This window comes from Clostridium tepidiprofundi DSM 19306 (assembly GCF_001594005.1).
GTDB classification, from domain to species: domain Bacteria; phylum Bacillota; class Clostridia; order Clostridiales; family Clostridiaceae; genus Clostridium_AC; species Clostridium_AC tepidiprofundi.
Genome location: NZ_LTBA01000018.1, coordinates 1 through 54,884, shown reverse-complemented (window position 1 = coordinate 54,884; position 54,884 = coordinate 1). Strand labels below are relative to the sequence as shown.

44 protein-coding genes, 9 tRNA genes, 1 rRNA gene and 1 other annotated feature are annotated in these 54,884 nt (G+C 30.4%); of the genes, 8 read left to right on the top strand and 46 right to left on the bottom strand.

Translation table 11 applies throughout. The features are described 5' to 3' along the window. The 44 genes from CLTEP_RS08445 to purR form a co-directional block, all read right to left on the bottom strand. Positions 1–95, bottom strand: a 16S ribosomal RNA gene (locus CLTEP_RS08445); the annotation flags it as partial. A 2,115-nt stretch (positions 96–2,210) separates the two neighbouring features. Continuing rightward, a complete protein-coding gene (gene murD / locus CLTEP_RS08440; RefSeq protein WP_066825371.1) occupies positions 2,211–3,599 on the bottom strand; it encodes a UDP-N-acetylmuramoyl-L-alanine--D-glutamate ligase in 1,389 nt (462 codons plus the stop codon). Positions 3,600–4,038: 439 nt separating this feature from the next. Further along, positions 4,039–5,430 (bottom strand): glycine--tRNA ligase, encoded by a 1,392-nt coding sequence (locus CLTEP_RS08435; protein WP_066825385.1) that lies wholly within the window; start codon positions 5,428–5,430, stop codon positions 4,039–4,041. Positions 5,431–5,697: 267 nt separating this feature from the next. Beyond that, positions 5,698–5,864 (bottom strand) — a binding site (T-box leader). 88 nt (positions 5,865–5,952) lie between these two features. Next, positions 5,953–7,404: a lysine--tRNA ligase gene (gene lysS, locus CLTEP_RS08430; RefSeq protein WP_242863894.1), complete on the bottom strand. Its 1,452-nt coding sequence runs from the start codon at positions 7,402–7,404 to the stop codon at positions 5,953–5,955. A 97-nt stretch (positions 7,405–7,501) separates the two neighbouring features. Continuing rightward, on the bottom strand, positions 7,502–7,984 hold the full coding sequence (gene greA / locus CLTEP_RS08425) for a transcription elongation factor GreA (RefSeq protein ID WP_066825369.1): 483 nt from the start codon (positions 7,982–7,984) through the stop codon (positions 7,502–7,504). Between the two features lie 179 nt (positions 7,985–8,163). Next, positions 8,164–9,147 carry a tRNA dihydrouridine synthase DusB gene (dusB, locus tag CLTEP_RS08420; RefSeq protein ID WP_066825367.1) on the bottom strand — a complete coding sequence of 328 codons (984 nt, stop codon included), beginning with the start codon at positions 9,145–9,147 and terminating at the stop codon, positions 8,164–8,166. A 6-nt stretch (positions 9,148–9,153) separates the two neighbouring features. Beyond that, positions 9,154–9,933, bottom strand: coding sequence for a type III pantothenate kinase (locus CLTEP_RS08415; protein ID WP_066825365.1), 780 nt, complete (start codon positions 9,931–9,933; stop codon positions 9,154–9,156). Between the two features lie 455 nt (positions 9,934–10,388). Beyond that, complete coding sequence (locus tag CLTEP_RS08410) at positions 10,389–11,519, bottom strand: sodium ion-translocating decarboxylase subunit beta (RefSeq protein WP_066825359.1); 1,131 nt, start codon at positions 11,517–11,519, stop codon at positions 10,389–10,391. Between the two features lie 20 nt (positions 11,520–11,539). Then, the gene (locus CLTEP_RS08405) at positions 11,540–11,920 is read right to left on the bottom strand and encodes a biotin/lipoyl-containing protein (protein WP_066825357.1); all 381 of its coding nucleotides are present in this window, start codon (positions 11,918–11,920) and stop codon (positions 11,540–11,542) included. A 48-nt stretch (positions 11,921–11,968) separates the two neighbouring features. Beyond that, entirely contained in the window at positions 11,969–12,370 is a 402-nt protein-coding gene (locus tag CLTEP_RS08400) for an OadG family protein (RefSeq protein WP_066825355.1), read from the bottom strand. A gap of 13 nt (positions 12,371–12,383) precedes the next feature. After that, complete coding sequence (locus CLTEP_RS08395) at positions 12,384–13,874, bottom strand: acyl-CoA carboxylase subunit beta (RefSeq protein ID WP_066825353.1); 1,491 nt, start codon at positions 13,872–13,874, stop codon at positions 12,384–12,386. A gap of 157 nt (positions 13,875–14,031) precedes the next feature. Beyond that, on the bottom strand, positions 14,032–15,702 hold the full coding sequence (locus CLTEP_RS08390) for a formate--tetrahydrofolate ligase (protein WP_066825351.1): 1,671 nt from the start codon (positions 15,700–15,702) through the stop codon (positions 14,032–14,034). Positions 15,703–15,808: 106 nt separating this feature from the next. After that, positions 15,809–16,195 carry a thioesterase family protein gene (locus tag CLTEP_RS08385; protein WP_066825349.1) on the bottom strand — a complete coding sequence of 129 codons (387 nt, stop codon included), beginning with the start codon at positions 16,193–16,195 and terminating at the stop codon, positions 15,809–15,811. 388 nt (positions 16,196–16,583) lie between these two features. Next, positions 16,584–18,473 (bottom strand): ATP-dependent zinc metalloprotease FtsH, encoded by a 1,890-nt coding sequence (gene ftsH / locus CLTEP_RS08380; RefSeq protein ID WP_066825346.1) that lies wholly within the window; start codon positions 18,471–18,473, stop codon positions 16,584–16,586. Positions 18,474–18,598: 125 nt separating this feature from the next. Beyond that, positions 18,599–19,135 (bottom strand): hypoxanthine phosphoribosyltransferase, encoded by a 537-nt coding sequence (hpt, locus tag CLTEP_RS08375; protein ID WP_066825345.1) that lies wholly within the window; start codon positions 19,133–19,135, stop codon positions 18,599–18,601. 2 nt (positions 19,136–19,137) lie between these two features. Next, on the bottom strand, positions 19,138–20,532 hold the full coding sequence (tilS, locus tag CLTEP_RS08370; protein WP_066825344.1) for a tRNA lysidine(34) synthetase TilS: 1,395 nt from the start codon (positions 20,530–20,532) through the stop codon (positions 19,138–19,140). 111 nt (positions 20,533–20,643) lie between these two features. Beyond that, positions 20,644–23,031, bottom strand: a complete 2,388-nt coding sequence (gene spoIIE, locus CLTEP_RS08365; protein WP_066825343.1) for a stage II sporulation protein E — start codon at positions 23,029–23,031, stop codon at positions 20,644–20,646. A 330-nt stretch (positions 23,032–23,361) separates the two neighbouring features. Further along, a tRNA-Met gene (locus CLTEP_RS08360) sits at positions 23,362–23,438 on the bottom strand. 3 nt (positions 23,439–23,441) lie between these two features. Next, a tRNA-Met gene (locus CLTEP_RS08355) sits at positions 23,442–23,517 on the bottom strand. Between the two features lie 6 nt (positions 23,518–23,523). After that, positions 23,524–23,612: transfer RNA gene (locus tag CLTEP_RS08350), tRNA-Leu, on the bottom strand. Between the two features lie 30 nt (positions 23,613–23,642). After that, positions 23,643–23,719: transfer RNA gene (locus CLTEP_RS08345), tRNA-Met, on the bottom strand. Positions 23,720–23,723: 4 nt separating this feature from the next. Continuing rightward, positions 23,724–23,799: transfer RNA gene (locus CLTEP_RS08340), tRNA-Met, on the bottom strand. A 6-nt stretch (positions 23,800–23,805) separates the two neighbouring features. Next, a tRNA-Leu gene (locus CLTEP_RS08335) sits at positions 23,806–23,894 on the bottom strand. 146 nt (positions 23,895–24,040) lie between these two features. Continuing rightward, positions 24,041–24,116 (bottom strand) — tRNA-Met (locus tag CLTEP_RS08330). Between the two features lie 5 nt (positions 24,117–24,121). Further along, a tRNA-Leu gene (locus CLTEP_RS08325) sits at positions 24,122–24,210 on the bottom strand. 218 nt (positions 24,211–24,428) lie between these two features. Continuing rightward, positions 24,429–24,845 carry a S1 domain-containing RNA-binding protein gene (locus CLTEP_RS08320; RefSeq protein ID WP_066825338.1) on the bottom strand — a complete coding sequence of 139 codons (417 nt, stop codon included), beginning with the start codon at positions 24,843–24,845 and terminating at the stop codon, positions 24,429–24,431. Between the two features lie 76 nt (positions 24,846–24,921). Further along, positions 24,922–25,224, bottom strand: coding sequence for an FtsB family cell division protein (locus tag CLTEP_RS08315; protein ID WP_066825336.1), 303 nt, complete (start codon positions 25,222–25,224; stop codon positions 24,922–24,924). A gap of 47 nt (positions 25,225–25,271) precedes the next feature. Next, positions 25,272–25,667, bottom strand: a complete 396-nt coding sequence (gene yabQ / locus CLTEP_RS08310) for a spore cortex biosynthesis protein YabQ (protein ID WP_066825335.1) — start codon at positions 25,665–25,667, stop codon at positions 25,272–25,274. 8 nt (positions 25,668–25,675) lie between these two features. Beyond that, positions 25,676–25,969, bottom strand: coding sequence for a sporulation protein YabP (gene yabP, locus CLTEP_RS08305; protein ID WP_153016305.1), 294 nt, complete (start codon positions 25,967–25,969; stop codon positions 25,676–25,678). Between the two features lie 249 nt (positions 25,970–26,218). After that, positions 26,219–26,473: an RNA-binding S4 domain-containing protein gene (locus CLTEP_RS08300; protein WP_066825330.1), complete on the bottom strand. Its 255-nt coding sequence runs from the start codon at positions 26,471–26,473 to the stop codon at positions 26,219–26,221. A gap of 53 nt (positions 26,474–26,526) precedes the next feature. Then, entirely contained in the window at positions 26,527–26,853 is a 327-nt protein-coding gene (locus tag CLTEP_RS08295; RefSeq protein WP_161938363.1) for an HU family DNA-binding protein, read from the bottom strand. Between the two features lie 415 nt (positions 26,854–27,268). Further along, positions 27,269–28,729 (bottom strand): bifunctional methyltransferase/pyrophosphohydrolase YabN, encoded by a 1,461-nt coding sequence (gene yabN, locus CLTEP_RS08290; RefSeq protein WP_066825328.1) that lies wholly within the window; start codon positions 28,727–28,729, stop codon positions 27,269–27,271. Between the two features lie 42 nt (positions 28,730–28,771). After that, complete coding sequence (locus tag CLTEP_RS08285) at positions 28,772–30,316, bottom strand: putative polysaccharide biosynthesis protein (RefSeq protein WP_066825325.1); 1,545 nt, start codon at positions 30,314–30,316, stop codon at positions 28,772–28,774. A gap of 241 nt (positions 30,317–30,557) precedes the next feature. After that, complete coding sequence (gene spoVT, locus CLTEP_RS08280; RefSeq protein ID WP_066825322.1) at positions 30,558–31,109, bottom strand: stage V sporulation protein T; 552 nt, start codon at positions 31,107–31,109, stop codon at positions 30,558–30,560. A gap of 356 nt (positions 31,110–31,465) precedes the next feature. Continuing rightward, positions 31,466–32,518, bottom strand: coding sequence for a peptidylprolyl isomerase (locus CLTEP_RS08275; protein ID WP_066825319.1), 1,053 nt, complete (start codon positions 32,516–32,518; stop codon positions 31,466–31,468). A 660-nt stretch (positions 32,519–33,178) separates the two neighbouring features. After that, positions 33,179–36,688 carry a transcription-repair coupling factor gene (mfd, locus tag CLTEP_RS08270; RefSeq protein WP_066825316.1) on the bottom strand — a complete coding sequence of 1,170 codons (3,510 nt, stop codon included), beginning with the start codon at positions 36,686–36,688 and terminating at the stop codon, positions 33,179–33,181. A gap of 136 nt (positions 36,689–36,824) precedes the next feature. Further along, the gene (gene pth / locus CLTEP_RS08265; RefSeq protein WP_066825314.1) at positions 36,825–37,391 is read right to left on the bottom strand and encodes an aminoacyl-tRNA hydrolase; all 567 of its coding nucleotides are present in this window, start codon (positions 37,389–37,391) and stop codon (positions 36,825–36,827) included. 22 nt (positions 37,392–37,413) lie between these two features. Next, positions 37,414–38,583 carry a S1C family serine protease gene (locus CLTEP_RS08260; protein WP_084364790.1) on the bottom strand — a complete coding sequence of 390 codons (1,170 nt, stop codon included), beginning with the start codon at positions 38,581–38,583 and terminating at the stop codon, positions 37,414–37,416. 62 nt (positions 38,584–38,645) lie between these two features. Next, complete coding sequence (locus tag CLTEP_RS08255; RefSeq protein WP_066825312.1) at positions 38,646–40,061, bottom strand: HAMP domain-containing sensor histidine kinase; 1,416 nt, start codon at positions 40,059–40,061, stop codon at positions 38,646–38,648. Then, on the bottom strand, positions 40,061–40,747 hold the full coding sequence (locus CLTEP_RS08250) for a response regulator transcription factor (RefSeq protein WP_066825310.1): 687 nt from the start codon (positions 40,745–40,747) through the stop codon (positions 40,061–40,063). The genes CLTEP_RS08255 and CLTEP_RS08250 overlap by 1 nt, the downstream gene beginning before the upstream one ends. 290 nt (positions 40,748–41,037) lie before the next feature. Continuing rightward, a complete protein-coding gene (locus tag CLTEP_RS08245) occupies positions 41,038–41,994 on the bottom strand; it encodes a ribose-phosphate diphosphokinase (RefSeq protein WP_066825308.1) in 957 nt (318 codons plus the stop codon). 12 nt (positions 41,995–42,006) lie between these two features. Beyond that, positions 42,007–43,380: a bifunctional UDP-N-acetylglucosamine diphosphorylase/glucosamine-1-phosphate N-acetyltransferase GlmU gene (glmU, locus tag CLTEP_RS08240; RefSeq protein ID WP_066825307.1), complete on the bottom strand. Its 1,374-nt coding sequence runs from the start codon at positions 43,378–43,380 to the stop codon at positions 42,007–42,009. A gap of 158 nt (positions 43,381–43,538) precedes the next feature. Continuing rightward, positions 43,539–43,844, bottom strand: a complete 306-nt coding sequence (spoVG, locus tag CLTEP_RS08235; RefSeq protein WP_066825306.1) for a septation regulator SpoVG — start codon at positions 43,842–43,844, stop codon at positions 43,539–43,541. Between the two features lie 107 nt (positions 43,845–43,951). Continuing rightward, positions 43,952–44,773 (bottom strand): pur operon repressor, encoded by an 822-nt coding sequence (purR, locus tag CLTEP_RS08230; protein ID WP_066825300.1) that lies wholly within the window; start codon positions 44,771–44,773, stop codon positions 43,952–43,954. A 245-nt stretch (positions 44,774–45,018) separates the two neighbouring features. On the opposite strand from purR, the gene murC reads away from it, so the two are divergent. The 8 genes from murC to CLTEP_RS08190 all read left to right on the top strand — a co-directional run bounded on the left by murC (position 45,019) and on the right by CLTEP_RS08190 (position 53,436). After that, a complete protein-coding gene (gene murC, locus CLTEP_RS08225) occupies positions 45,019–46,401 on the top strand; it encodes a UDP-N-acetylmuramate--L-alanine ligase (protein WP_066825297.1) in 1,383 nt (460 codons plus the stop codon). A 581-nt stretch (positions 46,402–46,982) separates the two neighbouring features. After that, a complete protein-coding gene (locus CLTEP_RS08220; protein ID WP_066825292.1) occupies positions 46,983–48,719 on the top strand; it encodes an ABC transporter ATP-binding protein in 1,737 nt (578 codons plus the stop codon). Continuing rightward, positions 48,719–50,506, top strand: coding sequence for an ABC transporter ATP-binding protein (locus tag CLTEP_RS08215; protein WP_066825290.1), 1,788 nt, complete (start codon positions 48,719–48,721; stop codon positions 50,504–50,506). The genes CLTEP_RS08220 and CLTEP_RS08215 overlap by 1 nt, the downstream gene beginning before the upstream one ends. 95 nt (positions 50,507–50,601) lie before the next feature. After that, positions 50,602–50,913 carry a hypothetical protein gene (locus CLTEP_RS08210; RefSeq protein ID WP_066825288.1) on the top strand — a complete coding sequence of 104 codons (312 nt, stop codon included), beginning with the start codon at positions 50,602–50,604 and terminating at the stop codon, positions 50,911–50,913. Positions 50,914–50,984: 71 nt separating this feature from the next. After that, positions 50,985–51,060, top strand: a tRNA-Pro gene (locus tag CLTEP_RS08205). 620 nt (positions 51,061–51,680) lie between these two features. Continuing rightward, positions 51,681–52,205, top strand: coding sequence for a phosphatase PAP2 family protein (locus CLTEP_RS08200; RefSeq protein WP_066825284.1), 525 nt, complete (start codon positions 51,681–51,683; stop codon positions 52,203–52,205). Positions 52,206–52,267: 62 nt separating this feature from the next. Continuing rightward, the gene (locus CLTEP_RS08195; protein ID WP_066825282.1) at positions 52,268–52,924 is read left to right on the top strand and encodes an HAD family hydrolase; all 657 of its coding nucleotides are present in this window, start codon (positions 52,268–52,270) and stop codon (positions 52,922–52,924) included. 104 nt (positions 52,925–53,028) lie between these two features. Continuing rightward, complete coding sequence (locus CLTEP_RS08190) at positions 53,029–53,436, top strand: SH3 domain-containing protein (protein WP_066825279.1); 408 nt, start codon at positions 53,029–53,031, stop codon at positions 53,434–53,436. A 163-nt stretch (positions 53,437–53,599) separates the two neighbouring features. On the opposite strand, the gene CLTEP_RS08185 is transcribed toward CLTEP_RS08190, so the two are convergent. After that, on the bottom strand, positions 53,600–54,322 hold the full coding sequence (locus CLTEP_RS08185) for a 2-phosphosulfolactate phosphatase family protein (RefSeq protein WP_066825273.1): 723 nt from the start codon (positions 54,320–54,322) through the stop codon (positions 53,600–53,602). Between the two features lie 165 nt (positions 54,323–54,487). Next, the coding region (locus CLTEP_RS08180) for an RNA-guided endonuclease InsQ/TnpB family protein (protein ID WP_153016304.1) at positions 54,488–54,884 on the bottom strand (397 nt) is incomplete at its 5' end.

The following is a 54,884-nucleotide window of genomic DNA, read 5'->3' as shown; positions in this document are numbered from 1 at the left end:
TATTCCACTACCCGAAGGTAGCTTCATCGCTCGACTTGCATGTGTTAGGCACGCCGCCAGCGTTCGTCCTGAGCCAGGATCAAACTCTCAATTTAAAAGTTTATCTTGCTCAAGCCATTACTGACTTTATTCTCTAAAGAATTACGAGTTCTTCTTACTTACTCTGTTTACTTTTCAAAGACCTTTTCTTCTCCGCCGCTTCAAGCGACTTCTGTATTATAGCAAATTACTTTTGCTCTTGTCAACAGCTTTTTGAAAGTTTTTCTAACTCTCATTCGACTGTTTACTCATCGCCGCTTTGTGAACTTCTTTGTCCGCCGCAGCGACAAGGATTATTCTATCATATTGATAAAATCATTTTATAATGTCTTATATAAATATGATTAATTATGTACATATAACTTTTAATTGTTTCTTTTTTCATCGTTTTGCTTATGCTGATACACTAGGATATGTTTTAATTCAATGTTCTAGGGGATAGGAAGCAAGGTGCTAGGTTTTAATCTCCAGTCTCCAATCTCTAATCTCCATCAAAATCACAATCTCTCCTAGTGATTGACATTTACAACTTTATTAGTCTCCAGTCTCTAATCTCAAGTCTCCAATACAGATTTGCCATTTGTATACCAGTATCTATTTTAGGTGCTAAGCACTAAAATAAGTTTGCTAGAGGACTAGTGGGCTAGTGGGCTAGTGCAAATTTGTGACTTGACTGTTATATACTTACAACCAGCAAATACTTTATATTCATTTAATAAATTGTAAAACAATTTACACCTTTACTAGCCAAACTAACCAACTTACAATCTATCATTCAAGAAATCGTATAACGATTTCATCATTAACTGGTAACTAGCCACCTGGAAAACTGGCACTCTTATATTAGTTTTCATCAAAATCACAATCTACTTTGGCGATTGGTGATTGGAGATTGGTAATTTTGGTTTAGTCTCCAGCTTATCTAATCTCAAATCCCTAGTCCCTAGTCCCCAGTCTCCAGTACAGATTTACAACTTGAAAACTATTATCTATTTAAAAATAAAGTTTGCTAGAGGGCTAGACGGCTAGTACAGATTTGCCATCTGTATACCAGTATCTATTTTAGGTGTTAAGCACTAAAATAAGTTTGCTAGGCTACTAGAGGGCTAGTGCAGATTTGTAACTTGAAAACTAGCATCTATTTAAGAACAAAGTTCTAGGTATTAGTTTTCATCAAAGTAACAATCTGCTTTGGTGATTGGTGATTGGCGATTGGCAACTCTGTTTTAGTTTCCAATCTCTAGTCTCCAGTCTCCAATACAGATTTGCCATCTGTATACCAGTATCTGTTTTAGGTGCTAGAAATGAAGCAAGTTTGCCAGGCTGCTAGAGGGCCAGTGCAAATTTGTGACTTGACTGTTATATACTTACAACCAGCAAATACTTTATATTCATTTAATAAATTGTAAAACAATTTACACCTTTACTAGCCAAACTAACCAACTTACAATCTATCATTCAAGAAATCGTATAACGATTTCATCATTAACTAGCCACTAGCAAACTAGTCAACTGGCAATCTTTATTAAGAAAATCGTATAACGATTTCATCATTAACTGGTAACTAGCCACCTGGAAAACTGACACTCTTATATTAGTTTTCATCAAAGTCACAATCTACTTTGGCGATTGGCAACTATTTATTAGTCTCCAGTCTCTAATCTCCAGTCTCCAATACAGATTTGCCATTTGTATACCAGTATCTATTTTAGGTGCTAAGCACTAAAATAAGTTTGCTAGAGGACTAGTGGGCTAGTGGGCTAGACTGCTAGTGCAGATTTGTAACTTGATTACTATATACTTATAATAACCAAATGTTTTTATATTGCATTCAATAGTGCAAATTTGGTATCTTGATTAATATTTACTTATCACTTATCTAGTAGCTAGATACCAGCAAACCAGTACTCTTATTTAAATAAATTACGTAGTAATTTCGAAACTAACTAGTAACTAGTAATTGACACCCTAGCACATTGCATTCAAGAAATCGTTTAGCGATTTCATCATCAACTAGCCACTAGCAAACTGGTCAACTGGCACTCTTTATTAAGGAAATCGTGTAACGATTTCAACATTAGCTGGTAACTAGCCGACTTGTAACTGGCAATCTTCTTTTTAAAGAAATTGCGTAGCAATTTCAACCTTTACTATTCCTTATTCACTATTAACTATTCACTAATTAAGTTGTTAACTATTCGTTTGAATTCTAAGCCTCTTTCAGCAAAATTTTTGAACATATCAAAACTTGCACAAGCAGGTGATAAAGTAACTATATCGCCTTTTTGGGCAATTTTCCTCGCCACATTAACAGCTTCTTCTAAGGTATTAACTGATATAATATCAATTTCATAAACTTTTGATTTGCTAACATCATCAAATGCTTTCTTTATTTTGTCTTTAGTAACACCTAATAATATAAGAGTTTTAATTTTTTCATACCCACCTTCAGCCAAAGGTTCAAACGGTATATTTTTATCATATCCACCTGCAATCAAAATAACAGGTTTTTTAAATGCCCTTAATCCTGCTAATGTTCTAGTTGGACTTGAAGCTATTGAATCATTATAATAATCTACTCCTTCAATTCTTCTAACAAATTCACATCTATGCTCAACACCTTTGAATGTTGTTGCCACCTTTCGCATGCTCTTGATGCTAGCATCATCATACACAGCACAAAATGCTGCCAATAAATTTGCTATATTATGAATGCCTATCAATTTAACCTCATTACTTTTGCACACTTCTTTTCCTTTGATAAATAATTTATCATTTTCGAGATATGCTCCATCTTCAATATTCCCATTTAGTGTAAACCACGAAACTCTTCCTTTAGCCTCATCATACATGGACTTTACAATAGCGTCATCTTTATTCAATACCAATATATCATCCTTCTTTTGGTACTTAAAAATATTCTTCTTTGCTTCTATATACTCTTTCATATCCTTATGCATATCTAAATGGTTAGGAGTTAAATTTGTCATAACAGCAACATCCGTAGAAACATCCATAGTCATAAGTTGGAAACTCGATAATTCTAATACAACCTTATCCTGCTCATTCATCTCTTCAATCTTTGAAAACAATGGAGTTCCAATATTTCCACCAACCCATGTCTTATATCCTTCCTCTTTTAAAATATTATAAATTATAGTTGTAGTAGTCGTCTTACCATCGCTACCAGTTACCCCAAAAGTTTTAGCAGGACAATATTTTACGAATTCTTCCATTTCCGAAGTAATATATGCCCCACTTTTTTTAGCTTTTATTAATGCAGTATTATCTATTCGCATAGATGGTGTTTTAAAAATAACCTGAAATTCAGTTAAATCATCTAAATAATTATCTCCTAATATTAACCTTACTCCTTTTCCCCTGAATTCTTCAATTATTCTATCGTCAAATTCCGCCTCTGTTCTTTTATCCATTGCAGTAACTGTAGCTCCCAATTTGACTAAGAAAAATATTAAAGGAATATTGCTAACCCCTACTCCAACTACTCCAACATTTTTACCTTTTATAAACTCTTTAAATTCAGTGAATTCCTTTTTCATGATTTCCTCCATAAAATTAATCTAAAGTTAAATTCTTGACACAAATCATTATTAATTTAGTTAAATCTCTTTCCAATAATTACTATAAATTCATTATAGCACTCCCTTTATTCGTTATCAAGTTGATAGTTTCTCAAAGTAAAAACAATCACTATTTTTGTCTAATAATTAATATTATTATCTAAATTGATTGAAAATAATTAATATAAAAACTTTAATTTATACTATTGCATATTCTAATAGTAATGTGTTATACTCTGTATTGTCGTTAGAAGATGTTTGCTAATAAGTTATTAAATATTAATATATCCCCATAATCATTACATATCAATGATCCCCATGATTAACCCCTTAAACCGGATTTTTTCCGGTTTTTTTGTTTGCTATTTTTTAAGACACGCATACAAGTGCGTGTCTTTTTATACTTATACTTAATTTTCTAGAAATCAATCTTCTCATATATGAAATGTGTTAATTCATCTATTTTTATTCTCACTTGATCCATAGTATCCCTATCTCTTATAGTAACTGTATTATCTTCCAATGTATCAAAATCTATTGTTATACAATAAGGAGTTCCTATTTCATCTTGTCTCCTATATCTCTTACCAATGCTACCCGTTTGGTCATACTCCACATTAAAATGTTTACTCAACATTGCATAAACTTCCTGTGCTTTATCAGATAATTTTTTAGATAAAGGTAAAATAGCCGCCTTAAACGGTGCCAATGCTGGATGTAAATGAAGTACTGTTCTAACATCCCCATTCTCTAATTCCTCTTCATCATACGCATCAACCAAGAAAGCAAGAGCTACCCTATCAGCACCAAGTGATGGCTCAATGCAATATGGCACATATTTTTTATTAGTCTGAGGATCTAAATAACTCATATCAACACCTGAATGTTCAATATGTTGTTTTAAATCATAGTCCGTTCTATCAGCTATACCCCACAATTCACCCCAACCAAATGGGAATAAATATTCAATATCGGTCGTAGCATTACTATAAAATGACAGCTCTTCTTTTTCATGATCTCTAAATCTAATATTTTCTTTTTGAATACCTAAATTTAATAAGAAGTTCATACAGTATTCTTTCCAATACGCAAACCATTCCAAATCAGTTCCTGGCTCACAGAAGAATTCCAATTCCATTTGTTCAAATTCTCTAGTCCTGAATGTAAAATTACCAGGAGTAATTTCATTTCTAAATGATTTACCTATCTGTGCAATACCAAAAGGTATCTTCTTTCTAGAACTTCTTTGTACAGATTTAAAGTTAACAAATATACCTTGAGCTGTTTCCGGTCTCAAGTATATTTCTGATTTACTATCTTCTGTTATACCTTGAAATGTTTTAAACATAAGATTGAATTTCCTAATACCAGTAAAATCCTTCTTACCACACTTAGGACAAACAATGTCATGTTCTTCTATATATTTTTCATATTCTTCATTTGACCATCCATCAGCATTAGCATTTTGTTCGCCATGCTCTACCATGTAATCTTCTATTAATTTATCTGCTCTAAATCTAGCTTTACAAGCTTTACAATCCATTAGCGGATCAGAAAAATTTCCCAAATGACCTGAAGCAACCCATGTTTCAGGATTCATTAATATTGCACAATCTAATCCTACATTGTATGGACTTTCTTGAACAAATTTTTTCCACCATGCTTTTTTTACATTATTTTTAAATTCAACTCCTAATGGACCATAGTCCCACGCATTAGCTAATCCACCATAAATTTCAGATCCTTGGAAAATAAATCCTCTAGTTTTACACAATGAAACGATTTTATCCATAGTTTTTTCTACTGCCATAATAATTGCCCGGTTATGAAAATCGTAACAAAACATAACCTACTCCTTTCTGTTTAATTTTTAATCTAACGATTTTTTTAAACCCATATATTTTATTAAATCTCCATAATAATTTTAAAGATTTAATTCCATATCTTTTTAAAATTTTACCCTCTGCCGTTGTTATATTTCATTGGTTTTTCACTTCGACTAACTTATTTACTTAGGAAAATCTGCACTAGTCATTTTTTGAAAATGCCTTAACTATATAAACAAAGGCTTTTACCATAAAGGGACGAAAAATTCTTTCCGCGGTTCCACCCTTCTTGGCAAAAGCCCAACTCACAGTTATAGCACTCTAGAGCTCCATTCATAATAAATCTTTTACTGTTCACACCACCCACAGTATCTCTGAAAAAGATATTATTATTACTCTTCTCCTTCATTGTACTAAATATTTATTTTTATTAAAACCAGCATCAAACATCAAACATTTTAATGAAAATTATAATATTCTTTTAAAGATAATTCATTTTCAACAAACTAATTTGATGGTTTCATTGTTGGGAATAAAATTACATCCCTAATTGAATATGCATCTGTTAAGAACATAATCAATCTATCAATACCTATTCCTAATCCACCAGTTGGAGGCATACCTATTTCAAGAGCATACATAAAATCTTCATCAATAACATATGCCTCATCATCGCCAAGTTCTCTTGCCTTAGCTTGCTGTGTAAACCTTTCCCTCTGGACTATAGGATCATTTAATTCAGAATAAGCATTACATATTTCTCTACCAAAAACGAAGCCCTCAAATCTTTCAGTTAATTCATCATTGCCTCTCTTTTTCTTAGTCAAAGGCGATACCTCAACAGGATAATCACACAAGAATGTAGGCTGTACTAGGTGTTCTTCAGCGAATTCCTCAAACATAGCATTTAAAATTTCACCTTTTGTACAATACTCTAGTTCCTTTTTAAGCTCAATTCCCTTTTCTTTCGCAATTTTTCTAGCTTCTTCATCTGATTTAATTTGTTCAAAGTCTATACCAGCATATTCCTTTACTGCTTCTACCATAGTAATCCTTCTCCAAGGTGGAGCAAAATCTATTTCAGTACCCTGATAAGTTACTTTTGTTGTACCAAGAACCTTTTCACACACATAAGCTACCATATTTTCAGTAATTTCCATCATGTCATTGTAATCAGCATATGCTTGATATAACTCTATAGCCTCAAATTCAGGATTATGTCTTATATCAATTCCTTCATTTCTGAAGTTTTTACCCATCTCATAAACCTTGTCAAAACCTGCTACTATCAATCTTTTTAAGTATAATTCAGTAGCTATTCTTAAATACATATCAATATCAAGTGCATTGTGATGTGTAACAAATGGTCTTGCTGCTGCCCCACCAGCAATAGGTGAAAGAATAGGAGTTTCTACTTCCATAAAACCTCTATTATCCAAAAACTCTCTTATGGCTTTGATAATCTTTGTCCTTTTTATAAAAGCATCCCTAACATCTTGATTCATTATAATGTCTACTTCTCTATGTCTGTATCTTAAATCAGGGTCTTTTAATCCATGCCATTTTTCCGGAAGTGGTCTTAATGATTTCGCTATCAATTTAAAATCACTAATGTGAACAGACACTTCTTCAGTCTTTGTTTTAAAAACTGTTCCTGTTACACTAACCAAATCACCTATATTAAATGATTTATATTCTTTTAGTTTTTCTTCACCCACATCATTTATTTTAATATATAGCTGCATTTTACCATCTTTATCATGGATATCAGAAAATCCAGCTTTTCCGTGTACTCTCTTTGACATTAATCTTCCTGCAATAGTAACCTGTTTACCTTCTAATTCATCATAATTTTCTTTAATCTCTTTTGAAGAATGTGTAACCTCAACTTCATAAACACTAAAAGGATCATTCCCCTTTGCCTGCAATTCTTCAAGTTTTTGCTTTCTTTGAAGCATCTGTTCATTATATTCTTTTTCTTGTTTCTGCTGAAGTTTAATCTGCTTAAGCTCTTCCTTTGTTAATTGCTTTTCATCTGCCATTAAAAAATACCTCCTAATCTCTACTCACTTTTAGTATCTCATACTTACTAGTTCCACCCGGAATTTCAACTTCTATTATGTCTCCCACTTTTTTGCCAATAAGTGATTTACCTACAGGTGACTCATTCGATATTTTATACTCCATAGGATCAGCTTCTGCTGAACCAACAATTTTAAATTCAATTTCCTCATCAAACTCATAATCCTTAACTAATACTTTAGAACCTATATTTACAATAGCATCATTAATGTCACTTTCGTCAACCACTTCAGCATGTCTAAGTGTATTTTCAATTTGTGCTATCCTTCCCTCAACAAAAGCCTGTTCATTCTTTGCTTCGTCATACTCAGCATTTTCACTTAAATCACCAAAGGAACGAGCAACTTTAATCTTCTCTTTTATTTCACTTCTCTTAACTGTTCTTAAATATTCTAATTCATCCTCTAGTTTTTGAATCCCTTCACGTGTCATTAAAAACTTCTTCTCTTCTCCCATATCTACACCGTAATACGGCTTCAACTCCTTTCAGCTATTAACTTACTACTATTATTATGCTTATTTATGCCATACTCATTTGTATACCAATTATGTCTGCTAAATTATTAAAAAAAACACATTGTAAAATCATTTGTATAATTATAAATCAGTATAATTGTAATGTCAACATGCCTGATTTATTTTGAATAAATCTTTTCTAGCATTATCTTATAATCCTCTAAAATATTAATAGCTTCAGAAATACTCTCACTAGAATTTATACTATTTTTAATTTCTGTAGAATTTTTCATTCCCTTTATATACCATGCAGCATGTTTTCTCATCTCTCTAACCGCCTTGTACTCTCCATCATATTCAAGTGCTAATTTATAATGTTTTATACACATATCTATTTTATCAAATTCATTTGGATAAATAACTTCTTCACCATTAAATATTTGGTTTATTTGTTTTATAAGCCATGGGTTTCCTTTTACGCCCCTAGCAACCATAACAGCATCGCACCCTGTAACCTCTTTAATATTAATAGCATCATCAGCAGAAAAAACATCACCATTAGCAATAACAGGTATTGATACATTTTGCTTTACTTTACCTATTATATCCCAATTAGCTTTCCCCTCATACATCTGCTCTCTAGTTCTTCCATGCACAGCAATGCAATCCGCCCCAGCTTCTTCAATGGCTTTTGCAAATTCCACTACATTTACACTATTAGAATCAAAGCCTATCCTACATTTTACCGTAACAGGTTTAGTTGAAACCTTTTTTACTTCTTTCACTATTTGCGAAGCAAGCTTAATATCTTTCATCAATGCTGCTCCTTCTCCATTCCTAACAATTTTAGGCACAGGGCATCCCATATTGATATCAACCAAGCAAAATTTACTATTGTTATTGAAATAATCATAACATACCTTAGCCATAATATATGGGTCATTTCCAAACATCTGAACTGCTACTTGTTTTTCTTTTTGCGAAACTTTCATAAGATTTTCAGTGTTTTCACTTCCATAATATAAACCTTTAGCACTAACCATTTCAGTATATGTTAGTCCACATCCCATATCAACACATATTTCTCTAAAAGCTACATTAGTAACACCTGCCATAGGTGCCAAAAAAACTTCACTATCAAAAATAAGATTTGATATTTTCATCAAAAATTACTCCTTATTTTTTTCATATATAATCTTCAACCCATCCAACGTTAAAAAAGACTCAACTTTATCAATTTTTGAAGATTCTTTGGAAATCAATTTTGCAAGCCCTCCTGTGGCAATCACAAGTGGTTTTTCTTCTCCATATTCTATCATTTCATTAATCATTTTATCGGTAATAAAATCTACTTGCCCTACATATCCATATATAATTCCCGCCTGCATACTAGAAACCGTATTTTTGCAAATGACCTTAGGTGGTTTAACAAGCTTTACCTCTGGTAATTTAGCGGCATTTTCAGATAAAGCCCTAGATGATATTTTTAATCCTGGACAAATTGCTCCACCCAAATAATCTCCCTTAGCTGTAATAGCACAAAATGTAGTAGCTGTCCCAAAATCTATTATTATTAGTGGTTTATTATATTTTTCATGTGCAGCAACTGCATTAACTATTCTATCTGCTCCAACTTCCTTTGGATTATCATATTTTATATTTATTCCAGTTTTCACTCCAGGACCAACTACAACAGGATCCACTTTTAAAAATTTTCTAATCATATGCTCTAGCGAGTACATTGTATTTGGAACTACAGAAGATATGATAACTCCTTCTACCTCATCAAGATTTAATTCTTTACTGTTAAATAATTTTAATACTTGAACACCATATTCATCAGATGTTCTTTTGGGATCAGTAGACAATCTCCATTCCGCTATTAAATCATCATCTTTATAAACTCCTAAGACTATATTAGTATTCCCAACATCTAAAACAAAAATCATTAACTTCACCACCTGCAGCCTATTATATTATATAAGAGCAGCATACAGCTGCTCTTTATTAGGCATTTTCAAAAAATAACTAGTCAGTATGCTAGCCTATTTTGCGAACTACTTCATCGTTGGAACCCGTTGATAGAACCTACTATCAGCGGAACCCAACTCTTTGTATTTCACAAAATATACGTCGCATCTTTGACTTGTTATTTTCTTTCAAATGCCTTAAGTCGGAATCAAATTCAGCCAATACTATAATTTTAACAATTACTTACTATTTGTCAAGCACATAAATGCAATACTTCTATTCACAATTCAGATTTTTAGCATATATATTACAACGAAAAAATGCAACCACAATTGATAAGCTCTTCGTTCGGGCTAACGAAGAGCTTTAAAATACCTCTAGAAGTCATAATAGGCACGGCAATATTCTTCTAGGGTTATAAACATAATTTAATTTAACCAAATAGTTTTAATAAAATACCTGCTGCAACAGCAGTACCAATTACACCTGCTACATTAGGTCCCATTGCATTCATAAGTAAAAAATTCCCTGGATTTTCTTCTTGTCCTACCTTCTGAGCTACCCTTGCAGCCATAGGAACAGCCGAAACTCCTGCAGCCCCTATAAGTGGATTTATCTTACCTCCACTAAGTTTGTACATAATCTTTCCTATAAGTACACCTGCTGCAGTACTTATACCAAATGCAACCATACCTAATATTATAATTCCCATTGTTCTAGGTTGCAAAAATATTTCTGCTTTTGCTGTAGCACCAACAGTAAGACCTAAAAATATAGTTATAATATTAATCAATGCATTTTGAGCAGTATCTGATAATCTTCCAACAACACCTGATTCTCTAAATAAATTACCAAGCATTAACATACCTATTAATGAAGCAACCGGTGGAAGTAATAATATTACAACTACAGCAACGACAATTGGGAATATAATTTTTTCTATCTTTTTAACTTGTCTTAGCTGTCCCATTTTAACCATTCTTTCCTCTTTGGTAGTCAAAAGCTTCATAATAGGAGGTTGTATCATTGGAACCAATGCCATATATGAATACGCTGCAACAGCAATAGGTCCTACAAGCTCTTTTGCTAATTTACTAGATAAGAATATTGCTGTAGGTCCATCAGCTCCTCCTATAATCCCAATAGCTGCTGCCTCCTGTGGAGAAAAATCGAAAAGCAGAACAGCACACATAAATGCAAAGAAAACACCAAACTGCGCGCCAGCTCCCATGAATATACTTGATGGGTTAGCAAGGAGTGGTCCAAAATCCGTCATAGCACCAACACCTAGGAAAATCAAAGGAGGATAAATATCGCTTTCAATACCCTGATATAAATACCATAATAAACCTCCTGGTTCACCACCCGTTGGTGGATTCATAAGATTAGCCAATGGTAAATTTGTTAGAATCATACCAAAAGCAATAGGAAGCAACAATAGTGGTTCATATTTCTTTTTGATAGCTAAAATTATCAAAAAACAAGCTATCAATAGCATAATTACTTGTCTACGATCTATAGCCATAAATCCCGAAGATTTCCACAAATCTATAAGAACATGCATTAGAATTCCCTCTCTTCCCTTTATTCAATAACTGCCAATACATCCCCAGTATTTACTTGTACACCTTTTGCAACATCAACTTCTATTACCTTTCCATCACGCGAAGCCATAATTTCATTTTCCATCTTCATAGCTTCTAATACAAATAATACATCTCCCTTTTTAATACTATCTCCCTCTTTTACATTTACACTAAGAATAGTACCTGGCATTGGGCATTCTACCTTTTCACCTTCTGCAGATGCTTTTTTAGGTTGTGCTGGCTTAGATGAAGCCTTACTATCTTGTTGTACTGGCTTTGACGCTACAGCATTTGTAGAAACCTCTGTAAAATCTCCTTGAACTTCTTCAACTTCTACCTCATATCTATTCCCATTAACATTAATCACATATTTCTTCATCTCTAATTCCTCCCACTCACACTAATTAAAATTAATATTTAGAATGACTTAAAATAAATCCGCATTTACCCATCTTGAATTATTAGAATTTACTCTCTTTATGCTCTTTATCACTAATCTTTGTTCAGGTATATCTGTATATTCTGATATCGCAGCCATTATTGCAGCAACTATTTCCAATTCATCATTACTAGAAATATTTGAATCACAATCATCAGAAACAACAGAATCTCCTTCATTGCTTATATCATTAAATTCATCATTACGAACTTGTTTATGATTCTTACTTTTAAATATGCTTTTAAATATACTTACAATTTTATTCCAAACTATTGGTAGTACTTTTATCAAATAAGTTTGTAAATATATAATTCCCATTAAAAACGCAAGTAATGAAAACACTATAACCATAGATACTATGGTTACATTAAGGGCTCCCATAAAAGTCATAATTTTCTCCCCCCTATATCAACTCACTGCCATGCTTTTTAGGATATCTTAATTCTCTTTTTGTTAGTAACATATCTAATACAGCATATAATCTTGGTTTTGTTTCAGAAGGCATGATAATATCGTCAATCAATCCTTTTTCTGCAGCCTTAAAAGGATCTGTAACTTCATCTATGTATTTTTTTATTATAGTATCTTCTTCTTTTTTAGGATTATCTAAAGCAGAAATCTCTTCTCTGTATATTGTTTTAATCAAACCCTCAGGTTCCGTTAATGATATTTTAGCACTAGGCCATGCTAATGTAATATCAAAAGCAACTTCTCTGCTTGCTAACGCTAAATATCCTGAACCATATGCCTCACCAATAATTAGTGAAACTTTAGGCACCCTAGCACTTGCAAGAGAGTATACTATTTTTGAAGCGTATAACGCAAATCCGTTATTTTCTTCATCAATACTTATAGCAAAACCTTTTGTATCAACTAATGATAATATTGGTATATTAAAACAATCACACATCTTAACAAATCTTGATATTTTATCAGCAAACTTCATATTGATACCAGACTTGTGTTTTGAGTTATTTCCTATTATACCAACAGTTCGTCCATTTATTTTAACCAACAATGTCATTACAGATTTTTCCCATTCTTTATTTATCTCTATTAAACTAGCTTTATCTGAGATTTCACTAACTATTTCAAAAATATCACATTTATCATTTCTCACCATAGAATTTAATTTCTCATTCAAAACATTCAAATCAGAAACTTCTTTCGCTAAAGGAGAAGACTCTAAATTATTTGAAGGAATATATTCTATTATTTTTTTTACTATGTTTAATGCTTCTTTCTCATCATTAGCATACATTTGAACATTGCCATTATGAACACTATTTTCAGCATCAGCATACATGCTTTTATCAACATACTTCTCTTCTTGTTCAATAAGTTTATTTATTGATGTCAATCCAACCTCACCAGAATTCTTAACAATTACTGAAAAGTCACTCATAGTACAATTTAACGCTGCTGAACCAACACATGCTCCAGCTACAATGGCTATTCTAGGAATTACTCCCGATAAAGAAGCATTTTTATTCAATATCTTACCATACTCCTTTAAAACATTTAAACCTTCTGTTAATTTCGTTCCCACTGAATCAAAAATCTGTACCAAAGGCGCACCCATTTTTCCAGCCATATCCATTATATTGTATATTTTTTCACAATTATACTTTGTTAAAGCACCACCACTTACCGTGTAATCCTGACTATACACAAAAACAAGCCTACCATTGACTGTCCCGTATCCTGTGATTACTCCATCACCATTCCCCTTAATTAAGGAACCAAATTCAATAAAAGACCCATCATCCAATAACAAAAGAATTCTTTCTCTTGCGGTTAATTTATGTAGATTATGTTGCATTTCTTTTTTGTCAGTATTATCAATATCACCGCGTTCTTGCATGATTTTTTGCAATTTTTCAATCTTATCCATATATTTGCCTCCCATTAAATAACACATAAAAATTCGACCCATGATAATAATATCATAAAAAATGAATTTTGCATAGTTTTATATGCAAGTTTTATTTCATTTTTCTGTGAATTTATAAAAATAGCTGCACTAAAAAGTGCAGCTATTTTTATGATTTTTAAAACAATCCAATTATAGTTCCATCATCAATAATATCCATTTTATTAGCAGCTGGTACTTTTGGAAGTCCAGGCATAGTCATTATATCTCCAGTCAATACAACTATAAATCCAGCTCCATTAGATACCCTTACTTCTTTTACAGTAATATTAAATCCCGTAGGCTTACCCAAAAGCTTAGGATTATCAGATAAAGACTTTTGAGTCTTTGCAACACAAATAGGGAGTTTATCTAATCCTAATTTCTCTATTTCTTTAATCTGTTTCAATGCTGTCTTTGTATACTCTACACCATCAGCACCATAAATTTCAGTTGCAATCGTATTTACCTTTTCTTTTATATCCTTATTAGAATCGTACAACACTTTAAAATCACTTGGTTTATTTTCTATAACATCTATAACTTTATTACCAAGATCAAGCCCACCTTCTGCACCTTTGCCCCAAACTTCAGTTAACGATACAGGTATATTCTTATTATTGCAAAACTCTTTAATGAATTCTATTTCTTGTTCTGAATCATGAGCAAACTTGTTAATGGCTACAACAACAGGCAATCCAAATTTTTGTACATTCTCAATCTGCTTATCTAAATTTGCGATTCCAACAGATAATGCTTCAACATTAGGAACATTAAGCATATCTTTTTTAACCCCACCATGATGCTTAAGAGCTCTTATAGTAGCAACAATTATAACACAATTTGGTTTTAAACCACCATATCTACATTTTATATCAAAAAACTTCTCAGCTCCTAAATCAGCTCCAAATCCAGCCTCAGTTACTACATACTCCGAAAGTTTTAATGCAGTTTGAGTTGCTATCAAGCTATTACATCCATGTGCAATATTTGCAAAAGGTCCTCCATGAATTATTGCAGGTGTATTATCTAATGTCTGAACAAGATTAGGTTTTATGGCATCTTTCATAAGTAAAGCCATAGCTCCATTAACTTCTAAATCCTTGCAGTATACTGGTTCTCCATCAATATTATAAGCAACTAATATATCACCCATTCTCCTCTTCAAGTCCATCAAGTCCTTAGACAAACATAATATAGCCATTATTTCCGAAGCTACAGTTATCATAAAACCATCTTCTCTAACAAATCCATTTGGTTTTCCACCTAATCCTACAATGACCTGTCTTAAAGCCCTATCATTCATGTCCATTACTCTTTTAAATAATATTCTTCTGCTGTCAATTTTTAATTTATTGCCTTGATGTATGTGATTATCTATTGCAGCTGACAACAAATTATTAGCCGCAGTTATTGCATGCATATCACCAGTAAAATGAAGATTTATATCTTCCATAGGTACTACTTGTGCATATCCTCCTCCTGCTGCTCCTCCTTTAATTCCAAATACAGGTCCTAAAGAAGGTTCTCTTAATACTGCGACAGTTTTCTTACCTATTTTGTTCAATGCCTGGCTAAGTCCAATAGTTACTGTTGATTTTCCTTCTCCCGCAGGTGTTGGATTAATTGCTGTAACTAAAATTAACTTTCCATCCTTCTTATCATAATTCCTTTTTAGAACATCAAGAGATATTTTACATTTATACTTGCCATATAAATCAATATCATCTTCTGAAAGTCCTAGTCCTCTTGCGATTTCAACTATTGGTTGCATTTTAGATTCTTGTGCAATTTCAATATCACTTTTCATTATACTCACTCCTTGCAAAAATAATTTAATATGGTAAATCATTAAAAACGCTTATATACAAAATAGGTACAGGAAATTAATATTATTGTTCCCTGTACGCTATCATTTATCTATTGACTTTTTTCATAAAATCTTCAATATTAATTATGTATCTTTCATGAGTCCCTTCTCCGATTTTATCCTCTTCATCCCATGCAGTAACTTTAAAAAATAATTTCTTACCTTCAATTTTTTCAAGTACTGCTTGACATCTAACCTTCATATTTACAGGAGTTGCTTTGATATGACTTGTACTTATTTTTATTCCTACAGTAGAAAAACCTTCTGGTAAAAACTTATCAACACAATTTTTTGAAGCACATTCCATTAATGCAACCATTGCAGGAGTAGCAAAAACATTAACTGAACCCGATGCATATTTAGCAGCTGTATCCTTATCCATAACTGTAATTTCTTCAGTCCAATCTAATCCTTCTCGCAAATTAAATTCCATACGCATTCCCGATTTTTTATAAATCAGGATTCACCTCCCTGTTTAATTCTACAAAAGAAAACCTTCTAACTGAAAAGAAAACCTTCTAACTGAAAAGAAAACCTTCTAACTGTATTATAACAAATATAGCAATATCCTACTATAACATTTGATAAAAAATTTAGGGAGAATAATTTTAATATAATTATTCTCCCATACTAAGGCATTTGAAAGAAAATAACAAGTCAAAGATGCGACGTATATTTTGTGAAATACAAAGAGTTGGGTTCCGCTGATAGTAGGTTCTATCAACGGGTTCCAACGATGAAGTAGTTCGCAAAATAGACTAGCATACTGACTAGTTATTTTTTTGAAAATGCCTAATACTAATTCTCTTTAAAAAATCTATTTACTCGCCTTTTGGCATATCTTCGTTTTCACTCTTTTCTTCATTTTCATTCTCTTCTTTATTATTCATTTCAAACGATACTAGCGATTCTCCTCTAATAATAGCATTGAATTCTTCAGCAGATAGTTTTTCTCTTTCAAGCAACGCTTTTGCCACAGCATGAAGTTTATCAATATGTTTATTTAATATATCTTCTGCCTTGTTGTATGCTTCCATACAAAGTCCAGATACCTCTCTGTCTATCTTTGATGCAATCTCTTCACTGTAATTTCTCTCATGACCAATGTCTCTTCCTAAGAAAACTTCTTCATGACCAGTACCAAATGATAGTGGTCCGAGCTCATCACTCATACCATATTGAGTAACCATTTTCCTCGCAATAGAACTCATTCTATCAATATCATTTTTCGCTCCCGTACTAATATCGCCTATTATAAGCTTTTCAGCAACTCTACCACCTAATAATCCAACCATTTCATCAAGAAGTTTTGACTTAGATGTATATACTGTATCTTCTTCAGGAAGATGCATTGTATATCCTCCAGCCATTCCACGTGGAATTATACTTATTTCATGAACTGGATCGCAATTAGGTAAGAAATTCATAACTACAGCATGCCCTGCCTCATGATAAGCAGTAATCTTTCTATCTTTTTCGCTTATAACCTTACTCTTCTTCTCAGGTCCTGCAATAACCCTTGTTATCGCTTCTTCCAATTCATCCATACCAATAACTTTTTTTCTTCTTCTAACCGTCAAAAGAGCTGCTTCATTCATAAGATTTTCTAGATCAGCACCAGTAAATCCTGGTGTTCTCTTTGCAAGTACTTTTAAATCAACATCTTCTGCAATATGCTTATCTCTAGAATGAATCTTAAGTATTTCCTCTCTTCCCTTAACATCTGGAACACCGACTAATATTTGTCTGTCAAATCTTCCTGGTCTAAGAAGCGCCGGATCTAATATATCTGGCCTATTTGTGGCAGCAATCATTATTATTCCTTCATTACCCGAAAATCCATCCATCTCAACCAATAATTGATTTAATGTCTGCTCTCTTTCATCATGTCCGCCACCTAAACCTGCTCCTCTTTGCCTTCCAACAGCATCAATCTCATCTATAAAAACAATACATGGTGAATTCTTCTTGGCTTGCTCAAATAAATCTCTAACCCTTGAAGCACCAACACCAACAAACATCTCAACAAAATCAGAACCTGAAATACTGAAAAATGGAACTCCAGCTTCTCCTGCTATCGCTCTTGCAAGCAATGTTTTACCTGTTCCTGGAGGACCAACCAATAAAACTCCCTTTGGTATTCTCGCCCCCATATCAATATACTTTTTAGGTTGTTTTAAAAAGTCTACAATTTCAGCTAATTCTTCCTTTTCTTCATCTGCTCCTGCTACATCATTAAAAGTCACTTTTTTGTTATCAGGTGTTACCATTTTGGCCCTACTCTTGCCAAAATTCATAACCCCCTTGTTTCCTCCACCCTGTGATTGCTGCATAAACATAAAGAAAAAAGCAACCAACATAAGAATCAATAATATTGACGGTAAATACTGAAGCCAAATAGGCATACTTTGCGGTCTTATATAATTCACCCTTATACCTGTAATATCATACTTATCAATGAACCTATCTAATAGCCCTGATGAAACAGTAGTTTCATATCTAGTACCATTTTTCAACTCTCCAGATACTATTGCAACACTTCCATCCTGTTGTATTGAAGCACTTTTAATTTCATTTGCATTCCAATGTACTTTAAACTGATCAAACGTCATGCCACTAACATTTTTATTTGTCTGAAGAAGTGCTACTCCTGCAAAAATAACCAATAATAATACTATCATCCAGGCCGTTACGCTTGAAAATTTCTTCATATAAGGCCCCCCTCTCTATTAGCGTTACCATAAAATTTTATCATATCAAATCTATATTGACAACAATGCCAAAATAACAATTATAAGAAGTATTATATCATAATAAATTTTCAATTACTAATAATTTATTTATAAATCTCTTCTTTTAGCACAGCAATATAAGGAAGATTTCTATATTTTTCTGCATAATCTAATCCATATCCAACTAAGAAATAATCTGGAACATCATATCCTAAATATTTAACTGGAATTTCAACTTTCCTTCTTTCCGGCTTGTTTAATAAACAAGCTATTTCAACACTTCTTGGTTTTCTAGCTTTTAAATATTTTATTAAATATTGAAGCGTAACACCAGAATCTATAATATCTTCAACTATTATTATATCCTTATCTCTAATTTCAAAATCTAAATCCTTAAGAATCCTTACTACACCAGATGTTACTGCCGAATTACCATAACTTGATACTGCCATAAAATCCATTCTGCATGGTATATTTACTTCTTTCAATAAATCAGACATAAACATTACTGAACCCTTTAATATTCCTATAAATATCACGTCTTTACCTGCATAATCTTTAGCAATTCTGCTCCCTAATTCTTTTATTTTTCCCCTTATTTCTTCCTCAGAATAAAGTATTCTTTCAATATCATTTTTCATTCTTATTCCTCTCTTTCAATATTAATTACTAAAATCTTTTTTGTATTTGAATCAATTTTAAATCTTTCACTGACTCTATATCCTACAATCCACGCAATTTCATCACCAAAACAAATTAATGGAACATTATCGCGCTCTTCTCTAGGAATCTTTAAATCTATAAACATTCTATTCAGTTTTTTATTACACTTCATGCCCAGAGGCATAAAAAAATCCCCTGTACTTCTATGTCTAAAAACAATTTCCTTTTTTATCTTATCATAATCAAAATACTTTGTTAAACCTTTTTTTCTTTTAATACGATTGACATCATTGTTAACATCAATTATATCAAAGGAAATTACAATTCCCTCTTCATTTATAATATTTCTTTTCTGAATATCTAATATAATTTCTCTTTTATCACTCTTATCATTATATTCACAATGCTTGTGCATTTCAATATTTCCATAATTATTAATAGCTATTATATTATTGGGTAAATTTATTTTTTTACCCGTTCCTTGCCTCTGAATCTTAATAACATCATAAACATGAACTTTTGTGTAATTATAGAAATTACCACTTAATATCATAACTGCTCTTCTTATTATCCTAGTCAATATAGCTTCCTCTTCTTCAAAAGCCTTTTTAGTAATAATCAATTTGTTATTCTTAATACTACAATAAGCATTAAATTTTTCTTCCGCAATTTTTTCTAAATACTCATTATCATTTTTAACTGTATCAGCTAATCTTATTAATGTTTTTACTATATCCTTATTAAAATTTTCTTCAATATAAGGTATTAATTCCAATCTTATTTTATTTCTTGAAAAAATATTTTCCAAATTAGTTTGATCTATTCTAGGATTAATATTATTTGAATAACAATACTCTTCTATTTCTTTTCTACTAGAATTTATTAAAGGTCTTACATAGTAACCATCTCTAACAGGTTTAATACCAGTTAATCCTTCAAGTCCAGTTCCTCTCATTATTCTCATAATAACTGTCTCAGCTTGATCATTTGCATTATGCGCAAGAGCAATTTTTTGTGCATTTAATTTTCTCTTCAGTTCTTCAAAAAACTCGTATCTTGCATCCCTTCCAGCCATTTCACACGAAATATTTTTTTCTTTTGAAATCTTATGAACATCAACCCTTCTTGAATAAAATTCAATATTTTTTTCTATACAAAAATTTTCAACATATTTTTCATCCAAATCAGCTTCTTTTCCTCTTAAACAATGATTTAAATGAGCTACTATTATTTCTAATTTATATCGTTCCTTAATTTTATACAGTATGTGCAATAAGCACATAGAATCTGGTCCTCCTGAAACCGCTACAATAACTTTATCATTCATATTGAACATTTTATTTTTTTCTATTGTATTCAAAACATTGTTAATCAAGCAACTGTGCCTCCCATTTAAAAACTTTTTTACCTAACAATTATACCACACATACTATATTAACATAATTAGGTGAATACATACTATTAGTATTCACCTAATTATGTTAAATTAATATACTTTATCAACCTTTAAAACAACTATTGTAATATCATCTCGTGTTTTATAGTCACTCAGTTTAATAGCTTCACTTAACAGTCCTTGTGCAATTTGTTTAGGCTCATCACACTTTTTACCTTTAAGATATTCTATTATCCATTCATTTTTGCCTATATTATCATCATTATAATCCAAAGCTCCATCACTAAGCATTATTATCAAATCTCCATCTTTTACTCTCCTATCATTAACATCTATATCAACCTTGTCCAATATGCCCATAGGAAGAGTCTTTGATTTTATAACTTCAACTTCTTCTCCTGATTTAATAAAGCTAGCAACCGCTCCGACTTTCATAAACTCCGCATTTCCAGTATACAAATCAATACTACATAAATCAACAGTGGAAAATTTTTCTTCCTCTGAAAATTTCATAGCCATCATAGAATTCACAGCATTTATTGCAGTAAATTTACTCAATCCCGCATTAGTATAGCTCTTTATAAGTTTAAGAACAGCTTTACTCTCTCTCCCTGCTTGAGGACCAGACCCCATACCGTCACTAATAGCTGCAATAAAATCACCATCTTTTAATTTATAATAATCATAGCTATCTCCACTATATTTTTCTCCTTCTTTACATTTTCCTACTCCATAAGCCATAATACTGTATTTAGGTCTTTGTTTAAAAACTAAACTATATAAATTTGTATTTATATCAAAATTAATTTCATCATTTTCAATAATCATTTGTTTATTCGATTCAGCATTTATCACTGAAAGTATAGTTTCAATACAATTTTCCTTATCTTTAAATTCCTTTAACATAAGTTTAATAGTAAGTATTCCTCTTGAATTCTCAAAACAAATTACATCATAATAATTTATGTTATTTTTATATAATGCTTTTTTTAAATTTCTTCTCAATATACTATCCAATACTATTTCATTATCAATATTTTTGCTTATTTCTTTAGCATAATTTGCAATATTTCCTATTTGATTTGCTAAAAGTTCTCTTCCTTCACTCAAACTCTTTCTCTTTATCTCATTTATAATATAATTATTTACAAGTTCTTTCGTATTTTTAATCAATTCATCATTTTTAATACACTTCTTGCAAAGTTCCTTTGGTATCTCATTTTTATCATTCTGAAAATTTTCAATCATTTCAAAAAAATATGAATAGGTAAAATATAATTCTCTTCTCCAACATATGGAATTCATATCGCAATCTGAACAAACCCTATCTGCAAGATTTTCTACAAGTTCCGAACTTTTACTCTTTAAAATCAGCTTATCATTGTCTGATAAATTAATTAATGCATCCGACAAATTAATTAATGTTTTTGAAAAAGCATCTAGCCTTTCCGTAAAAACATTTTTAACAACATCCATATAACCTTCGCTTACACTTGATTTAGTGCCATAATTATTTAAATCCAAATAAAGTATATTATACGCCTTATTACTAACCACCAAAAATATTATACAAGAAATTATCCCCTCAATAATTTTAAATTGGCTAACATCCTTTATGTATATTTGAATTATTAAAAATGTAACCATATACGCAGCAGCAGATAACCATTTACCCGTTTTTTTAAATATACCTGAAACAAGTCCTGATAATCCAAACATACTTACAAACACAAGCATATTTTGATTTGATATGCCCATTATAAGTCCCAAAGCTACTCCTGTTGCTGTACCAACACCACTTCCATAAATATACCCCATTATTACTGCAATTAATAATCCAAATATGTTCATTATGGAAATAGTATACACCGTAATGCCCCACGTACCTGCTGCCAATAATCCCACAATTATTCCCATACTGATAATTTCTTCGTTAGTATATGAATCCTTTTTATTTAGTCTTCTAAAAGATAGTATTCCAAAATTCATAATATAATACATAGGTAATATACAAGCAAATTCCAACATAGAATTTAATATAGAAATTTCAACACTTAAATCTCTAATAAAAATATTATTAATCAAAAAATTCATAAATATTATAATAGAGATAACAATCAACTTAGTTTTTTTTGCTTCCTTGCAATAGAAATAATTAATACTTAAAACAACTCCTATAATTATAGCATTCATAACAATACTTTCTACACTGTGTTGCACAGTAAAACTACCCAAAAAAGTAGCTAACGCTGCTACAAAAGATGTTATATTATCTACATACATGATAATAGATATGAAAAATACTATTCCAAAAGGAGCAAAATTATTAATAAACTTTACTCTACTGATAAAAAAACATATCAAAAAATACTTTACATATTTTAGAATAATATTATAGTCAAACATCCTTTCGGTTTTTTTTGTAGAATTCTTATTATTAGCTCTCCTGTAAGGGAAAATATCTACTCCATATTGCATTATCACACCACCCACCCAATTATTGTAAACTACAATATTAATTATAACAATATTCATTGGAAATAATTGTCATTTGGTGATGTGTGTTATTTTTTTCGTAAGACATTAATATATAATATTATACAAAATTTACTATTTTATTCATAGAAAACAAATAGCATTCTAACCAAGCAAACTAATGATAACAATAGATTCATCAAATAACCACAATATATAGCATATACCATATAAACCCACAATATATGGTATGAATTTTTTTGAAAAGCTATTTTGAAAAATGTATTTTGTCGTTTAATGCAAAAAGCTCACAGATTAAATCTGTGAGCCTCATGGTAGCGGAAATAGGACTTGAACCTACGACACTTCGGGTATGAACCGAATGCTCTAGCCAGCTGAGCTATTCCGCCATATGGTAGCGGGGGAAGGACTTGAACCTACGACCTTCGGGTTATGAGCCCGACGAGCTACCAACTGCTCCACCCCGCGTTATTTTGGTGCTGAAGACCGGAATCGAACCGGTACGGTGTTTAACCACCGCAGGATTTTAAGTCCTGTGCGTCTGCCAGTTCCGCCACTCCAGCATAATCAAGACAGTATAAAATTCAAAATAATGGTAGCGGAAATAGGACTTGAACCTACGACACTTCGGGTATGAACCGAATGCTCTAGCCAGCTGAGCTATTCCGCCACAATGGTAGCGGGGGAAGGACTTGAACCTACGACCTTCGGGTTATGAGCCCGACGAGCTACCAACTGCTCCACCCCGCGTTATTTTGGTGCTGAAGACCGGAATCGAACCGGTACGGTGTTTAACCACCGCAGGATTTTAAGTCCTGTGCGTCTGCCAGTTCCGCCACTCCAGCATAACCAACCTCTGTCCTAACGACAAGTGTTATTATATATTAATAACAACTTGTTGTCAACAAATTTTTTTAAAAAATTTTAATAGATATCTACTCAAAAATCCACACTAAAATTTTTGCAAAATAAAAAACCCACACAAGTGAGTTGGTAGCGGGGGAAGGACTTGAACCTACGACCTTCGGGTTATGAGCCCGACGAGCTACCAACTGCTCCACCCCGCGTTATTTGGTGCTGAAGACCGGAATCGAACCGGTACGGTGTTTAACCACCGCAGGATTTTAAGTCCTGTGCGTCTGCCAGTTCCGCCACTCCAGCATGTAAAACAATATCAACAAGACGTATACTATTATATATCATAGCTTAATATATGTCAATACATTTTTAAATTCGCTATCAAAACATCGGAACTTCAGGTAAAAACTCTACTACACCTGAAGCAAAAAACTTCAATCTCCCCCTTATAGAAATGGGAGTCTTATAAAATCAATAATAAAATGCTGGAAACATAATCATCTCCAGCAATATAATTTCAACTATCTATTTTTCTTTTTAGCATATGTACCATTTTTAAGATTTTTATAATTTTTTAAATCCTTAAACTTTTCTTCACTTTCTTTCAAGAACTTAGATAGCGTATCTTCAAAGTCAATAGAATTTGTTTTCCTTTTTTTGCTATTCCAATCCACTTCTTCAGGTTTACATGACTTTTTTTGTTCTTCCAAGTTAGCCTGCTTAATCGATAAGCTTATTTTACCATCTTCTCCAATTGATACAATTTTAACCTTAACAATATCATTTTCTTTTAGATATTCACTAACATCTTTTACGTAACTATTTGAAATTTCTGAAATATGCAGTAGTCCTATCTTCCCCTCCACTTCTACAAATGCTCCAAATTTGGTGATATTAACTACTTTGCCTTCTACAATGTTTCCTGGTTTTAATGACATTAAAAAATTATCCTCCTTAAATTAAATATTTATTTAATATATTAATTAATTTTAGCATTTTTTCATATTCTTTTATCTATTTGCTTGTATTTTTATCTACTTGACTATTACTATCAAGCACAGGAATCTCCCCCGGTTTTATTAGCCCAAGCTTTTCCCTAGCTTGTTTTTCATACCATTTCTGAGGATTATTGTGAATCATATCTACCATATCTTTTAATTCTTGATTTTTTCTCTTTACTCTGCTCAATTCGTTTTTCCATGTTTTTAACTCACGTTCTTGATTTTTCATAATAATTCTTTGTGATATACATGAATATACAGTATATACCAGTAATAAACTCAAAAATATATTACTTATTCTAACATACTTCTTCATTATAACACACTTCCATTCAATGAACATAATAAAATTAAATAAACCTATTATTTTTTTCTATGCTTTAAATTATATGTTAAACTGTTAAATGGAAAAACAATACATTTACCTAATATCCTTAACACTTTACTTATACTTCCAAAAACAATAATTAAAATTGAAATAATGATATCACTGCAAAATTTAATATATATAACTATACCTAAAAAAATTATTAAGTATATATATATACTAACATATGCATAATCAGTATACAATAAAAATAAAAACACCAAAATAGACCCCAAAATCCAAAATAATACATCTTCTACAAACGTAACATATTTATTTGGGGTTTTTAATCCTCTTAAAAGTCTATAAATGTCAAATAAAATCCCTGTAAATATACCTGCAACTAAACTAAAAAATATTAATCTTATTTGAAAACAAATCGATATCAACATAAGTTTGTCTACTTGAAAAGTTTAGCAAATATGCTTTCTTTATTTTTACTCTTTTTATCAGAAGTATATATACAGGAATTGATTTTACCACTTATACTTATATCCCCATTATGAACATCCAACTTGTTCATCTTTAGGTCCTCCCCTTCAATTTTAAGAATTCCTAATTTTGTATTTAAAACAATTTCTTCCTCGTTAAAACTGATAACTTCTATAACTCCATTGCTTTCTATCTTCTCTCTATTTTCCAAAAACAAATTACTTTTACTATCCCCTATATTCATTTCCATCTTTTCTTCCATAATAACTTCGATTACCTCCCAAAAATAAATATAACAATACAAATATCTTAATTCCCTTTATAAATATATGCATAAATATATTGAAAAAATACATACTTTTCTAAAAGTAGCCAACAATCACTTATAACATAAAACTAAAATCTTGTATAACATAGTGTCTAAAAATCCTTAAATACTGGCAAACAAAAGTCGCTAGCAACCAAAACATCAATTTGTTCTGACAGCTAGCGACTTTAAAATTAAAATATATTACTCTTCTACTCCTGAAATGATTTCATACATTTCTTTTGCTTCTTCTTTTTTAACATGCTGAACAATGTTTATAATCTTCGCTTTTAGTATTTGTTTAGCAAACTGGATTTCTATGATATCGCCTTCATTTACATTTGTGCTTGGCTTTGCCAGTTTACCATTAATAAATACTCTTCCACTTTCACATATTTCTTTAGCTTTAGTTCTTCTTTTAATTATTCTTGATACTTTTAAATATTTATCTAATCTCATGATATATCCCCCTTACAAATAAAACCTAGATTTTCATCTAGGTTTTAAGTAAACTATTTATTAACTCTTTCCTTGAACTCTTTACCTGCTTTGAAAACTGGAACAGTAGATGCAGGAATTGTAATTTCTTCCTTTGTTCTTGGATTTCTTCCTTTTCTTTCAGCTCTTTCTCTTGTTTCAAATGTTCCAAATCCTATTAATTGAACCTTTTCCTTTTGCTCAAGAGCTTCTTCAACAGTTTCAATAAATGCTTTTAAAACCACTTCTACATCTTTCTTTTTTAAGTTTGATTTTTCACTCATGCGAGTAATTAATTCTGCTTTATTCATCTTTACTCTGATTTCTAAAACATCGATAAATTTCTTTATCTTAGTTTTCATACTTAAACAGTATGGCAGCCTCACAGAACACACATTATAATTACTATAATTAATAATCTAAAGATAGATTATTAATACCCTTTAACTATGACATAAACAACAACTATGTATACCCTTATATGTACCTATAAATGAAACCTCTCTTTGTCTATATCACATTAAAGAAACAATCTTGCCTTCCTATGATACTGCAGAAATCAGTCTTCACCTCCTCATAATTATTGTTTTTATAATATTTTTATGCTTTTTCATAAGATAGAAAATTTAAGCACAAACATACAAACACTAAAAATATTTTAATGTCAATACGTGTACTATACTACCTTATGAAAAGACTACTTATTTTATAAGATAGCATATTCTTCAAAAGATTTAAAATTCCTTCTTTTTGATATAAATATTACTTAAATATATTTTAATTTATATTATTTTTTTTAGCTTCATCCCACAATTCATCCATTTGTTCTAATGACATCTCATTCAGTTTTAATCCCCTTCTAGATGCAGTGCTTTCAATAAACTCAAACCTATTAATAAATTTATTTACAGAGCTACTCAAAGCCTCTTCTGGATCGACATTAAGAAATCTAGCTACATTTACACAAGCAAATATTAAATCTCCAACCTCTTCTAGTATTTTTGCCCTGTTATTGGATTTATATACATCCTTGACCTCATGATATTCCTCTACAACCTTTTCAAATGCAGATTCAACACTTTCCCAATCAAAACCTACCTTTGATGCTTTACTCTGTACTTTTGTAGCTCTCATTAAAGCTGGAAAATTTTTAGGTATATGCTTCAATTCATCCGTATAGTTTTCATACCCTTTTTCTTTTTTCTTTAATTCATCCCAATTAATCAGTACTTGATTAGAATCTTCAACATTTGCTTTTCCAAAAACATGTGGATGCCTATATATCATTTTATCACAAATAGCTTTTATAACATCACTGATATTAAAATAACCTTCATCCTTACCAATTTTAGCATGAAATACTACTTGAAGCAATACATCTCCTAATTCTTCGATAAGTTTTTCTTCATTTTTTTCATCAATTGCCTCTAAAACCTCATAACACTCCTCTATCAAACATCTTTTTATAGTTTCATGATTCTGTTCTCTATCCCACGGGCATCCATTTTCTCCTCTTAAAATATCGATTATTTCAATCAAATCATTAAAGTCTTTTGTTACATTTAGATCTTTTGGGATATAAATCGAAGTTAAATGATCAATATCACACTGTCTATCCAATTCAAAAATTCTAATTTTTCTTATACTTTCCATACCCTCTATACCAGCAGCTCTAACAAAATAAATTTCAAAATCATCTCCATAATATTCTGATATAGCCAATTTAACTTCTGCTGCAATAAATTTATTATAAACTTGAGTTATAACTATTCCAGTTCTCTTATCTAATATTTGATTATTAATATCAAATGCATCTATTATCTTTATTCCCTCTATTGGATCAATATTCAAACTCTCCATTAAAGCATCAACAAAGCTCACAGCAGGAACAATTTTTGTATCAATACCTCTTTTTTTAGCTAATTCAATCAATATAGTAACCGATTTCTCTGCAACAAGAGGATGTCCAGGGACAGCATAAACTATATCCTCATCCTTAAATTTTTCATGCTTTTCAATTAAATCTTCTGCAATAGAATTATATACTTCATCAAAGTTTTCATAGCTTTCATACTTATCATCATATGTTTCGTAATTTATACCTATTGAATCAATATATTCAACAGTCGGGTGTATTCTAGTTCTTAAATATACCCGTTTCTCATTTTTTAACATTTTTATAGCTCCTAGAGTAAGTGCCTCCTCACTACCAGGACCTAACCCTATTATTTTAATCATCAGCTTCCGTTATACGGTTCAACTCCCTTCTATTCATCAATTTCAATGTTTAAATTTCCCTGAAACTTTTCTCATGATATCACTATACTTGAAAACACCAAAAATAACAATAAAAAATGCATAAACTGTTATACCCACAACAATAGATATCATAGTAGAAATTGTATTATTCACTGTATTATTATAGACATAGTTATATGTAAATACAACTGAAAATATCATTATAGCTGCAGCATATCCAGGTTTAACAGTAACTTTATAATAATTAATAGGCATTTTCAAATCTTTTCTTAACAAATTCATATTCAAGATGCATACAATTACATACCCAACAATTGTCCCTATAACCGCACCATAAATATTGATTTTAGGAATAGGTACCAATATATATGTTAATATAACCTTTATTATGCAACCAATAAGCAAATTTAATACAGGCTCAAAAAATCTATTCATAGCTTGTAACAATGCTGTGCTAGATTGACATAATACAATAAAAGGTATAGCTATTGATAAAACTTTTAATATTTTAAAACCTCCCACATCACCTTGAAAGACTAAATTCATAATTGGATGTGCCATGAAAAATAATCCTAATGCTGAAGGTATTGAAATAACACAGGATAATTTTATAGCTATTTCAACTTTTTTGCTTAATTCTAATCTTCTATTCATAACAAACGCTTCAGAAATTATAGGCACAATTGATGAACATAGTGCTATTGATAGAGCCATGGGAACATTAGCTAACGTAGCTGCCTTTCCAGTAAGTTGACCATAAACTATAGCTGCATTTCTACTATTAAATCCTGCCCTTAAAAGCCCTTGAGGCACCAATATTGAATCCATCAATCCCATAACTGTTCCTACTGCTGCTCCAAATGAAATAGGCACAGCTACTCGTATTATTTTTTTCATTACGTTTCCCTTATTTTTATATTTACCAAATACAATCTCTCGTCTTATTCTTGCATATTTGATAATAAGATACAGTGTACCAAATATCGCTCCAATTACCGTTCCCAATGCTGCACCACCTGCTGCATATTCTATGCCTTTTGGAAATAACATCACTGCTAGTCCAACGCCAAAACTTACGCGTCCAATCTGCTCTATAATTTGAGATACAGCAGTAGGTCTCATATCTTGAAGCCCTTGAAAAAAACCTCTAAACGTCCCCAAAATAACAACAAAAATAGGTGCTATTGCTACAGCTGTAAAAGCATAATAGGATTTAATATTCCACTTTAATCCAAATATGATTTCTTTAGAAAATAATAAAAGCAGCATGGAAAATATTCCACCTATAGGAATCATAATTATTAAAGTCAATCTTAAAACATATATTATTCCTCCAGTATCTTTTTTTGCATTCATTTCTGAAATTATTTTAGATACAGCAATAGGTATACCTGATGCTACTGCAACAAACATCATATAAAGTGGATATGACATTTGATAATATCCCATACCTTCATCACCAATAAGCCCTTGTAAAGGAATTCTAAAAAACAGTCCTAAAAATCTCGCAAAAATACTTGCTACACCTAATATTAATGTCCCCTTTATTAAACTCTGCTTCTTCATAATAATAATACCCCCATTTGCATATAGTGCTTATTTAATAGTTATTATTGCGATTTTTGGGATATTACTCAAAGCGAAATTTTAAATTTAGATACCACGAAGTAATTTTCAGTTTATCAGCTTTATATTCTAAGCAATTTGTTTTTACGCATTCATCTCCCACTTATAGGATATGACAAGTTTCTTTTAGTTGAGTTAAAAACTACCAACTTACAAAACGTTGGTAGTTTTTTATTAATTATTATTCCATCTGTTTACCTAAAAAAGCGGCTGCGGTTTCAGCTAACTTTAATTCTAAATCCCCAAAGTTAACTCCGCTTTCAGTTGAAGCAATAATTACAGAACCTATTGCATCACCTTCAGCTATTATTGGCGTAATGACTTGTGCAGAATATTTATCTTGAACTTCTTCATCATCATATAAAGATATAACATCTTCATTACCTTCACCTAAAATAACTGATTTTCTTTCTTCCATGATTTTTTCTAATTGAAAACTTATCTTCTGATCCATATATTCTTTCTTAGAAGCACCACTTACAGAAATAATATTATCTTTATCAGATATTAAAATCATGTGACCAATAGTCTGCTGTAATGAATCTGCATATTCTTCTGAAAACTCGCTTAACTCTTCTATAGGTGAATATTTCTTTAATATTACTCCTCCCTCTCTGTCAGTAAATATTTCTAAAGGATCTCCTTCTCTAATCCTCAAGGTTTTTCTTATCTCCTTTGGAATAACAACTCTACCTAAATCATCTATACGCCTAACTATTCCTGTTGCCTTCATTAGTTCTTTTCCTCCTTTAACTTATCTAATTATACTTGTATTATTATTATCTTTCTAATTATGAAATTTTATACACAAATGTATATATCAATTTGTATATATAATTATCAAGTTATAAAATCGTATTCTTGTTTAAGTTATTATACGATTTTAAGGACTTTGCAAGTATAAAAAAACAGCCCCTACATTTCCGTAAGGACTGCATGTTATTCATAGTAATATATATTACTTTACCCTCGTCTTTTAATAATTAATGTTTTAATCATTTTAAAATGAAGCTTTTTTTTCAAATGTAATAACTCCTCATCTAAAATACCTATGTTTTACTTCATCAAAACAATTTTATAGAACATAATTTATAGGTTACTTTCATACTTTTTAACTTTAGCTTCTTTTTTCCATTTAGAAAAGCTATCCTGCCACAATTTATTTTTCTTTTGGCTTATCAATACTTTCTTAATGTTATCTTTTACATCATTAAATGGCTTAGGTGTGTATATTTTCTTATCTATAACCTTCAATATGTGCCAACCATCTTTTTCTTGAATAGGCTGAGATACTTCACCCTTATTCATTGTTTTAGCAGCAAGCATAAATACCATACCCTGTTTCATATCTTTGTAATTAATCCATCCTAAATCTCCACCTTTATCCTTGGTAGCCACATCTAAAGATTTTTCCTTTGCTATGTTTGCAAAATCCTTTCCTTCATCCAACTCTTTCTTAATTTTATCTGCTTCTTCTTTAGTCTTCACTAAAATATGTGCTATATGAGCTTTATTCTCTCCCTCTTGAAAACTCTCTTTATTAGCCTCATAATAATCTTTTACATCTTTATCCGTAACCGTTACATTTTTTGTAATATTATCATAAACTATTTTGTTTATAACATTTGCTCTTACCAAATCGTCTGTAATTCCCTTTGGTTCCCTTAATTCTTTTTCAGTTACATTCCTAAGTTTTAAATATTTCTTAAAATCCTCTTCGTCTTTGTACAATTTCTTTAAACTATCAACTTGTTTATTTGCTTCTTCTTTTATTCTTTCTCTTTCTTTTTTCATGTCTTCTTTTATCTTTTCCTCAGAAGGAACAATTTTGAGCTCAGTACCTTTATCCTCAATTATTACATTAGCAATCATTTCATCTAATGTTTGCATTCTTTGACTTTTTAAATACTTTTTAACTTCAGGAAGCTTCTCATAATCATCTCCGTACTTTTTTTCCAAACTTGATAATACACCTTCCAGCCTATCATCAACTTGACCTCTTGTAATCTTATGGCCATTAACTTTAGCAACTACGCTATTTCTAATACCTTCTTTAGTCTTAGTAATCATATTACATCCAGTAAATGACGCAATAACCATACCAGCTAATGCTAAACTGACTAATTTCTTTATGTTCTTCATCTTTTACCCCCACTTTTCTGTATATTTTAGATTTCCAATACAATATTATATCACAAAATTCGTTATAAGCGTAAAACCAATTTTAAAACTCCCTCCACTTACTTCCTTGACAGAAAAAATATGAGCCTATTTTACTAAAGCAAAAAGTTTCAATCTCATACTTACAAAAGTAGGAATCTAGTAAAATTGATAAAAAAACATGTCATAGAATTAATATCTTTGACATGTTTTTTACATTAGCCTAAATGAAATTCATGTTCCACCTTACCAAAAATTGCTATAATAACTGCATAAATCGCCATAATAATAAGTATATAAAGTATAATGTCTATTAAACATCCTTTATTTTTGTTCATTTTATTTATAGCTCCTCAATTGTTATAGTTCCCTTGCCACCTGGAAATCCTTTAAGTATCCATTTAGAAGAACCATACTCAAAGGGAATTTTGTCATCAACAAAGTGACAATGAAGTATTGACGAAAATTCACAATATGAACCATCTGATAGAAAATAATCTATTGGTATCTATATTTTTATTTTAATTCCATGTAAAAACTTGTTAATAAAATGTATATTTATAGTATATATGTAAATTATAACATAAATACAGGTATAAGTAAATACATAATAAAAATATAAAATATTTTCTTTTAAACACCTTACCCTAAGTTCTTTAGCGATTCAAATAATTTTTTCAAATCTTGTATTAAATTTTCTTTCTCGCTTAATTTAAATTTATATACTAAAACAGGATTATCATCAAATTTAAATACTATTTTTCTATTATATTTATCAAGAATAAAATCAATTATCTTTTTAGTTATTCTCTCTTTACTATCATATTTAATTAAAATTTCATTGTTAATTTCTTTTATTTCTAACACTCCTAAATCACGAGCAATACTTTTTATATATGCAATATAAATCAAATTATTAACTGGATATGGAATATCAGAAAATCTATCTTCTATTTCTTCTTGAATATCCATCATTTCCTCATAAGAATTTATTGCAGCTATCTTTTTATATATTTCTATTTTCTGAGTTTCATCTTTCAAATAGTTATCAGGAATATATGCATCAACTTTCAACTCAATAGTTGTCTCAACAGGTTCATTTACAATTTCACCCTTTAAAGTTTTTATGGTTTCCTCTAACATACGACAGTATAAATCATATCCAACCGTTGACATATGTCCATGCTGTGCTGAACCCATCATATTACCAGCACCTCGAATTTCTAAATCCCTCATAGCTATTTTAAAACCAGCACCAAGTTCTGTAAATTCCTTTATTGCTTTAAGTCTTTTTTCTGCTATCTCTGTTAAAATTTTATCCTTCCTATATGTGAAGTACGCATATGCTATTTTATTTGATCTTCCTACTCTACCTCTTAATTGATATAACTGAGAAAGTCCCATTTTATCTGCATCATATATAATCATAGTATTTACATTTGGTATATCAATTCCTGTTTCAATTATAGTTGTAGAAATTAGCAAATCATATTTTCCTTCCATAAAATCAAGCATAACATCTTCAAGTTCTCTTTTAGTCATTTGACCATGTGCAATAGCAACTCTCGCCTCTGGCACCAAATTGCTAATATACGCTGCCATATCTTTTATAGTTTCAACCCTGTTGTACACAAAATAAATCTGTCCATTTCTATTAATTTCTCTTATAATAGCATCCCTTATTAGCTGCTCATTAAATTCGACAACATATGTTTGTATAGGATATCTTTCCTCAGGTGGAGTTTCTATTACACTAATATTCCTAATTCCTGTTAAAGACATATGTAGCGTTCTAGGTATAGGAGTAGCAGATAAAGCGATTACATCAATATTTTTTTTCATATTCTTAATTTTTTCCTTATGCGTAACTCCAAATCTTTGTTCCTCATCAATAATCAGTAACCCCAAATCTTTAAATTTTATATCCTTGTTAAGCAATTTATGTGTTCCAATTATTATATCTACATTACCTTCCTTTAGAGCTTTTAATATCTTCTTCTGCTCTGCAGGTGTTTTAAACCTGCTAATCATGTCTATATTTATTGGAAAGCTTGAAAATCTCTTAATTAAATTATTATAATGCTGTTTTGCCAAAATAGTCGTAGGAACCAAAAATGCAACCTGCTTTCCATCCATAACAGCTTTAAAGGCCGCTCTTATTGCTACTTCAGTTTTACCATAGCCAACATCACCACAAATAAGCCTATCCATAGGCTTATCAGATTCCATATCAGCTTTTATTTCTTCTATTGCAGTAATCTGATCAGGTGTCTCCTCAAAAGGGAACTCTTCTTCGAATTGTTTTTGCCAAATAGTATCTTTACTAAACTTATACCCTTTAACAACTGATCTTTCTGCATAAAGTTTCATCAAATCTTCTGCAATATCCTGAATTGACTTTTTAACTTTTCTCTTAGTCTTTGCCCACTCCACACTGCTCAATTTATTTATTTTAGGTGTCTTACCTTCAGCTCCTATATACTTCTGTACCATATCTAATTGCTCTACTGGTACATAAAGTATATCATTTCCAAAATATGATATCTTTAAGAAGTCCTTTTTATGTCCCTGTACTTCAAGCTGTTTTATGCCTTTATATACACCTATACCATGATTAACATGAACAACATAGTCGCCCAATTTTAAATCAGTAAAACTTTTAATCTTAGCTATACCTTTTTGATTAAAATGTCGTTTACTTTTTCTCTTTGATTCTCCAAAAACTCCTTTGTCGGAAATTATACACAATTTCAATTCAGTATATTCAAATCCCTTTAACTGAGTACCATAAGTTACTATAACCTGTCCTAGATTTATCTCAGAAATCATATCTCTATATGTACTCTCGATTCCTCTTTCATATAGTGTATTTATTAATCTTTCGCCTCTTGTCTTTGTACCTGATAAAATAACTATACTATATCCCTTTTCTTTTTTATCTTTTATATCATCAATTAATAAATCTAACTGTCCGTGATAATTATGAAGAGTTTTTTGAGTAAAATAAACAACTGCATCTGACTTTAAATAAAACGACTTTTCAAATGCACCAATACACACCGAAGCATTACACTTTAAAATATCTACTACATTTTCTTTTGATATTAATAATTCTGCTTGTTTAGGTAAAATATTTCCTCTACTAAGATAATTTTCATAATTATCGTTAAATTCGGAATAAACGCTCTCAAGTTTTCCAACACATCTCTGCATATCATCTACAATAATAAATGCTCCCTTGATATATTCAAATAGAGTAGATGAATTTTCATAAAAATACGGCAAATAACTATCTATAGTTTCAAAAGACCATCTGTTTTTTAAAGATTCAATATTGCTATTTACAATATTTTTTATTTTATCAGCAATATCTTTGTTCTTTTTAGAATTTATTTTACTTAAATAGCATTCTAAATCATTCTTAATAGATTGATATCCCTTATCCAAATTCTCTACTGGTAAAATAATTTCTTTAGCAGGATATATTTCTATATTAAAAACCTTATCAATACTTCTCTGTGTACTCGTATTAAAAGTTCTTATAGAATCGATTTCATCATCAAACAATTCTATTCTATATGGCATATTTGATGTAGGTGGAAAAACATCTAATATACCACCTCTTACGGAAAATTGACCTTTATTTTCAACTGCTGAAACCCTTTCATATCCACATTGAATTAGTTTTTTGCTAAATTCCTTAATATCTATAATATCTCCTGTTGAAAATTTAAAAATATATTTTTTGAAAAGTTCAACAGGTACATACCTAGCAGCAAGTGCCTCAACACAAGTAATAATTATCTTATTACCTTCTCTAAGCATTTCCTTTAAAACATTAATTCTCTCCCACCTAACATCTCCTGATATAGCATCAACATTGTAAAAAGTAACTTCTCTGACAGGAAAATAATATACATTGGACATATATAATTGTAAATCCTCATATAAATTTCTAGCTTCCAAATCACTATGAGTAACAATAAGTGTATGATTGTTAATATCATCATACAATCCATATATTAAATAACTTTTAGCTGATTCGGATATACCATATATGTTAATTGGGAAATTCTTTCCTTTAATATTCTTAACAATAGTTCTAAATTGTTCACTTTCTTTTAATGGTTTAATAACTCCTGATAACCTCATGGCTATCCCCCCTTAGCATAACTACGTATGCATTTGTCTAAAACAAAATACACACCACAAATTAATCACACGCCAAATAGCCTCACAAAATGAGGCTAAAAACTCGTTATCTAGATTATATCCTTCAATAAAAAAATTATTCAACTCTCAATCCATTAAATTTATTCATAGCTTCTACAACACCATTAGTTATTATATTCTCAGCTGCACTCGCTGCTAATTCTATTGTCTTATCTATAATTTTTCTTTCTTCGTCCGAAAACTTTCCTAGAACATATGATACTAAATCATTTTCAGGACTTCCAATTCCAACCTTAATCCTGTTAAAATTATCACTCGATAAATTTTGAATAATATTCTTTACTCCATTTTGGCCACCTGAACTCCCCTTTTGCCTTATCCTTATTTTACCTATATCTATACTAATATCATCATGAATTATTATTACATTTTTAAGTGGAATATTATAATAATTAACAAATTGCACTACACTTTCTCCACTTAAATTCATATATGTTAGAGGCTTCAGCAATATAACTTTTTCACCTTTTATCCTTATCTCATTAAACAACCCTTTAAACTTTTCCTTTTCAATTTTAATATTATATTTATAAGCTAATATATCCAAAACATCAAAACCAACATTATGTCTAGTATTTATGTATTTATCTCCTGGATTTCCAAGCCCGACTATTAAAAACATGTTTGTACTTTTCCTCCTTAGTTTAATCTTTCTTATCGAATTCAGAAATAACTATATTTACGAATAAAAACTTACCATTTCTCCATATTTTACATTTTATAGTATCTCCCGCATTATGGCAAGCAAGAATATCATTCAAATCATCTATCTTGTGCATATTGACATTATCCGCTTCAACAATAATATCTGTAGGTCTTATATTCGCCTTATCTGCACTACTTCCTTTTGAAATATGTTGAACATAAATTCCTGTAATTCCGCTAGTATCTACAGGTACTGCCGTACCACCATAAATCCCTAAAACTGTTTTTAAGACTTGATTCTTACTAATCAAAGAATTAATTATATAATTAGCTTCATTACTCGAAACTGCACATACTACATTATTAGCTTTACCATCTTTACTGCTCATATAATCATTTATTCCAATAATTTCACCCGAAGAATTACATAAAGCACCACCTATGTTACCATAATTCATTGTTGCATCGGTTTCTAATAGTTTATATGCAGTATACCTACCTGATTTGTCACTGCACTTAATTTTTCTCGTACTAATAGAGCTAATTATTCCAGTAGTTATAGCTCCACAGTTTTTTTCTCCTAAAGGATTTCCTACCGCAACAATAAAATCTCCAACCTTTACATTTTTGGAATCACCTAGCTTTGCAAATGGTAAATTATTTTTATCAATTTTAATTACTGCTAAATTAAAAGCTTCATTTTTTCCAATAATTTTAGCTTTATAAGTCTTTGAAGTATTTAATTTTACAAAAGTATTACATTTTTTATTCACTAATTTTGCACTAGTTACTATATATCCATCAGATGAAATAATTATTCCTGAGCCATTATCGCAATATTTTCCATTTTCATATTGAGTGTAAACACCAACAACCGTTTGCCCTAAATTTTTAACGACATTACCTATTATATCACTATACAAATTTGAAATATCATTATAACCATTTGATGAATAATATTTATGACTTAAATTAGTCTTGTTAATAACATACATGCTTGACATTGCCCCTGAAAATGCTGCAATTGCAATAAAAGCTACAACCTTAGTAATAACTTTCATTCTCTTTCTTGTCTTGCTTTTGCGAAATTTAATGTGGTATTTATGAAAATTATTAAATATTTCATTGTTTTGTTCTTTATGACTCATATCTAAATTTTTATGTTTCATCTAAAATACCACTTCCTAACCCATTAAATCATTATTTCAATTTGTTTTTTATAAAAAGCTATCTATACTGCTCTGGTTAATGTAAATGTAAAGCATACTCCATTGTCTTTATTATTAACCCAAATATCTTCTCCTAATTGAGTTAATATTCCCCTAACTATTGAAAGACCTAACCCTGTACTCATCTTTGATGTTCTAGCTTTATCTATCTTATAAAATCTTTCCCAAATATGATTTAATTCTTCATCAGATATCTTATTGCCATCATTATAAAAAGAAATAAACACCTTTTTACCTTTTGCCTTAGAATTTATTTGTATATTTCCTCCATGTTTTGAGTACTTTATAGCATTATCTATCAAGTTTGTCACAACTTGAATCAATCTATCTCTATCACCATATACATACAATTGATCACTATCAAAACAAACATCAACTTTTAATCTTTTCTCTTTTATTTTATTTTCAAATTTCAGTACAGTAAGTCTTATAATTTCATTTATATTTATTTCTTCAATTATCAAACTGAATTTACCCGATTCTATCGCAGATAAATCCAACAAATCATTTACCAACCTCGTCAATCTTTGAGTTTCCTCATATGCCATTTTCAAATAATAATTTTCCTTATCCTTTGGAATTACGCCATCAATTATACCTCCTATAAATCCCTTTATAGAAGTTATAGGCGACCTTATCTCGTGAGAAACATTAGATATAAATCGTCTCCTATTTTGTTCGACTTTTTCTAGTGAATCCGCCATGAAATTAAAAGTTCGCGCTAGATTACCTATTTCATCATCTGAATCAATATAAACTCTTCTTTCAACTTCACCTTTTGAAATCTTTTTAGCAGTTGTGTTAATTTCATTCAAGGGCTTTAAAATTATTTTCTGTGAAAACCAATATATAAATATACATGCTGGTAACATTGCTAACATTACCGATATCCATATTATAGTATATACTTTTTTAAGAGGTTCAGCTATTTGAAAAATAGGAGTGTTCATTACTACTGCACCTATAAAATCACCATTTTCTGTTATTATAGGTACTTCCATAACATGCCCATAATTATCATACTCTGAACTTTTTATATCCTTTTTTTCTATTATTTGATTCTTTTTTAATTTTTCAATATCATCTTTAAATAACTGATTTCTTAAATATTCCTTATTCTTTTCGCTAGAAACAGCATATACATACCCTGAACTATCTATAAGCCAAATATCTGCTTTTAAATACCTAGCCATAAATTTTAATCTTTCATTTATTTGACTTGGCGTTTCAACATTATTAACGTAATCCATAGCTATTTTGCTTATAGTAGCTGTTTGAGTTATAAGTTGTTCTTTCCTTTGTTTATAATAATACCCTTGAAACCAATACGAAAGAAACGCAGCAAGTATGACAAATGTAACTGCAATAATTATTATATAAACAGCAACCATTTTAGAAAATAAACCTTTTTTTCGCATTATTTCACCTCAAATTTATATCCTACGCCCCAAACAGTTTCAATTTGCCACGAAGATTCTCCTTCAAGTTTTTCTCTTAATCTTTTTATATGAACATCAACCGTTCTTGAATCACCAGGATAATCATATCCCCATACTTCACAGAGAAGCTGTTCTCTAGTAAAAACCTTGTTTTTGTTCACAGCTAAATAATATAACAGTTCAAATTCTTTTGGTGGCATCTTTATCTCTTTGTCTGCATATATAACTTTATACGAATTTGCATCTATATATAAATTATCGAATGTTAAAATTTCTTTACCCTTATTATCTGCATTATATCGCCTTAAAACAGCCTTTATTCTTGCAAGAAGTTCTTTAGGTTCAAAAGGTTTAACTATATAGTCATCTGCTCCTAATTCCAAACCTAAAACTTTATCAAAAGTTTCTCCCCTAGCAGTTAGAAGTATAACTGGTGTTTCGCTTTCCTTTCTTATAGCTTTAAGAACATCCATACCATCAATATAAGGAAGCATAATATCCAATAAAACTAAATCTGGAATGTAACTATGAAACTCTTCAAGTGCTTCCTTGCCATCATGTGCTATACACGTATCATAACCTGTATTCATTAAATACATATTTATTATATCGCAAATATTCTCATCATCATCAACTATTAGTACTTTCCCTAATGTTCCTTCCAAAATTAATCCCCCCAAATTTAATTACATACTTGTATAATATTACTTTATCATATTTTGTATTAGCATTACTTGAATTAATAAAAAAGTTACAAATTATTTACCTATTAACAATTAATATTGAGTCAAAATAAAAAAAAATAGTGAACTCGACTCTAATCCATCTGAAGCAAAAACTTCAATCTCCCACCTATAAAAGCAGAAGTCTCGTAAAATCTATAAAAAATAGCAATTTTGAACACTATAAAACCTAAAAAATGCAGTAGCAATCAAACTACTGCATCAAATAAATATTATTCAAATAACTTACTCACAGAAACATCCTCATATATTCTTCGAATCGCCTCTGCAAAAATAGGAGCTACTGGTAAAACAGTAAACTTATCTATAATCTTTTCCTTTGGAAGATCTATAGTATGTAACATTACAACTTCTTTTATCACAGATTTCTCAAGTCTTTCAATTGCCGGCCCTGACAAAACAGCATGACTGCAACATGCATATACTTCTTTTGCACCTCTTTCCACCAATGCTGCCGCTGCATTTGTAATCGTTCCAGCTGTATCTATCATATCATCTATCATTATACATCTCTTGCCTTTAATATCGCCTATGATATTCATAACCTCTGATACATTTGCTTTTGGTCTTCTCTTATCTATTATTGCGATAGATGCATGAAGCCTATCTGCAAATTTTCTTGCTCTTGTTACACTTCCTAAATCCGGAGAAACTATTATAGTATCTTCATCTTCCTTAAAGCCCTTCTCAATAAAATATTTTGCTAATAATGGACTTCCCATCAAATGATCTACTGGAATATTGAAATACCCTTGTATCTGTGCTGCGTGTAAATCCATGGCCAAAATCCTATCTGCACCCGCTGCAGTTAAAAGATCAGCAACAAGCTTTGAAGTAATAGGATCTCTAGCTTTAGCCTTTCTATCCTGTCTTGCATACCCATAGTATGGCATAACAGCAGTAATTCTTCCAGCTGAAGCTCTTTTGAATGCATCAATCATAATCAACAATTCCATCAAGTGATCATTTACTGGATCATTCGTCGACTGAACAACAAAAACATCCGCCCCACGCACTGTTTCATTGATATTAACAGAAATTTCTCCATCACTGAATCTAGTTACCTCTGAATCTCCTAAATGCACACCCAATATGTCTGCAATATCTTCAGCTAGCTTAGGATTAGAATTACCCGTAAAAATTTTGATATTCTTGCCATGTGCCTGCATTGAAAAACCTCCTTATTTTTTCTTAAGCCCCTTTTTCTCTACCCAGTTATTGATATTTACTTGTTTAGCTCTTGCAATAGCTAATGCCCCTTCAGGCACTTCTTTAGTAATTGTAGAGCCTGCTGCAATATATGAATTATCTTTAACCTCAACAGGTGATACCAAGTTAGTGTTGCACCCAATAAATGCATTGTTCCCTACTATTGTTTTATGTTTTTTCTTACCATCGTAATTTACAACAACAGTACCACATCCAAAGTTACATCCACTACCAACTTCAGCATCTCCTATATATGTAAGATGAGATACTTTTGTATTATCACCTATTGTAGATTTTTTAATTTCAACAAAATCTCCTATTCTTGCATTTGCTCCAATATTCGATTCTGGTCTAACATAAGCAAAAGGTCCAACAGTAGTATTTTCTCCTATATAACTATCCAAAATTACTGAATTTTGAATAATAACACCATATTCTATAATACTATCCTTTATCCTTGAATTCGGATATAATACACAGTTATCCTTAATAATAGTATTCCCCTGAAGCACATTTCCAGGATATATTATGGTATCTTTTCCTATAACAACCTCTGAATCAATATAAGTACTACCAGGATCTATTATAGTAACACCATTTTCCATGTGCTTATTGTTAATTCTATTTCTCATAATTTGTTCAGCATTTGCAAGTTCATTCCTAGAATTAACCGCTGTAACAATATCAAAAGGCACATTAAACGCCCCTATCTTATATCCTTGCTTCTTAAATATCTCAATCACATCAGTCAAATAATACTCTTTTTGAGCATTGTCATTGCTTAATTTATTTAAATTATCTAGTAAGCATTTTATATCGAAGCAATACATTCCTGCATTAATCTCATTAATATTTCTTTCTTCCTCTGTGCAGTCCTTAAATTCAACTATCTTTTTCACTTCATTATTTATATCTCTAACAATTCGACCATATTTAGCAGGCTCATTCAAGAACGATGTTATAACTGTAGTCTTATATTTCCCATTTTCATGAAATTCAAAAAGCTCTTTTACCATATGTTCAGTTATTAGTGGTCCATCACCAACAAAAATTGCGACCGTTCCACTCTTACCTTTTAAAAACTCCTCTGCACACATAACAGCATGCCCTGTACCTAGCTGCTCACACTGCAAAGAATAAGTAACCCCCTTATCTTCAGTTGCTTTTTTAACTTGTTCTGAATTTTTTCCTATTACTATATCAATACTACCTATTCCTGCTTTGCTTATAGTATCAATAACATGATTAATCATTTCTTTACCACAGACCTTGTGAAGAACCTTAGGTAAATTTGATTTCATTCTTTTTCCTTCACCAGCAGCTAATATAATAGCACATTTATTCAATTTAACACCTCTTTTAAAACTTATTTTATCAATACTAACATATATTTAATTAAAAATCCTCTTATATTATATTTTATTAAGTGTATATTTTCAACATAAAAAAAAATATTTTCTGTGCAAACAAAAAGGAGCCTACACTCCTAATGTATAGCTCCTTTTTATTCCTCGATAATTTCTCCAATATCATCTTCTTTAGAATCTTCTAATTCATTCTTAACCTTTTCATATTCTTCTAAAATAGCATCCTGAATTTTCTGTCTAGTTTCAGTATTTATAGGATGAGTAATATCTTTAAATTCACCACTTGGTGTCTTTCTACTAGGCATAGCTATGAAAAGTCCATTCTTTCCTTCAATAACCTTAATATCATGTACAACAAACTCATTATCAAAAGTTACTGAAACTATAGCCTTCATTTTACTATCTGCGGAAATCTTCCTAATTCTAACATCTGTAATTTGCATATGTCTACCTCCTATACACAGTTAATTTAATTAAGTATTTCTCTATATATTTTATTTTTCCTTCTAAATATTTAAAATTTTATTAATTTTTTTAAATATTCTAAAGATTAAGGGTGCTTTTTTTGTGAAGGAACCAATTCAACTCTTCCATTTTCATCAATTCCTTTAAAATCTATTAAAGAAATATATTCTCCAACTAACTTATGTTGTGTAGTTACATCATCTATTAACACTCCCATGCCCAAAACTTCGCTTTCAAATTCTTTTAATAAATTGATTATACCATTCGCAGTTCCACCAGCCTTCATAAAATCATCAATAAAGATGCACTTACTACCTTTTTTTATTGCTCTCTTCGATAATGACATTGTTTGAATTCTTTTACTAGAACCTGATATATAATTTATACTAATAGTAGTTCCCTCAGTAACCTTTGTATCTCTCCTTACTATTAAAAGCTGTACTCCTAATAATTTTGCCACTTCAAAAGCAAGAGGTATACCTTTAGTTTCTACAGTAATAACATAATCAATTTCTAGTTCTGCAAACTTACTTGCTATTATTACTGCTGCTCTAGTGATAATATACGGATCATATAATATATCGGTCATATAAATAAAATTACCTACAATTATTCTCATAGGATTCTTAAGAATTTCACAAAGTTCATCAACAAATTCCTTCGATTCTTCACTAGATATTTGGGGTATATATTTAACACCTCCAGAAGCCCCTGCCACAGTTTCAACCTTGCCCATACATAACTTATTTAAGGCTTCTCTTACTATAACAATGTCTTCACTTATTGTTGATTTTGCCGCATTGAACATTTTAGTAAAATTATTTAAGTTAATTATTTTATTTGGGTTATCTATCAATACCTTTGTGATACATGATATTCTTTGATTTCTATTGAATTTAATTTTCATAGCACACTCACCTATACATTTTTATTTTCCGAATTTTTTTGAAAAAAATTATTTCATTATTCATAGTTTAATATTATATTTTTAATATTGTCAATAAGAATTTAAATTATTTATATCAAATTTACTTTTTCACTCTAAATTAATATAAAATTCCAACAAAATCTTTATTCTTGTATCGTTTTTCACTAAATTTGTATATAATTAATAATAGTAAGTTAATAAACACTTTTAAGGAGTTGATAATATTGTCTTTTGATTTTATAAATGATAGGCACAAAAAAATCCACTTTATTGGTATTGGTGGAATTAGCATGAGTGGGCTTGCAGAAATACTTATTGAAAATGGATATAAAGTTTCCGGTTCTGATGTGAACTCCTCTCATATTACAGATTCACTTAAAAATAATGGTGCGGAAATTTTTATAGGTCATAAAGCAAATAATGTTGATGGTTCCGATATAGTAGTTTACACTGCTGCCATATCAAAAGATAATCCCGAAATACTAAAAGCAAAAGAATTAAATATACCTTTAATGGACAGAGCAACCTTTTTAGGTGAAATCATGAAAGGTCATAAATACAATGTAGCTGTCGCTGGTACACATGGTAAAACAACGACCACTTCAATGCTTTCTCATATAGTAATTAAAGAAAATTTAGACCCAACGATTTTAGTAGGTGGAGAACTTGACATAATCAGCGGGAATGTACGCACAGGTAATAGCGATTATTTCATTACTGAAGCATGCGAATACAAGGAATCATTTTTGAAATTTTATCCTTATATTGGAATAATACTTAACATAGATGCTGATCATTTAGATTATTATAAAAACATAGAACATATAAAAGATACTTTTGCCAAATTTATCAAACTTATTCCCGAAAATGGTTATGCTGTAATTAACTATGATGATGAAAACGCAAGAGAAATATTAAAGCATGCCAATTGCAATATTATTACCTATGGTTTAAAAAGTGGAACATATACGGCTAGAAATATTAATTATGATAAAAATGGATGTGCACACTTTGATCTATATAAAGAAAACAAAAAACTATTTTCAATTAATTTAAATGTACCGGGAGAACACAATGTTTTAAATGCACTAGCAAGTATTTGTGCGTCAATATGCCTTAATATTTCACAAAGTTCAATAATAAATGGTCTATACAACTTTCATGGGACTCACAGGAGATTTGAAATTAAAGGAGTAAAAAATAACATTACAGTTATTGATGATTACGCTCATCATCCAACAGAAATAAAAGCTACAATTAAAACTGCAAATACTTATCCTCATAAGAAAATTTTCTGTGTATTTCAACCCCATACCTATACTAGAACATTAAGCTTATTTGATGAATTCAGCGAAGCCTTTTATGGTGTAGACACTCTCATACTTGCAGATATATACAGTGCATCTAGAGAGAAAGACACAGGTATAGTAAGTTCAGATATGCTCGGAAATTCAATTAGGGATAAAGGAATTAATTGTTTAAATTTACACAGCTTTTGTGAAATAGCAGAGTACCTCAATAAACATTGTAATGAAGGCGATATTATTTTAACTGTTGGAGCAGGAGATATATATAAAGTTGGAGAAATTTTTTTAGAAAATTATTAAAATAAAGAAAAATTTTGAATTTTATATTGACATAATATTCTTTTTATATTATTCTATATGTGTTATAATTTATTTCGATTAGAAAATACTAATTTGTATTCAAATTTATGTAAAGGAGGTAGGAAAATGATTAATAGAGTATTTACTTTATTTATTGTCACTGGACTCGCTATGTCTTTATACAATTTTATAATTTTAAAAGATAACCCTACCTCAGCGAATAAATCTTCTTTAGTTTTAAATTAGCATACTATATGATTTTGTGTAAACATGTGGTTGCGGGTTATCTCACCGTGACCACTTATTATATTTTTTGATAATTTCTATATGCTTTTAAGGGTCATGGAACTTCCATGACCCTTTTTATTAAATAAATATAATAGGAGGTAGTTGTTATGCTTAAACTCAGATGCACAAAAAAACCAAAAACAAGTTGGGAGGTATCAATAAAAACAAAAATATTTTCTCTTTATAAACGCCGGAAAAATCATTAAGAAATTCTTTGTTTTGAAGTTTCAATGTTTTGATTCATCAAAATAGCTTGATTAAACTTATACAATGTAAAAAGGAGGGCACAAATTTTGAAACGAATTTTAGAATATGTAAAAAAATATAAATTATTTGTTATTATTCCAACAGTAGCAATGATAATAAGCATTGCATTAGATATGTTCAATCCTCATTTAATTCAAATATTAATAGATGACGTAATAAAAAAAGGTCACTATAATATGCTCAAAACTATCATTATGGCAATTGCTGGAATAACAATATCAAGAACTATTTTAGGTTATATACGTGAATTCACTTTTGACTATCTTTCTTCTAGGGTAAGCATAGATTTAAAAAGGGATTTATTCTCTCACATTCAAAGTTTGCCATTTAGTTACTTTGACAATATGAATACAGGAGAATTGATGTCTAGAGTTGATTCTGATATTGATAATATTTGGGGAACAATAGGTTTTGGAATAGGTTTATTTGTTGAAAATTCAATTTATTTTATTACAGCTTCAATTATTTTATTTTCTATAAATTGGAAACTAGCTCTTTTCACACTCGTAACAATGCCTATAATAGGCTTTATAGCTTACAAACTTGAAAAAGAAATAGATAAATCCTTTGATGCAATAAGCGATCATACTTCCGTATTAAACACTACTGCACAGGAAAACATTGCAGGCGTCAGACTAGTAAAAGCTTTTGCTCGTGAAAAACATGAAATATTAAAATTTGTAAAGCTAAATAATAAGAATTATGAGCTTAATATAATTAAAACAAAAATTTGGGGCAAATATTATCCTGTTATAGAGTTTTTATGCAATATTTCTATTTTAGTTGTTGTAACATTTGGTGGACTTTTTGTAATAAAAGATAATATGACACTCGGTGAACTCGGTGCATTTAATGGATATGTTGGAATGCTTATTTTCCCTATGAGAATGATAGGTTGGCTTACAAATATGATAGCTCAATCTAGTGCTTCCGCAAAGAAAATATTCAAAATAATGGATATAGAACCTGAAATTAAAGATAAAGAAAATCCTATAAGACTTCCCAATGTCAATGGAAATATTAAATTCAATAATGTATCTTTTAAATACAACAATGAATATATACTGAAAAATATCAATATTGAAGTAAAACCTGGAAGCACAGTAGCAATAATGGGACCTACAGGTTCTGGCAAGAGTTCTATAGTAAATTTAATTGGAAGGTATTACGATGTTGATGAAGGCTCAATAACAGTAGATGGATATAATGTCAAAGATATTTGTGTAAAAGACTTGAGAAGCAAAATGGCTGTAGTCTCACAAGACACCTTTCTATTTTCCGATACAATAAAAGAAAATTTATTATTTGGAAAAGAAAATGCAACTATGAACGAAATTGAAGAAACTTGTAAAATTTCATGTGCTGAAGAATTTATAAATTCTCTTGAAGACAAATATGAAACGGTTATTGGAGAAAGAGGGCTAGGATTATCAGGTGGTCAAAAGCAAAGATTATCGATTGCAAGAGCACTCATACGAAATGCAGATATATTAATACTTGATGATGCAACTTCTGCCTTAGATATGGAAACAGAGTATACTCTGCTAAAAAATCTCTATGAGAGAACTAAAAAATCTACTACATTCATAATAGCTCACAGGATATCCGCAGTTAAAAATGCAGATAAAATAATATTTATTGAAGATGGTAGAATTGTTGAAGAAGGCACTCACGAGTCATTACTCGCAAGAAAAGGTAAATATTATGATGTTTATTGTTCGCAATTCAAAGATTTTCAAGATATAGAAAAAGAGGTGGTATAATGGCTATAAACTCAACAAAACAAGATGAAAAAATAAAAAATCATTCTAATAAAGAGTTATTAACTAGAATTTTCAGTTATCTAAAGCCTTACAAACTAAAGGTTTTTATTATAATTTTATTAATGATATTTGTAATGATATGTTCACTCTTAAATCCTTATCTTCTTAAAATTGCAATTGATAAATTCATTAAAAATAAGAATATAAAAGGATTATTTGTTATAGCAATATTAATGATTATATTTAACCTAGTTGCAATGGCAGCTTCTAAAATTAGAATTAACATGATGGCAAAAGTTACAAATGACGCTATATTGACAATAAGACAAGAATTATACGAACACATTCAGAAACTATCTTTCAATTTCTTTGACAGTAGACCCGTTGGGAAAATACTCGCAAGAGTAGTTGGTGATGTTAATTCTCTTCAAAATTTGTTTGCAAACAGTATTACAAGTTTTATACCTGAAATATTAACATTGATTTGTGTAACAGTAATAATGTTTTCTTTGAACTTTAAATTAGCACTTGTATCAATAGCAATGCTTCCACTGCTTTTTATAGGATTGTTTTCTGTTCAAACATTTTCGAGGAAAAGATGGCAAACGTTTAGAGGAAAGCGTTCAAATCTAAACGCTTTTACCCATGAAGATTTTTCAGGTATAAGAGTAGTTCAATCCTTCGCTGTGGAGGATAAAACTGAAAAAACATTTTTGAATTATGTAAAAGAAATGATGAATGCTTTTGTAAACGCAGTAAAATTGAATGATTTGTTTTGGCCTATGGTTGAAATATCATGGGGTATAGGAATTATACTTGTATACTGGTATGGAGTAAAACTTATAAAAGCCAATGCAGTAACTGTAGGAACTCTTCTTGCTTTTACAGGATATATAGGTATGTTTTGGCATCCAATAATGAATATAAGTAATTTTTATAATACTTTAATTACTAATTTCGCTGCAGCCGAAAGAATATTTGAAATAATGGATATTCAACCAAACTTAATCAATATGGAAAATTGCATTAAAATGCCTAAAATAAGAGGAGAAGTTGAGTTTAAAAATGTTACTTTTGGTTATAATTGCGACGTTCCTGTGCTTAACAATGTGAGTTTCAAAGTAAAAGCTGGTGAAACAATAGCATTGGTTGGCCCTACTGGAGCTGGTAAAACCACTATAATCAATCTCTTAAGCCGATTTTACGATCCTTCATATGGTGAAATCACAATTGATGGGAAAAATATAAAACATGTTGATATTGAATCCCTAAGAAGCCAAATGGGTATTATGCTCCAAGATACATTTCTGTTTTCAGATACAATTATGGAAAATATACGATATGGAAAGCTTGATGCAACAGATGAAGAAGTAATTCAAGCTGCAAAAGCTGTTAATGCTCACTCATTTATAATGAAACTCGAAAAAGGATATCATACGCAAATCAATGAAAGAGGTTCAAGACTCTCTGTAGGTCAAAGACAGCTTATATCTTTTGCAAGAGCTCTTCTCGCAAATCCAAGAATATTGATACTCGATGAAGCAACATCAAATATCGATACAGCAACAGAAAGGCTTGTACAAAAAGGAATAGATAAACTCTTATTTGGAAGAACATCATTCGTTATAGCACACAGATTATCAACAATAAGAGATTGTGACAGAATAATGGTAATCGATAATGGTAAAATAGTTGAATCGGGAAGCCATGATGAACTCATAAAATATAAAGGTTTATATTATGACCTTTATGCTTCACAATATAAATTTCTTAATGAAGGAGCATAAAAAACATAAAATTCACTCCCATTGGAAAAAATAAAATATTATAAACGTGATAATCATTACATACAATGATTATCACAATTTGGGGAGGTAATTTCATGAAAAATTTTATTATATCCGCCGGAATCGATATTGTAATAATTTTTGTGTCCTATTATATATTCAGAAGCATAATAAGCGGTCCTACAAGGCACAAAATGTATGAAAAATTTATGAGTTCTTTTGCTAAATTTATTATTTATATATTTATTGCAACGGTTGCAATAACTGCAACAACAGCTTTTATAATATATAGAACAAGATATATTCCTTATCTTAATATTATAGCTTCTATGCTTGTATCAGTGCTAGTTGGTTTTATTATGTCTACAGTCCCAACAAGAGGATATGGCGACCAACAAAATAGGTAAACTCACTTTGCTAAAAAATATTGCAATAATCAAAATATAAATATATAATTTTAGTATACTCAAATTTCAGTCGGGGCATAGCGCAGATGGTAGCGCGCTTGGTTCGGGACCATGAGGTCGCAGGTTCAAGTCCTGTTGCCCCGACCAAAATATTGATTAATGTACACATTGGTACTCATCTTTTGAAAAACAGGTGAGTACTTTTTTTGACTAAGATTTGACTTGTTATTTTATTTCAGAGACCTATTAATAAATTCAGTTTCAATACAGCATCATTTATATTTGACTTGTTATTTTGTTTCAGACGTCTTAACTCATACTTTGAGTTTAAATATTAAAAATGTTATAATACAATATAACTAGAAAATAAAAAAACTTATATAGATAATAGAGAATAATAAAAATAGAAATTGGAGACTGGAGACTAAAACAGAATCACTAGTCACTAATCACCAATCACCAAAGCAGATTGTTACTTTGATAGGTATTAACATCTAGAACTTTATTCTTAACCAGATGCTAGTTCTCAAGTTACAAATCTGCACTCGGAATCATTGACTGGAGACTAGAGACTGGTGATTAGAGATTAATACTCAGCACCTATCATGCAGATACTAGCTGTCAAGTCACAAATTTATACTGGAGACTAAAACAAAATCACTAATCGCCAATCACCAAAGCAAATTGTGAGTTTGATGGAGATTAGAAACTGGCAACTGGAGATTAAATCTCAGTACTTAGTAAACTAAAAGAAGGGTGGTAACATATTGAAAGCTGTATTTAAACGCATACAAGACAGAGATATAATAATTTTAAAGATTTTTAATCAGAAAATAAAGTGCAAGGCTTTAGATGTTATTATGCCTATACTTACTTATTTAGGTTCTTTCCTTTTCGTAACTTTATTTTGCCTGGTCGCATTTTTGGTTAAAAATGAAGTCGTTCATAAATTTAGCATTCGATGCATAATAACATTAAGCTTTGGTGCGGCATTAACCCAGCTTGTTAAGGTTAGTGTTAATAGACTGCGTCCTTACATTACAATTGAAAACTTGTATATCAAAAAAATAGGAATCGATAGATATTCTTTCCCATCTGGACATACTGCTGTTGCCTTCTCTCTTGCAATCATGACATCTTTATTCTTTCCTAAACTTGTTGTTTTAAGTATTCTACTGGGAACGTGCGTAGGAATATCCCGAATGTATTTAGGTGTACACTATCCAACAGATGTTATTTTTGGTATGATAATAGGAACAATATCTTCTTTTTTGGTATATAATTTTATATAAAACAAGCTAAGACATTTTCAAAAAATAAAATGCCTAAAATTTATTATACTGAGGTGATAAAAATGTTTAAAAATATTAAAGCAGCTATTTTCGATTTAGATGGTACATTGATCGATTCAATGGGAATATGGAGTAAAATAGATATTGATTTTCTTAAAAAAAGAAACATAGAATTTCCTTCTGACCTAAAAGATGATATAGAATCACTAGGTTTTGAGGAAACATCAAAATATTTTAAGAAAAGATTTAATTTACCTGAAACAATAGAAGAAATCCAGAATGAATGGTTTGATATGGCATACAAAGAATATTCAAACAATGTCCCTTTAAAACCATATGCTAAAGAATTCTTAGAATTTTTAAAAAAACTAGGATTAAAAATAGCTCTAACAACAAGCAATTGTAATCTTTTAGTACAAGCAACTTTCAAAAAGAACAACATTGCCCATTTATTTGATGTAATAACAACAACAGATGAAGTATCAAGAGGCAAGAGTTTTCCAGATGTTTATCTGCTTACAGCAAAAAAATTAAATATTGCACCTTCTGAATGTATAGTTTTTGAAGATATTCTTCCTGCTATAAAGGGTGCTAAAGCCGCTGGTATGAAGGTGATTGGAGTTCATGATACTTTTTCAGAATACCAAAAAGATATGATAATAAGTCATGCCGATAAATATATTAATAGTTTTAATGAATTAACAGAAAAAGCTGTATAGTTCAAGTAAGCACAGCTCATGCAGTTACGCATACTATACTTGCATATTATTTCAGTATAGAAAATATACTATACTGAAATAATACTTTATAGGGAGTATACATAATGATTCTTTTACTATTTTTATTGATGCTTATTCTTATAGCAATTTTATATTTCAAATATAATAGTATAATTGCAAGTCAAAAAAGACAAATCATTCTATTATCCAAAAAAAACACTGAACTAAGAAACAAAATAAATCGTAGAAATTCATCACTTAAGGATATAATGATCAAATTCACACTCCCTCAATGTTCAGATGCTGTAACAAACACCGCTTGCAATCTTTATGTTGCTCCTATTAATAATTCTTTAGTCATAAATTCTTTAGAAAAAGATATAAAATTAAAAGTACTAGACTGTGCAGAAGTTACAGATGATATTTGGTTTAGAGTTGCTTTTAATTGTGATGATGATTTAAATAACAAAGGCTGGATCAAAGAAGAATATATAACCAAAATATCTATATAAGCGAACTCGTTTTGCTAAAACAAAATATTGGGACTTTAAGTCGAGGCCTTACTTCGCCTAAAACCAAACCTACAACATACCACTTATTTGAACTCCCCCCCCCATGACAAGCAAGGGGGGTCTTCTTGTGTCGTTTCTATAAATAAGAATCTTATAAAATTGATTAAGAAATAATATCAGCCTTAATTATACCATCAATATACTCAGGAACCACATCTGTTACATCTTTGCTGCAGCAATATTCCAAGTCTTCCTTGAGTCCTAAATCAGTAATAGTTTTATAATGCTTAGCATATTTAATAAAGCTTATAATATCTGTATGTGATGAATATATATGATATGCCGTTGAAGCTATATCTGTAAGCTCAATATTACCTTCTAAGCACTCCTTCAAACAACTAATTATATATCCACTACATATAAAATCATCAATTGAAAACTCTCCATTAGTACCTGCATTTATTATTACAACATCTTGTCCAACTTCTTTTAATCTATGAGCAACAGCTTTTCCATTTAGCATTGAGCCTATAAATATGTTATCTCCATCTGAAGCTCCTCTTATAGCTCTTGTACCATTACTAGTCGTAATAACTAATCTTTTACCCTTAACCACATCTTCTTTGTATTCTAATGGAGAATTTGAACAATGAAAACCTTTTATTTTTACTGCATTTCTTTCGCCACCCAATATTATATCTTTATATTTTTGTGCTAAAGAAAGTGCTTCATCAATAGTTAACACAGGAATAACCTCTCTGCAACCATTCTTGATTGCTGTAACTATTACAGAAGTAGCCCTAAGCATGTCTATTACAACTACAGACTTACCTTTTATTTTTTTCTTATCAATTACATCTGCAGAAACAATTAAATCAATATTCACGATTTTTCACCGTTGCCAAAACCTTATAAAACTCTATAAAGCTTGTTTAATTCCCTGTTCAACCTATCCCATTTTGCAATAAGCTACTTTGGTTTGATATGATAGTCCGAGGGCTTAAATTCGGATACAACGAATCCTACACCTCTAGTCTAACTGTTTAAGTAGTTATGCTGAATATCTGCTTAAATTAATTGAAGCATTAAAATCTCTATCAATTACTAATCCACATTTTTCACAGATATAAGTTCTTTCAGATAGTGATAATTTAGTCTTTTTATGTCCACACTCACTGCATATTTTTGATGATGGATACCATTTATCAGCTTCAACAAATTTAATTCCATAAAACTCACATTTATACTTAAGTTGTCTTTTAAACTCATACAACCCTTGCTGTGCTATAGCTTTAGATAAATGTCTATTCTTCATCATACTTTTAATATTAAGTGTTTCCATAACTACTCTTGATGGCTTGGTTTTCACTATCTTAGTAGTTGCTTGGTGTAAGTGATTGCTTCTAATATTAGATAATCTTCTATGAAGTAATCTAATTTGCTTTTCA

Bases quoted from the DNA above. Each gene is read 5' to 3' on its own strand.
- murD (WP_066825371.1), bottom strand. From the start codon at position 3,599: ATGAAAAAGGAATTCACTGAATTTAAAGAGTTTATAAAAGGTAAAAAT.
- CLTEP_RS08435 (WP_066825385.1), bottom strand. From the start codon at position 5,430: ATGGCAGTAGAAAAAACTATGGATAAAATCGTTTCATTGTGTAAAACT.
- lysS (WP_242863894.1), bottom strand. From the start codon at position 7,404: ATGCTTCAAAGAAAGCAAAAACTTGAAGAATTGCAGGCAAAGGGGAAT.
- greA (WP_066825369.1), bottom strand. From the start codon at position 7,984: ATGGGAGAAGAGAAGAAGTTTTTAATGACACGTGAAGGGATTCAAAAA.
- dusB (WP_066825367.1), bottom strand. From the start codon at position 9,147: ATGAAAATATCAAATCTTATTTTTGATAGTGAAGTTTTTTTGGCACCT.
- CLTEP_RS08415 (WP_066825365.1), bottom strand. From the start codon at position 9,933: ATGATTTTTGTTTTAGATGTTGGGAATACTAATATAGTCTTAGGAGTT.
- CLTEP_RS08410 (WP_066825359.1), bottom strand. From the start codon at position 11,519: ATGCATGTTCTTATAGATTTGTGGAAATCTTCGGGATTTATGGCTATA.
- CLTEP_RS08405 (WP_066825357.1), bottom strand. From the start codon at position 11,920: ATGAAGAAATATGTGATTAATGTTAATGGGAATAGATATGAGGTAGAA.
- CLTEP_RS08400 (WP_066825355.1), bottom strand. From the start codon at position 12,370: ATGACTTTTATGGGAGCCCTTAATGTAACCATAGTATCTATGGTTATA.
- CLTEP_RS08395 (WP_066825353.1), bottom strand. From the start codon at position 13,874: ATGGATAAGATTGAAAAATTGCAAAAAATCATGCAAGAACGCGGTGAT.
- CLTEP_RS08390 (WP_066825351.1), bottom strand. From the start codon at position 15,702: ATGAAAAGTGATATTGAAATTGCACAAGAATCTAAAATGCAACCAATA.
- CLTEP_RS08385 (WP_066825349.1), bottom strand. From the start codon at position 16,195: ATGGAATTTAATTTGCGAGAAGGATTAGATTGGACTGAAGAAATTACA.
- ftsH (WP_066825346.1), bottom strand. From the start codon at position 18,473: ATGAAGAAATTTTCAAGCGTAACGGCCTGGATGATAGTATTATTATTG.
- hpt (WP_066825345.1), bottom strand. From the start codon at position 19,135: ATGAAAAATGATATTGAAAGAATACTTTATTCTGAGGAAGAAATAAGG.
- spoIIE (WP_066825343.1), bottom strand. From the start codon at position 23,031: ATGCAATATGGAGTAGATATTTTCCCTTACAGGAGAGCTAATAATAAG.
- CLTEP_RS08320 (WP_066825338.1), bottom strand. From the start codon at position 24,845: ATGTCATTAAAACCAGGAAACATTGTAGAAGGCAAAGTAGTTAATATC.
- CLTEP_RS08315 (WP_066825336.1), bottom strand. From the start codon at position 25,224: ATGAAGAAGTATGTTAGAATAAGTAATATATTTTTGAGTTTATTACTG.
- yabQ (WP_066825335.1), bottom strand. From the start codon at position 25,667: ATGTTGATATCGATTTGTTTTCAAATAAGATTAATATTTTTTAGTTTA.
- yabP (WP_153016305.1), bottom strand. From the start codon at position 25,969: ATGGAAGAAAAGATGGAAATGAATATAGGGGATAGTAAAAGTAATTTG.
- CLTEP_RS08300 (WP_066825330.1), bottom strand. From the start codon at position 26,473: ATGAGATTAGATAAATATTTAAAAGTATCAAGAATAATTAAAAGAAGA.
- CLTEP_RS08295 (WP_161938363.1), bottom strand. From the start codon at position 26,853: ATGAAAACTAAGATAAAGAAATTTATCGATGTTTTAGAAATCAGAGTA.
- yabN (WP_066825328.1), bottom strand. From the start codon at position 28,729: ATGATTAAAATAATAGGGTTAGGTCCTGGTAGTGAGGAGGCACTTACT.
- CLTEP_RS08285 (WP_066825325.1), bottom strand. From the start codon at position 30,316: ATGAAGAAGCAGAGTTTAATAAAGGGGACATTAATATTAGGTGTAGCA.
- spoVT (WP_066825322.1), bottom strand. From the start codon at position 31,109: ATGAAGGCAACAGGAATAGTTAGGCGTATAGATGATTTAGGTAGAGTT.
- CLTEP_RS08275 (WP_066825319.1), bottom strand. From the start codon at position 32,518: ATGAAGAACATAAAGAAATTAGTCAGTTTAGCATTAGCTGGTATGGTT.
- mfd (WP_066825316.1), bottom strand. From the start codon at position 36,688: ATGAGGTTATCAGGAGTTATTAAACCATTAAAAGAAAGTGAACAATTT.
- pth (WP_066825314.1), bottom strand. From the start codon at position 37,391: ATGTTTTTAATAGTCGGGCTTGGAAATCCAGGAGATAAATACATAAAT.
- CLTEP_RS08260 (WP_084364790.1), bottom strand. From the start codon at position 38,583: ATGAAACATAAAAATTTAGATATGAGTCATAAAGAACAAAACAATGAA.
- CLTEP_RS08255 (WP_066825312.1), bottom strand. From the start codon at position 40,061: ATGCGAAAAAAAGGTTTATTTTCTAAAATGGTTGCTGTTTATATAATA.
- CLTEP_RS08245 (WP_066825308.1), bottom strand. From the start codon at position 41,994: ATGCAGGCACATGGCAAGAATATCAAAATTTTTACGGGTAATTCTAAT.
- spoVG (WP_066825306.1), bottom strand. From the start codon at position 43,844: ATGCAAATTACAGATGTTAGAATTAGGAAGATTTCCGCAGATAGTAAA.
- purR (WP_066825300.1), bottom strand. From the start codon at position 44,773: ATGAAAATTAAATTCAATAGAAATCAAAGAATATCATGTATCACAAAG.
- CLTEP_RS08215 (WP_066825290.1), top strand. From the start codon at position 48,719: ATGGCTATAAACTCAACAAAACAAGATGAAAAAATAAAAAATCATTCT.
- CLTEP_RS08210 (WP_066825288.1), top strand. From the start codon at position 50,602: ATGAAAAATTTTATTATATCCGCCGGAATCGATATTGTAATAATTTTT.
- CLTEP_RS08195 (WP_066825282.1), top strand. From the start codon at position 52,268: ATGTTTAAAAATATTAAAGCAGCTATTTTCGATTTAGATGGTACATTG.
- CLTEP_RS08190 (WP_066825279.1), top strand. From the start codon at position 53,029: ATGATTCTTTTACTATTTTTATTGATGCTTATTCTTATAGCAATTTTA.